Genomic DNA, 57,269 nt, shown 5'->3' with positions numbered 1-57,269 from the left:
TGTTCGCGCAGCACCGCCACCACCCGGTCCTGCTGCTCCGGCGTCATCGTGTGGAACAGCGGCAGGATCAGGGAGTCGCGGCTGATCCGCTCGGTCACCGGCAGCGGCGCCGCGCCGTGGTCCGCGTACGCGGGCTCCAGGTGCGAGGCCATGATCCCGCGCCGGGCCGAGATCCCGGCCCCGGAGAGCGCCGCGAGCAGTTCGTCCCGGCCCACGGGGAAGTCCTCGGCCGGCAGCACCCAGTACGACTGGAAGTTGCCCTGGCCGTGACCGGGGTCCTGGACCGGCCGCAGGCCCGGGATCCCGCTCAGCAGCTCCGTGTACCGGGCCGCGAGCGAGCGCCGCCGGGCCACGATCTCGTCCAGCTTGCCGAGCTGCACCAGACCGACCGCGGCCTGGATGTCGGTCATCCGGTAGTTGTAGCCGACCTCCAGGTAGCTCTCGACGACCGGCTTGCTGCTCGCGTGGCGCTGCGCGGCGGACACGTTCATGCCGTGCTCGCGCAGCCGGCGCAGCCGCTCCGCCCACTGCGCATCGTCCGTGGTCAGCATGCCGCCCTCGCCGGTGGTGATCACCTTGCGGGGGTGGAAGGACCAGGCGGCCAGCAGTGCGCCGTGGCCCACCGACTTGCCGCCCACCGTCGCGCCGATGCCGCAGGCGGCGTCCTCGACCAAGGCCACGTCCCAGTCGGCGCACACCGCGCGCAGCGCGTGCACGTCCGCGGGCACCCCGCCCTGGTGGACGGCGATCACCGCCTTGGTCCTCGGTGTGCGGACCGCGTCCACGGTGGCCGGGGTGAGGTTGCCGGTGGCCTCCTCGACGTCCGCGAACACCGGCCGGGCGCCCACGTAGCGCACCGCGTTGGCCGTGGCGATGAACGACAGAGAGGGGACGATCACCTCGTCGCCGGGACCGAGGTCCAGGGCGATCAGGGCCAGGTGCAGGGCGGTGGTGCACGAGCTCACCGCGATGCCGTGCTCGGCGCCCACCCGCTCGGCGAAGGCCCGCTCGAACTCGGCGACCCGGGGACCCTGGGCCACCCAGCCCGAGAGCACCGCGTCGGCAGCGGCCTTCGCCTCCTCCTCGCCCAGCCAGGGCACCATCACCGGGATCCGGGCGGGGGCGGCGTGCGGGGCGCTCATCGGCCCGCCTCCGTGGCCGCCGCCGCGTCGGCGGCGCGCTCGGCCCGCCACCACTGCACCAGGTCCCGCAGGCCGGTGCGCAGGTCGATCTCGGCGGTGAAGCCGAGCCGCTCCGCGGCCTGCGAGGTGTCCGCGAGCCGGCGGGTGACGCCGTTCACGGCGCGGGCCGGGCCGTGCTCGGGAACCATTCCCTCGGCGCCCATCGCCTCCAGCAGGCCGTGCGCGAGCTGGAGCAGGCTGGTCTCGGTACCGCTCGCGACGTTGAACACCTCGTCGGTCAGGTCCGATTCGGCGGCCAGCAGGTTGGCGCGCGCGATGTCCCGGACGTCGACGAAGTCCATGGTCTGCAGGCCGTCGCCGAGGATCAGCGGCGGCTCGCCCGAGGCGATGCGCTCCATCCAGCGGATCAGGACCTCGGTGTAGAGGCCGTGGATGTCCATCCGGGGCCCGTACACGTTGAAGTAGCGCAGGGCCACGTAGTCCAGCCCGTACATGGAGTGGAAGCTGCGCAGCACCCCTTCGTTGAAGGCCTTCGCCGCACCGTAGAAGGTGTCGTTGTTGTACGGGTGGTGGCGTTCGGTGGTCGGGAACTGCTCGGCCAGGCCGTAGACCGAGGCCGAGGACGAGGCGATCACCTTGCCCACCCCGGCGGCCGCGGCCGCCTCCAGCACGTTGAAGGTGCCGTCCACCATGACCTCGTTCGCCAGCCGCGGCTCCTCCGCGCACTGGGTGATGCGGATGGCGGCGAGATGGAACACCAGCTCGGCGCCCTCGGTCGCCTTCCGTACCGCGGCCACGTCGCGGATGTCGCCCTCGACGAGCTCCACCACCCCGCTCGGCAGGGCGCGGGCCAGGTTGGCGGTCCGCCCCCGCACGAAGTTGTCGAGCACGACGACCTCGCGTGCCCCGTTGTCCACCAGCAGGTCCACCAGGTGCGAGCCGATCGTGCCCGCCCCTCCGGTGACCAGAATCCTCTTGCCTCGTACGCTGCTCAACGCCCTGCCCCCCACTGAATGTTCGGTCGTGGTCTTGCGAGTGATCGGACTGCGGAGGGTCAACGCCCGGTGCGCAGTCCGACGACCGCTCCGCGGAACTCCAGGCTCCGGGAGGCGGCTTCCAGGATGTCCAGCACCTTCAGTCCCGCCCGGCCGTCCGTCAGCGGCGGCCGTCCCGTCTTGATGGACGCGGCGAACTCCTCGACCATGCTGCGCAGGGCCTCCTTCTCACCGATCGCGGGCGCCACCATGTCGCCGGTCCGGTAGGAGACGAGCATGTCCCGGCGCTCGTCCGCGCCGATCTCCTGCGGGGCGCTCAGGTCCACCCCGCGGTCGAACACCGCGACGCGCTGTGTGGGGTTGAGGTCGTCCCAGACCAGGGTGCGCTTGGAGCCGCCGACCATGGTGGTGCGCACCTTGGTCGGGGAGAGCCAGTTGACGTGCACGTGCGCGATGGCGCCGGTGCTCAGCTGGAGCGTCAGATAGGCGACGCAGGACTGGCCGGCCCCGATGGGATCGGCTCCGTGCGCGGCGACGGCCACGGGCTGTACGTGGTCCGGGAGGATGAAGTCCAGCACGGACAGGTCGTGGGGGGCGAGGTCCCACAGGACGTCGATGTCCTTCTGGACGAGCCCCAGGTTGATCCGTACCGAGTCCACGTAGTGGATCTCGCCGAGTTCGCCGGAGCGGACCATCTCGCGGATCCGGCCCACCGCGGGGGTGTAGCAGTACGTGTGGTCGCACATCAGTGTGAGACCGCGCTCCTCGGCCTCGTTCACCAGCCGCAGCCCGTCCTCGTACGTGGCGGCGAGGGGCTTCTCCACGAGGACGTGCTTGCCGGCGCGCAGCGCGGCCAGCGCGACGTCGAGATGCGTTCCCGCCGGGGTGGCCACCGCGACCGCGTGGACCTCCGGGTCGGCGAGGACCGCCTCGTAGTCGCCGGTCGCCTGGACCGTGGAGTACGCGCCGAGCACCTGCCGGGCCCGGTCCACGTTCAGGTCGCAGAGCCAGCGCAGCCGGAACTGGTCGCTGGACTGGAAGTTGCGGACGAGATTGGGGCCCCAGTAGCCCGCACCGACCACGGCGACACCTAAGGGGGCGGACCCCTTGCCGGTGGCGTCCGTGTCCTGACCCGCGCCCTGTTCCGCGTCCTTCGCGGTGTCCTTCACGGCGTTTCCCTTCCTTCCGCGCACGCCGGACGGCGTGTCGCCCACTCATGGCCGGGACGCGTGTGATGGAGGGAGATGCCGTCGACGGCAGCCCGGACGCCTGCGCGTCCGGTGCGTGACCTGCTCAACGGTGATGGCCCCCCACAACCGATGCCCTACGTGATCCGCGTGCTTCGCCCCCCGGCCCGGCCGCCTGTTCCCCACAAGCAGCCGAACCCGTACCGCCTACCGCCTTTGCCCGCTGCCGGACGCCGACGCCGCCGAAGCGTGCCGAATCCGGGCGGCGCCGCTCAATCTAGTCCACCGGGCGTACCCCCGGGCAGAGTTGACGTAATCGCCTGGAGCGGGTGTTCGACCATGCATACTGCCCGGGTGACCAGCATCGTGATACCGGCCCACAACGAAGGCCGGGTCATCGGCCGCCTCCTCGACGCGCTCCTGGCCGACACCTCGGTGTCCGGGCCCGACATCGTCGTGGTGTGCAACGGCTGTACGGACGACACCGCCCGCGTGGCGGGCGGGCGGGGCGACCGCGTACGCGTGGTGGAGATCCCGACTCCCTCCAAACACCAGGCACTTCGGGTCGGCGACGAACACGCACGGGGCTTCCCCCGGCTGTACGTGGACGCCGACGTCGTCGTCGGGGCCGCCGACGTGCGGGCCCTGGTGGGCGCCCTCGACCGGAGCCCGGAGCTGCTCGCCGCCGCCCCCGGCCGGGACATCCCGCTGGGCGGCTGCGCCTGGCCGGTGCGGGCGTACTACCGGGTGTGGCAGCGGCTGCCCGCCGTCCGCGAGGGGCTCTTCGGCCGGGGGGTCATCGCCGTGACCGAGGCGGGGCACGCGCGGATCGCCGCGCTGCCCCCGCTGATGGCCGACGACCTGGCCGCGTCCCTCGCCTTCGGGCCCGGGGAGCGGCGCGTGGTCGAGGGGGCCCGGGTGGTCGTCCGTCCGCCGCGCACCTGGTCCGATCTGATCAGGCGGCGGGTCCGCGCGGCGACCTCCTCCGCCGAGTTCGAGCGGTTCCAGGCGGCGCGGCAGGCCGAGGCGCCGGAAGGGGCACCGGAGCCGGAGCCGGCGCCGGAGCCGGTGTCGGAGCAGACCGCGCGCACCGGAACGGCCGATCTGCGCGCCCTGCTGCGGGCCCGGCCGACGCTGCTGCCGGGGGTGTTGGTGTTCGTCGTGGCGGCGCTCGCCGCCCGCCGGGGCTCCCGGAAGGCCATCCGTGACCAGGACTTCTCCACCTGGCTGCGGGACGAGAGCAGCAGGCAGGGCTGATCACCCGGCGGACCCGGGGGCGTACGGCCAAATCTGTTCGTACGCCGCACCGTTGGCCCGTACAACCATTAGGGTTCCACTCGCACGTTCGAGTGAACTCAGTCCGTCGGCATCGGGAGCACCAGAGCATGTACCTCGCGGACCGCTCCGCGCCCGCGCCCGGGGGCGCGAAGACCGCTCCTGACCGGGGACCCGTCCGGGCTCCCGCGGTCGCCTCGACCGTCCTCGCCCTGGGCACGGTCAGCATGATCACCGACATCTCCTCCGAGATGGTCACCGCCGTCCTGCCCCTGTACCTGATCGCCGGACTGGGCCTGAGCCCCCTCGGCTTCGGGGCGCTGGACGGCGTCTACAACGGGGTCAGCGCCCTCGTGCAGCTGACCGGCGGCCACCTCGCCGACCGGGTCCGCAACCACAAGCTGATCGCCGGCATCGGCTACGGCCTGTCGGCCCTGTGCAAACCGCTGCTGCTGTTCGCCCACAGCCTGGGCCCGATCAGCGTGATCCTCACGCTGGAACGCACCGGCAAGGGACTGCGCACCGCCCCGCGCGACGCGCTCATCTCCCTTTCCACACCACCCGAGTTACAAGGGCGCGCCTTCGGTGTGCACCGGGCCATGGACACCACCGGGGCACTGCTCGGCCCGCTCGCCGCCTTCCTCATCCTGAGCCTGACGGTCGACGGCTACGACGCCGTCTTCGGCGTCAGCGCCTGCGTCGCCGTACTCGGTGTCGTGGTGCTCATGCTGTTCGTCCCGTCCGGAGGCGACACCCGGCCCAGGCCGTCCGGGGGAGCCGCGGCCGCGGCCGGCGGGACCGCCGCCGGCACCACCACCGCCGGCACCGCCGCCGTTCCCGACGCGGACCGGCCCGCCCCCGTACGGCTGCGCGACGCGCTCGGCCTGCTGCGCCTGCCCCGGCTGCGCAACCTGGCCGTCTGCGCCGTCCTGCTGGGCCTGACCACCGTCAGCGACGCCTTCGTCTACCTGCTCCTGCAACGCCGCACCGGCATCGGCGACCAGTGGTTCCCGCTCATGCCGCTCGGCACCGCCGCCGTGTTCCTGCTGCTCGCCGTGCCCGCCGGAGCCCTCGCCGACCGGATCGGCCGGCGCACCGTCTTCCTCACCGGGCACGCCCTCCTGCTGGCCGGCTACGGGCTGCTGCTGTGGGCCCCCGCCTGGCCCGCCCTGCCCTACCTCGTGCTCGCCCTGCACGGCACGTTCTACGCCGCCACCGACGGCGTGCTGCCCGCCGCCGTCGCCGCCACCGTCCCCGCCGAGCTGCGCGCCACCGGCATGGCCCTGGTCGGCACCGGCCAGGCACTGGCCCGCTTCGGCTGCTCGCTGGCCTTCGGCGGGGCCTGGACGCTCTGGGGCACCGGCCCGGCACTGGCCGCCGCCGCGGCCGGCCTGCTGTGCTGCGCCGCCGTCGCCGGCTTCGTCCTGCGCCCGTCGGCACCCCAGGACACCCGGCCCGACCCGCATCGAACCGAACCGGACCCGAAGCCCGTGAGGCCCCCCAGATGACGCTGTCGAACTCACGCCGCCTGCTCGTCCTCGCCGTGGCGGTGCTGCTGCTCGGGGGCCTCGCCGCCGCGCTGGTGCTGCGCGCCGCCACCCGCGACGACAAGCCGTCGGCGGGCGGCCCGACGGTCGCGGCCGGGACCGTCACGCTCGACCGGCCCGGCTCCCTGACCTTCCTCAACGGCGGGCAGGGCCCGCACCGCGGAGCCCTCGCCTCGGTCCCGGCCGACGCACCCGGGTCCGAGCGCACCGCCTCCGAACTCAACTGCCAGCGCTTCTACGCCGCCGCGGGCACCGGCGTGTGCCTGCGCTCCACGCCCGGCGCGCTCGCCCAGGACAACAAGGCCCTGATCGTCGACTCCGAACTGCGTACCCTGCGCAGTTTCCCCCTCGCGGGCACCCCGAGCCGGGCCCGGGTCTCGCCCAGCGGCCGGTTCGCCGCCTGGACCGTCTTCGTCTCCGGCGAGTCCTACGGCGCCGCGTTCTTCTCCACCCGTACCGCGATCGTGGACACCCGCACCTGGAAGCTGGAGGCGAACCTGGAGGAGTTCGCCATCGACATGGACGGCCGGGAGCACCGCGCCCAGGACGTCAACCTCTGGGGGGTCACCTTCTCCAAGGACGACGACACCTTCTACGCCACCGTCTCCACCGGCGGCGAGACCCACCTGGTCAAGGGCTCGATCTCGGGGCGCAGCGTCAAAACCCTGGCCAAGAACGTCGAATGCCCGTCCCTGTCCCCGGACGAGACGCGCATCGCGTACAAGAAGCGGGTCCGGGCCGGCGCCTCGCTGTGGCGCGAGCACGTGATGGACCTCGGGACGCTGCGCGACCACGCGCTCGCCGAGAAGCGCAGCGTGGACGACCAGGCCGCCTGGCTCGACGACCGTACGCTCGCCTACGGCCTGCCCACCGACGGCGCCGCCGACAGCACGGACCTGTGGACCGTACCCGCCGACGGCAGCGGCGCCCCGCGGCTGCTCGCCCCCGGAGCCTCCTCCCCGGCCCGCCTCGGCTGACACCCCCGAGGGGGTGTCAGGCGCGGTCCACGAAGGCCCGTACCCGTTCGACGAGTACGGCGTTGTCGCGGATCCAGCCGTAGTGCCGGCCGCCCGGCGCGCCTTCGCCGAGTACGAGCTCCCCGTACGTCACCCGCGCGCTCGTGAGCTTGTCGCAGAGCCCCCGCACTCCGCCGGGCGGCGCCATGGGGTCGCCCTCGATGGCCACCGCCAGCACCGGCAGGTCCAACTCGGCCAGCCAGGGCTCGAAGTCCACCGGTGAGGACGGCACGTCGTAGCGGCCCGTCCGGACCTGGGCGGCCATGTCCCGCAGGACCTGTGCGGAGTCGTCCCCCAGCACCTTGAAGCGGCGGCCGGGGAAGTACCCGTACACGGAGGCGAAGGCGGCGGCGAGCTGGAACCCCACGAGCATGCCCAGGCTCCGCGGGAAGGGCCAGCCGCGCCAGTGGCAGGACGGGGCGCCGACCAGGATCGCGCCCGCGGCCATGTGCGGCTCCTGGCTGAGGTAGAGCGCGCCGAGCTGCCCGCCGAGGCTGTGCCCGAGCAGGTGGCGCGGGGCCCCGGGGAAGGCGGCCGCGACCGCCCGGAACAGCGCGGGGTAGTCGTACGCCACCATCTCGTGGTAGCCGTAGCGCACCCCGCGCCGCACCTGGACCGAGCTCGTGCCCTGCCCCCGCAGCTCCCCGAGGACCACCTGGAACCCCGCCTGTACGAGGGCCTCCGCCAGGGGCGTGTAGGACACGGCCCTGGTACCCATGGCGGGCATGCACACCAGCACCGGGGCCGACGGGTCGTCGGGCCTCCGGTGGAACCGGACGTGGACCGTGGCCCCGTCCTCGGCGCGCACCGTCTGCGTGGTCACTTCGGCGGATGGCATGACGGACCTCCCTCGCTCGTTGCCATCCTGCGCACATCGCGCACCGCGTTCAACGGTTTCCGGCCCCGGCCTGTCGGCCGCCGGACCGTGGCTTGAAATTGCAATCGAAAAAGCGATCATGTGATGATCCCTGCCGTGACGATGAACGGGGAGAGCCAAGGCGGAAACCCACCGCCCGGCCGGGTTGTTCGGCTGGCCGACCTGGTCGGCGAGGGGCCGCCACCGACCGTGACGAAAGCAAAACCGACCGTGCCGCGCGAAGACCGGGAAGTCGCGGCGCGGCGCCGGGAGTTCGCGGTGCTGCTGGGCGAGTTCCGCCGTACGGCGGTGCTGGTGCCGATCGATCCGTACGGCAGTCTGTGGACGGCCGAGCAGGGCGGGGTCCGGTGGATCTGCGCGTTCTCGGACGAGGAGGCGCTGGCGAGGTTCGCGGCCGCGCAGGGTGACGCGGGGCGGGAATGGGAGTACCACTCGGTGTACGGGGCGCGGCTGTTGGACGTGATGGTGCCGAAGCTGGGGGTGCCCGCGGGAGTGGCGCTCGACGCCGGCAGTGCTGACGGGATGCTGTTCCCGCCCGTCGCGGGCGTGGTGCCGGACTCGGCAGTGGTGGACCTCGGGGGCGAGCAGTGAGCGGTTCCGATTCGGATCTGGACGTCCCCCCGGAAGCGCTGAAGCTGATAGCGACCGGCATCGACAAGGCGCACGGCGAGCTGAAGGACCTCGGCATGATCGGCCAGGCGTCCACCGGGCGCGGTTTCTCCGATCTGTCGCTGTCCGGGATGCAGTTGGGTCACGAGAGCCTGGCCGCGGGGTTCAAGACGTTCTGCGAGCGCTGGGAGTGGGGCGTGCGCGGGCTGATGATGCGCGGGAACGGCTTCGCGAAGGCCGTCGGCCTCTCGGCGGGCGCGATCAGCGAGCAGGAGCAGTACATCAAGGACACCTTCAAGATCGCGGTGAACGGGGTGAACGGCAACCCGCACCTGTCGGAGGAAGAGGTCAAGGCCAAGGACTGGGACGAGATCCGGGACCAGCACGCGTGGGACGGGGCGGACTGGAGCGGCGAGTCGTTCTCGAAGGCCCAGGACGAGGTCGAGCAGACCTGGCGCGACACCGCCTACGACGTCGAGGACGGACTGCTCGACTCGATGCAGAACCAGGGCGTGTTCGGCGAGAAGGAGCGCGCGCTGATGGACGAGAAGCTGCGCGAGACGCTGGAGCCCACGCAGGACGCGGTGGACCGGGCGAAGCAGCCGACGTGGGGGAGCGAGTAAGTGGTGGACTTCGGGGGTTGGGTCGACAAGGGCCTCGGAAAGCTCGAGGAGGGCTGGGACGCCGGCAAGAAGCTGGTCGGTGAGGGCGTCGACAAGGCAACGGACGTCGTCGGCGGCGGTCTGGAGTACGTCGGCGCCGAGGACTGGGCGGACGCGGTCGAGGACTGGGGCGACAGTACGGCGTCCTCGCTGGGCGCCACGGTCGGCGAACAGCAGCTCGGGCAGACCGAGGAGGCCAACGAGCTGATCCACGGCAACGTCGGCGACATCAACGCGAGCGTCAAGAACCTGCGGGACTTCAAGAGCGCCTTCGACTCGGTGGGCCAGGGCATGAAGGGCCTGGACTCCAGTCACTGGAAGGGCGCGGCGGCCGACACCTTCCGGGAGAAGTTCCAGACGCTGCCCACCGACTGGCTGCACGCGGCGGACGCCTTCGAGGGCGCGGCCAAGGCCCTGGAGACGTACGCCACGACGGTGACGTGGGCACAGGGCAGGGCGAAGGAGGCCATCGACCTCTACAAGCAGGGCCAGGAGGCCAGCAAGAACGCGGCCGCCGACTACAAGAAGAAGGCGGCCGCCTACGAGGACGCGCGCACCAGCGACAATCCGCTGCCAAGGCCGGAGTGCCCGGCCGATCCGGGTGGCGCCGTCCGGGACCGGGCGCAGGAGATCCTGAACGACGCCCGCCACCAGCGCAACGAGGCGGCCGACACGGCGAACAAGGCGGTCACCGCCGCACTGGCGCACGCGCCGGCGATGCCGTCGGCCACCGACCGGGCCAAGCTCAACTTCGTCGACTGGGGCGTGGGCCAGGGCGTGGAGATGCTGCACCTGAGCGGCGGTGTCGTCAAGGGCGTCGTGGGCATCACCAACTTCGTCCGCTCGGTGGACCCGCTCGACCCGTACAACATCACCCACCCCGCCGACTACTACAAGAACATGAACATGACCCTGGCCGGGCTGGCGTCCACCGCGGCGCATCCGGACCGGGCACTGAAGAGCGCGTGGGAAGCGGCCAAGGGCGACCCGAGCGAATTCATCGGCCGGCTCATCCCCGAACTCATCGGCTCCAAGGGCGCCGGCGGCCTCAAGAACCTGGCGCGCTTCAAGCACCTGGACGACGTACCGCACGGCAAGGGACGCGACGGCCACAATGGCGACCCCGACGGCAAGGGGCGCCAGTGCAAGGAGCTCACCTGCGACGGCGACCCCGTCGACATGGCCACCGGACGGATGGTCCTGCCCCAGACGGACATCGCCCTTCCGGGCTCCCTGCCCCTGGTCTTCGGGCGTACCTTCGAGTCGGCCTATCGTGCCGGCCGCTGGTTCGGGCCCTCCTGGTCGTCGACCGCCGACCAGCGGCTGGAGATCGACTCGGAAGGGGTCGTGTTCGTCTGCGAGGACGGCGGCCTGCTCGCGTACCCGCACCCGGCGCCCGGTGTCCCCGTACTGCCCACGCACGGCCGCCCTTGGCCGCTCGACCGTGAGGGGGACACCTACACCATCACCGACCCGGACACCGGCTCCGTCCTGCACTTCACCGAACACAGCGGCGAGCTGGCGCTCCTGACGCAGACCGGCGACCGCCACGGCCGGTGGATCGCCTTCGAGTACGACGCGGACGGGGCGCCGACCGCGATCGTCCACCACGGCGGCTACCACCTGAAGCTGACGACCGCCGACGGCCGCATCACGGCCCTGCACCTCGCCGGCGCCGCCCAGGACGGCACGGACCAGGAGATCCTCCGGTACGGGTACACCGACGGGAACCTCACGCACGTCTCCAATTCCTGCGGCCGCCCGCTGCGCTTCGGCTACGACGCCGACGGTGTGATCACCTCCTGGACCGACACGAACGGCAGCCGGTTCGACTACGTCTACGACCACCTGCACCGCTGCACGTCCCAGGCGGGGACCAACGGCCACATGCAGTCCCGCTTCACGTGGGACGACACCGACCCCGACACCGGCCTGCGCGTCACGTCCATCACCGACGGACTGGGCAACACCACCCGCTACCTGGTCAACGAGCGGGTCCAGGTCGTCGGGGAGATCGACCCGACGGGGGCCCTGTCCCGCTCCACGTACGACCGTCGCCACCGGCTGCTCTCGCGCACCGACCCCCTCGGACACACCACCCGTTCCGAGTACGACGACGAGGGCCGCCTGGAGGAAGTCGTCCGCCCGGACGGCCGGCACCTGTACGCGGAGCACGACGCGCTCGGCCTGCCCGTGCGCGTCACCCACGCCGACGGCACCGTCATCCGGCAGACCTACGACGAGCGGGGCAACCGCACCTCGTACACCGACGCCACCGGGGCGACCACGCGCTTCACCCACGACGACGCGGGGCACCTCGCCTCCATGACGGACGCGCTCGGCGAGACCACACACGTACGGTGCGATGCGGCGGGCCTGCCGATGGAGATCACCGACCCGCTGAACGGCGTCACCCGCTACGAGCGTGACGCGTTCGGCCGTCCCGTGTCGATCACCGACCCGACGGGGGCGGTCACCCGCTTCGAGTGGACCGTGGAGAGCCAGGTCGCCGCGTGCACCGAACCGGACGGAGCCCGGCAGGCATGGACGTACGACGGTGAGGGCAACTGCCTGACCCACACCGACGCCCTGGGACGGACCACCCGGTACGAGTACACGGACTTCGACCTCCTCGTGGCCCGCACCGGCCCGGACGGGGTGCGGCACGAGTTCCGGCACGACGTCAATCTCAAGCTCACCCGGGTCACCAACCCGCTCGGGCTGAGCTGGGAGTACGAGTACGACGCCGCGGGCCGGCTGGTGTCCGAGGCCGACTTCGACGACCGGACCCTGCACTACCGGTACGACGCCGCCGGCCGGCTGACCGAGCGGGTGAACGGTCTCGGCCAGACCACCCGCTTCGCACGCAACGAACTGGGCCAGGTCCTCCGCAAGGACAGCGAGGGCGCCGTCACCACCTACGAGTACGACGTCTTCGACGAACTCGCCGTGGCGTCGAACGCCGACGCCACACTGGTACGACTGCGCGACCGCTGCGGGCGGCTGAGGTCGGAGACGGTGAACGGCCGTGAGCTCGCCTACGACTACGATGCGCTCGGCCGGATCACCGGGCGGACCACGCCGAGCGGCGCGGTCAGCACGCGGACGTACGACGCGGCGGGCCGGCCCGCCGAGCTCACGGCGTCCGGCCGCACGATCGCCTTCGAACGTGACGCCGCCGGCCGCGAACTCATCCGCAGGATCGGTGGGACGGTCACGCTCGCCCATCGCTTCGACGCGGGCGGACGCCTGGCAGACCAGCGGATATCCGGCCGGGGCCGCGATCTGCAGCGCCGCTCGTACACCTACCGTGCCGACGGTCACCTCGTCGGCATCGAGGACGCGCTGTCCGGAACCCGCCGCTTCGACCTCGACGCGACGGGCCGGGTCACCGCCGTGCACGCGGCCGGCTGGACGGAGACGTACGCCTACGACGCGGCCGGCAACCAGACGGCCGCGGCCTGGCCCGCGAGCCACCCCGGCCAGGTGGCCACGGGGCCGCGGACCTTCACCGGCACCCGCATCACCCGGGCGGGCGACGTCCGCTACGAGCACGACGCGCAGGGCCGTACCGTCCTGCGGCAGAAGACCCGGCTCTCCCGCAAGCCGGACACCTGGCAGTACACCTGGGACGCGGAGGACCGGCTGAGATCCACCGTCACGCCGGACGGCACGGTGTGGCGCTACCTCTACGATCCCCTCGGCCGCCGCATCGCCAAGCAGCTCCTCGCCGAGGACGGCACCACCGTGCTGGAGGAGACCACCTTCACCTGGGACGGCGCCACACTGTGCGAACAGGTAAGCCAGGGGGCGGCGCTGCCGCTGCCCATCGCGCTCACCTGGGAGCACATGGGCCTGCGCCCCGTCGCGCAGACCGAGCGCATGCTCGGCAAGGACGCGTCGCAGCAGCTCGTGGACGAACGGTTCTACGCCATCGTGACCGATCTGGTCGGCGCGCCCACCGAGCTCGTCGACGAGTCGGGGGACCTCGCCTGGCACACGCGGAGCACGCTGTGGGGTACGACGACGTGGGCGGCCACGAGCGCGGCGTACACCCCCTTGCGCTTTCCGGGCCAGTACTTCGACCCCGAGACGGGACTCCACTACAACTTCCACCGCCACTACGACCCCGAGACGGCCCGGTACCTCAGCGGCGATCCCCTCGGGCTCGACCCGGCCCCCAATCCGACGACCTACGTGGACAATCCCCACACCTGGTCCGACCCCCTCGGGCTCAAGCCCTGCAAGATCCGGGTGTCTCCGGTCGCCTCCGACTGGGCCACCAAGGGTGCGCACATCCACATCCCCCTGAAGAAGGGGAAGGAACACGAAGTCAGCATCACCGTGGACAAGGATGGCAATATCCAGGGTGCCCCCATCAGGCTTGAGGACGGCTGGGCGTCGGACAAGAGCGTCCAGGCGGCCGTGGACGCCGTGAACAACGACCCGAAGCTGCGGGCGGACCTCCTGGCCAAGGCCAAGGCGGCCCAGGAGCACATGGACACCCACAACTGGGGCAACACGAAGAACCGTTCCGGGGAAATGCAAGCCCTGATCGACAAATTGGAGAACTGGCCGTGACCGGCATCGAATTCCTCGCCTCGTTCCTCAGGACCGGCCGCCTGCACGGCATCGGCATCGGCTCCACCCTCGGCGAGGTCGACCGGGCCGTCCGCCACCGCTTCGTCGACGTGGTCGACGAGGACGGCCAGTCGCTGCGCCGCGACTACGGGTTCGTCGAGTTCTACTTCAACCCCGGCGACGAGTGGGTGATGTCCGGCGGCTCCATCGAGCTGCACCGGCTCGCGTCCGGCCCGGACATGGCGAAGGAATGGGCCCGGACCATGGGGGTCGAATTCCCCCGCTACGTCGCCTGGGAGGACGTGCGCGACGAACTCGCGCGTGTCCCCGGAGCTCCGGAACTGAAGGTCAGCGACCAGGGCGGCTTCCTTGAGTACCGGGCGGCGGCGTCCGACGTCTCGGTGATCGTCGTGGACGACGAGGAGGAGGAGCGGGGCTACCACGCGGGGCACGGGGACGTGTGGAGCGTCAGCCTGTGGGCCCCCGTCCGGGCGAGGTGAGCGCCCGGGGCCGGTAGCGGCCCCGGACGGCCCCTCCCCGATATGGGCCGGTCGGGTGCTCGACCGGCCCGGAGGGGATGGGGTACGGCCTGAGCGGGCACGTGCAGACCATGGCCCTCGAACATCCCGCGAAGAAGGGCGGCCAGGGGCGGCTCGGACGATTCGAGAAGCTGGCGGAGCTGGCCTCGAACTTCACCAGCTCGCCCGCCTTCTCCGTGTTCTGCGTCCTGCTGGTGGCCGGCTTCGTCGTGGTCCACGTGCTCCACCTGGACACGAGCTGGCAGCACCTGATGGGTGACGCGATGGCCGCGGTCGCCCTGCTGCTCCTGGCCCTGCTCAAGAACTCCGAGCGCAGGGCCGAGCACGCGATCCAGGTCAAGCTCGACGCCATCGCCGCCGTCCTCCTGGAGCAGTACGAGGGCGAGCCGGGCCGCGCACACGAGGAGCTGGCCAAGGCCATCGGGATCGAGGAGGGCAAGTAGCGCGGGCACCCCCAGGGGTGCCCTGCTCCCTTGGGCCGAGCGGACCCCGGAACGGGCGCTTTCGAGTGACCCGCCGCGCGGGCCTCGGCCATGGGCGCCCGGATCTCCCCGACCATCTCAGGCGGCCGGTCATCTTCCGGCCACGGGCCGCCGACCAGGCCGGGTACCGCGCACGCGCGGCTCCGGGCCGCCGCTGGGAGATCACTTGTACGTCCTGCTCGTGGCGAGCGCGTTCAACAGCCTCACGCAGCGAGTCCACGCCGAGCTGCGCGACCACGGCCACCACGTCGCGGTCGAACTCGCCCTGCCCGGTGCCTCCCTGGCCGACGCCGTACGCGGCCACCGCCCCGACCTCGTGCTCGCCCCGATGCTGCGCACCGCCATCCCCGAGGAGGTCTGGGCCGCCCACACCTGCCTGGTCGTCCACCCCGGGCCGGTCGGTGACCGCGGCCCCTCCTCCCTCGACCGGGCCGTCCAGGACGGCGAGCCCCGGTGGGGGGTGACGGTCCTGCAGGCCAACGCGGAGATGGACGCCGGCGACGTCTGGGCGAGCGTCGAGTGCCCCCTGCCACCGGTCGGCAAGAGCGACTTCTACCGCGGCGAGATCGCCGACGCCGCGCTGGAGGCCGTCCTGCTCGCGGTGGAACGGTTCGCCTCCGGTACGTACACCCCGCAGCCCCAGGCGGGCGGCCACGCCCGGCCGCTCCTGCGCCAGGAGGACCGCCGGATCGACTGGGAGAGCGACACCACCGAGGACGTCCTGCGCGCGCTGCGCGCCGCCGACTCGCAGCCCGGCGTACGCGACGACCTGCTCGGCGGCGAGTGGTACCTGCACGGCGGGCACCGTGAGGAGCACCTGCGCGGCCGCCCCGGCGAGCTGCTGGCCACCCGGAACGGGGCGCTCTGCCGGGCCACGGCCGACGGGGCCGTCTGGATCCCGGAACTGCGCGCCCGCCGCCTGCCGGGGGGAGGCCCGCCCGTCCCCAGGCTCCCCGCCACGCTCGTGCTCGCGGACCGGCTGCCCCCGCTTCCCGAGGTCCCCGCGCCGCCGCACAGCGGTCCCCACCGTCCCGCCTGGTCGGACATCGGCTACCACGAGGAGGGCCAGGCCGGCTTCCTGTCGTTCTCCTTCCCCGGCGGCGCGATGAGCACCGCGCACTGCCGCCGCCTGCTGGACGCCTACCGGACCGCCCGCACCCGTCCCACCGCCGTCCTGGTGCTGGGCGGCGGCCGCGACTTCTTCTCCAACGGCATCCACCTCGGCGTCATCGAGGCCGCGGCCGACCCGGCCGAGGAGTCCTGGGCCAACATCAACGCCATGAACGACCTGGTCGAGGCGGTGCTGACTACCACCGACCGGCTCGTGGTCAGCGCGCTGGGCGGCAACGCCGCCGCCGGAGGAGCCATGCTCGCCCTCGCCGCCGACGAGGTCTGGTGCCGTTCGGGCGTCGTCCTGAACCCGCACTACCGCCTGATGGGCCTGCACGGCTCCGAGTACTGGACGTACACCCTGCCCCGTCGCGTCGGCCCCGCACTCGCGCACCGCCTCACCAGCGAGGCCCTCCCGCTGAGCGCCGCCGCCGCCCACGGGCTCGGACTGGTCGACCGCACGGTCCCCTGCCCGCCCGCGGACTTCGCCCGCGAGACGCAGCGCCTCGCGGTCCGGCTCGCCGCCCTGCCCGCCACCGCCTCCCGGATCGCCGCGAAGAAGGCCGCGCGCGAGCGCGACGAGGCCGTCCGGCCGCTCGCCGCCCACCGCGAGGCCGAGCTGGCCCTGATGCGGCGGACCTTCTTCGACCCCGACGCCCCCTACCACGCCCTGCGCCGCGCCTTCGTCCGCAAGGAGCGCCCGGCCGCCACCCCGCTCCACCTGAGCGGGTCGGCCGTCAGGCCGCGCGCCGTCACTGGACTGGCCGCACCTGACGCGGCGCCCGGGCCGGACTGCTGTTAGCAAGAAAGGTGTGGGTGAGGCAGGCCGCCTCCCCCAGCCCCTTCCCGATCACCTCCCCGAGGAGCCGTCCCATGGCCACTGCGACTAAGGACACGGTCGAGGACCCGCTGATCCACATTCTCTGGATCAACGCGGGTCTGAGCTGCGACGGTGACTCCGTTTCCCTGACGGCCGCGATGCAGCCGAGCATCGAGGAGATCGTGACCGGCGTGCTGCCCGGTCTGCCGAAGATCGCCGTGCACTGGCCGCTGATCGACTTCGAGTGCGGCCCGGTCGGCGGCGCCGACACGTTCATCGAGTGGTTCTTCAAGGGCGAGCGGGGCGAGATCGATCCGTTCGTCCTGGTGGTCGAGGGCTCGATCCCGAACGAGAAGATCAAGCCCGAGGGCTACTGGTGCGGCTTCGGCGACGACCCCGAGACCGGTCAGCCCATCACCACCAGCGAGTGGATCGACCGGCTGGCCCCCAAGGCCCTCGCCGTCGTGGCCATCGGCACCTGCGCCACGTACGGCGGCATCCACGCCATGGAGGGCAACCCGACGGGCGCCATGGGCGTGCCCGACTACCTGGGCTGGGACTGGACCTCGAAGGCCGGCATCCCGATCGTGTGCGTGCCGGGCTGTCCGATCCAGCCCGACAACTTCTCGGAGACCCTGACCTACCTGCTCTACCAGGCGGCCGGCTCCGCCCCGATGATCCCCCTCGACGACAAGCTGCGCCCGACCTGGCTCTTCGGGGCCACCGTCCACGAGGGCTGCGACCGCGCCGGCTACTACGAGCAGGGCGAGTTCGCCGAGACCTACGACTCGCCGAAGTGCCTGGTCAAGCTCGGCTGCTGGGGCCCCGTCGTCAAGTGCAACGTCCCCAAGCGCGGCTGGATGAACGGCATCGGCGGCTGCCCGAACGTCGGCGGCATCTGCATCGCCTGCACGATGCCCGGCTTCCCCGACAAGTTCATGCCGTTCATGGACGAACCCCCCGGTGCCAAGGTCTCCACGAAGGCGAGCAGCGCGTACGGCGCGCTGATCCGCAGGCTCCGGTCGGTCACCGCCCACACCGTGGACGAGGAACCGAAGTGGAGGCAGACCGGCCGCAGCCTGACCACGGGCTACCGCCCGCCCTGGTGACGGCCCCGGGATCCCACGTAAGCACCCCCCAACTCCAGCTCTCCGCACCGAAGAAGGGTCACGGCAGAAACGATGACACCGAAGACGAAGGCGGCCGCAGACGGCAGCGGCCTGGTGGAGATGGCCTGGGATCCGATCACCCGGATCGTGGGCAGTCTCGGCATCCACACGAAGATCGACTTCAAGCAGAAGCGGGTCGCGGAGTGCTACAGCACCTCGTCGGTCTTCCGCGGCTACAGCGTCTTCATGCGCGGCAAGGACCCCCGCGACGCGCACTTCATCACCAGCCGCATCTGCGGCATCTGCGGTGACAACCACGCCACCTGCTCGGTGTACGCGCAGAACATGGCCTACGGGGTGAAGCCGCCCCACCTCGCCGAGTGGATCATCAACCTGGGCGAGTCCGCGGAGTACATGTTCGACCACAACATCTTCCAGGAGAACCTGGTCGGGGTCGACTACTGCGAGAAGATGGTCCGCGAGACCAACCCGGGCGTCCTGGAGCTCGCCGAGCGCACCCCCGCCCCGCACGCCGGCGAGCACGGCTACAAGACCATCGCCGACATCATGCGCTCCCTCAACCCCATCGAGGGCGAGTTCTACCGCGAGGCGCTCCAGGTCTCCCGCTACACGCGCGAGATGTTCTGCCTGATGGAGGGCCGCCACGTGCACCCCTCCACCCTCTACCCGGGCGGCGTCGGCACCATCGCCTCCGTCCAGCTCTTCACGGACTACATGAGCCGCCTCATGCGGTACTGCGAGTTCATGAAGAAGGTCGTCCCCCTCCACGACGACCTGTTCGACTTCTTCTACGAGGCTCTGCCCGGCTACGAGGAGGTCGGCCGCCGCCGCGTCCTGCTCGGCTGCTGGGGCGCCCTCAACGACCCCGAGTACTGCGACTTCACGTACGCCAACATGACCGACTGGGGACGGAAGATGTTCGTCACCCCGGGCGTGATCGTCGACGGCAAACTGGTCACCAACGACCTCACCGAGATCAACCTCGGCATCCGCATCCTGCTCGGCAGCTCGTACTACGACGACTGGCAGGGCCAGGAGCAGTTCGTCACCCACGACCCGCTCGGCAACCCGGTCGACCCGCGCCACCCGTGGAACCAGCACACCATCCCGGCCCCGCAGAAGCGGAACTTCGACGACAAGTACAGCTGGGTCATGTCGCCCCGCTGGTTCGACGGCAAGGACCACCTGGCCCTGGACACCGGCGGCGGCCCCATCGCCCGCCTGTGGTCCACCGCCCTGTCGGGCCTGGTCCACACCGACTACGTGCAGGCCACCGGTCACAGCGTCGTGATCACCCTGCCGCGCACGATGACCAAGCCCGAGACCCGCTTCGAGTGGAAGATCCCGCAGTGGAGCAACGCGCTGGAACGCAACCGCGCGCGCACCTACTTCCAGGCCTACGCGGCCGCCATCGCCCTGCACTGCGCCGAGAAGGGCCTCGCCGAGGTCCGCGCCGGGCGCACCCAGACCTGGGAGAAGTTCGAGGTCCCGGACGAGGGGCTCGGCGTCGGCTTCACCGAGGCCGTGCGCGGTGTCCTCTCGCACCACATGGTGATCCGCGACGGGAAGATCGCCAACTACCACCCGTACCCGCCGACCCCGTGGAACGCCAGCACCCGCGACACCTTCGGCACGCCCGGCCCCTACGAGGACGCCGTGCAGAACACCCCGATCTTCGAGGAGAACACCCCGGAGAACTTCAAGGGCATCGACATCATGCGGGCCGTCCGCAGCTTCGACCCCTGTCTGCCCTGCGGAGTCCACATGTACGTCGGCGGCGGCAAGACGGTCAAGACGATGCACGTGCCCACCGGTCTGAGCGGACTGGGCGGATGAGGGCCGCGATCGACGGCCCCCAGGCCGGGCGCCGGGTCGAGGAGGTGCTCGACCGGCTCGCCGCCACCGGCGACCGGGCGGCGTGCGCGGCGGCGGAGGAACTGGTGCGCGTCCTCATGGACTTCTACGGCGCCGGGCTCGCCCGGATCGTCGAGAAGGTCGGGGACGGGCCGCTGAAGGCGGTCTGCGACGACGAACTCGTGGCGAGCCTGCTCTCCCTGCACGGCCTGCACCCCGAGGACGTGCACACCCGCATCGCCCGCGCCCTGGCCGCCCACGGCGAACCGGTGGAACTGCTCGGCTTCGACGCGGACACCGGCGTCCTGCGGCTGCGCCCCGCCGCCGCATCCACCGGCTGCGGCTGCGGGTCGGGCTCCGGTGGCGGCAGCGACGCCGGGCGGACGCTGGAGGACGCCCTGGCCTGCTTCGCCCCCGAGGTGACGAGCGTGGAGCGGGAGCCCGCCGCGGCCCCCGCCCCCGCCCTGCTGCAGATCGGCACCCGGCCCCCGAGCCCGGCGCGGGTGCCGTGAGCGGGCCCGGTCTCCTCCACGACGGCCCGCGCGCCCCGCGCGGGCTGCGCCGGTTCGCGGGCCCGCGCCCGCCCCGGCCCGAGACCTGCGAACTGTGCGGGGTCGCCGTGCCCCAGGACGGCCACCGCCACCTGGTGCAGACCGAACAGCGCGCGCTGATCTGCGCCTGCACCGCCTGCGCCCTGCTGTTCGACCGGCCCGGCGCGGGCACCGGACGCCTGCGGACCGTACCGGACCGCTACCTCACCGACCCCGTCCACCGGCTCGACGACGGCGCGTGGGAACTCCTCCAGATCCCGGTCGGCGTCGCGTTCTTCTTCCGCAACGCCGCCCTCGACCGGCTGGTCGCCCTCTACCCGAGCCCGGCCGGAGCCACCGAGAGCGAGCTCGACCCCGAGACCTGGCAGACCGTACTCGGCAGCGGCCGGCTGTCCGCGCTCCTCGAACCCGACGTCGAGGCGCTGCTGCTGCGCCGCTCGGAGGGCCGCACCGACTGCTACCTGGTCCCGATCGACATCTGCTACGAGCTGGTGGGGCGGATGCGGCTGCTGTGGCAGGGATTCGACGGCGGGGCGGAGGCCCGGGCCGCGCTGAAGACCTTCTTCGAGCAGGTGGAACGGCGGGCCAGGGCCCTGCCCCGGACGGCGGACGAGGACACGGACGAGGGCGGGATCCGATGACGGAATTCGCCTTCACGTGCACCGGGGTGCGCGCCGACCCGTACGCCGCCGGCCCCACCCTCGTCTTCCGGCTGCGGATCACCGCGGCCGGCGGTGCCCGGGTGCACGCCATCGCCCTGCGCTGCCAGATCCGCATCGAACCGGCCCGGCGCGGCTACGGACCCGCCGAGGCGGACGGGCTCGCGGACCTGTTCGGCGAGCGCTCCCGCTGGGGCAACACCCTCCAGCCCGTGCAGTTCGCCCAGGTCTCCGTCATGGTCCCGAGCTTCACCGGGGAGACCGAGACCGACCTGGTCGTGCCCTGCACCTACGACATGGACATCGCCGCCACCCGGTACTTCGAAGCCCTGGCGGAGGGCGAGGTACCGCTGCTGATGCTGTTCTCCGGCACCGCCTTCACCGGTGACGCCGGCTTCCGCGTCGAGCCGGTGCCCTGGGACCGCGAAGCCGCGTACCGGATGCCCGTGGCCGTGTGGCGCGAGATGGTCGAACAGCACTTCCCCGGCTGCGGCTGGCTCCGGCTGCCCCGCGACACCATGGACGAGCTGCTCGCCTTCCGCTCCCGTCACGCCCTCGCCTCGTGGGAGTCGACCGTACGGGCCCTGCTCGACGCGGCCGCCCCGCCGCAGCCGCAGGACCCACCGGGTCCCGTCCGGCTGGGCGCGATCCTGCCGCGCCTCACCGAGAGGGCGGCTCCGTGACCACGACCACCACCCACCACGCCGACTCCCACTCCCGCTTCGCGGTCGCCCGGCAGGTGGCCGACGCGGTCCTGCTGGAGGGGTACGTGCTCTACCCCTACCGGGCCTCGGCGGCGAAGAACCGGCTGCGCTGGCAGTTCGGTGTCCTCGTGCCCCCGGCCTGGGGCCGCGCGCACGAGGAGCACGTCTTCCAGCAGACCGAGATCCTGATGGAACCGCGGGGCGCGGCGACCCTCGCCCTGGAGCTGCGCTTCCTGCACGCGCAGCGGCGTACGGTCGAACAGGCCGCGGACGACGGCGGTTTCACCGAGGTCGCCGAGCTGCACCTGGCCGACCGGGTCCTCGTCCCCTGGGACGAGGGCACCGAGGAACGGGTCGAGGTGACCGTCCCCGTCGCCGAGCTGCTGGGCGAGGACGGCGTCACCTTCCCCTTCCACCGCCCCGCCCGCGTCGACACCGAGCCCGTCCAGGACGCCGGCGGGCACGCCGTGGGCCGCCTGGTGCGCCGTACCGAGGAGATCGAGGGGGTGCTGCGGCTGCGTGCCACCGAACTCCCCGGCGCCTACCGGGTGTTCCGACTCCGGGCCGTGGTGGAGAACACCAGCCCGTGGACCCCGCCGCCCGGGGCCGGACCCGCTGACCGCGAGGCCGCACTGCCCCACTCGCTGGTCGCCGCCCACCTCCTGCTGGGCCTGGACTCCGGATCGTTCCTGTCCATGACCGACCCGCCCGAATGGGCCGGGCAGGCCGTGGCCGCCTGCGAGAACCGGCACACCTGGCCGGTGCTCGCGGGCGAACCCGGCCGCGCCGACGTGGTCCTGTCCTCCCCGATCATCCTGGAGGACCATCCCGCCATCGCCCCCGAGAGCGTCGGCGCCATGTACGACGCCACCGAGATCGACGAGATCCTCGCCCTGCGCACGGCCGCCCTGACCGAGCAGGAGAAGCGCGAGGCCCGCGGCACCGACGCCCGGGCGGCCGCCGTGATCGACCTCGCCGAATCGATGCCCCCCGAGGTGCTGGAGCGGCTGCACGGCGCCGTACGCGCCCTGCGCGAGGTCACCGGCCCCGAGCAGCCGCCGCTCATCGCGGAACTCCCCTCCGAGGACGTGGTGTTCCGGCCCGACACCCCCTGGTGGGACCCGGCCCGGGCGGACACCGCGGACCCGGCCCGCGACCGGATCGCGATCGACGGAGCCTCCGTGGGCCCCGGCAGCCGCGTTCTGCTCCGCCCCGGACTGCGGCGCACCGACGCCCAGGACCTGTTCCTCCAGGGCCGCACCGCGCTGGTCGAGGCCGTGCTGCACGACGTCGACGGGGGAGTGCACCTCGCCGTCACCGTGGAGGACGACCCCGGCGCGGACATCCGGCGGGAACAGGGCAGGTTCCTCTACTTCCAGCCCGACGAGGTCACCCCCCTGGAGGACGCGTGAACGACCGGGTCCTGATCGCGGGCATCGGCAACGTCTTCCTCGGCGACGACGGCTTCGGCGTCGAGACCGTGCGGGCGCTGGCCGAGCATCCCCTGCCCGACGGGGTCGAGGTGGTGGACTTCGGAGTGCGCGGCGTCCACCTCGCCTACCAGCTCCTCGACGGCTACGACACACTCCTGCTGGTCGACGCCACCACACGCGGCGGCGAGCCGGGCACGCTCTACCTCATCGAGGCCGACGGCGGCGCGGACCTGCAGCCGGCCGGCGACGGGGCGCCGCCGCCCGTCCTCGACGGCCACCACATGTCCCCCGACGCCGTCCTCGCACTGCTGGACACCCTGTGCGCCGGGACCGGAGCCACCCCGCCGCGGCGCACGCTGGTGCTCGGCTGCGAACCGGCCGGTGTCGAGGAGGGCATCGGACTGAGCGCACCCGTGGCAGCCGCCGTACCGGAGGCCGTACGCACGGCCCTGGACCTGATCCACGGCCGGACCCACGACGAAACCGACCGGCCCCGCCGCGAACTGAGGAGAACCCCATGAAGAAGGCCTTGATCGGCGGGGCCGCGGCCGCCGCCCTCACCGCCGTCCTGCTGCAGATGCTCCCCGACCTCCGGCGCTACCTGCGCATGCGCCGGATGTGACACCGCCGCGGGAGCGGCCACGGGCGCCCGTACGCACCCGGGCGCCCGAATGGCGTACGGGGCGCGCCGCGCACCGGCGTGCCCGACCGCACGGACCCCGTCCCGCCGGTTCAATGAGCCCCGGCAGGACGGAGTCCGATGCACGAGATGTCGATCGCCATGGCCGTCGTGGGCCAGGTGGAAGAGGCGGCCCGGGCGGGCGGCGCACAGGCCGTCACCTCCGTACGGCTGCGGGTGGGTGAGCTGGCGGGGGTGGTCCCCGACGCGCTGGCCTTCTGTTTCGAACTGGCCTGCGCCGGAACGGTCCTCGAAGGCGCCGAACTCCTCACGGAGTCCGTGACGGCCCGCGCCCGCTGCGGCTCCTGCCCCGGCACCGGCACCTGGGTGGTGGGCATGCCCCCCGAACTGTGCTGCCCCGGATGCGGCAGGGCCACCGACGTGGAACTGCTGTCGGGCCGTGAGCTGGAGATCCTCAGCGTGCGCTGGGAAGACGGCCCCGCCGGTGCCCGTACCCGCGAACCGATTCCCGAGGAGGCCTGAACCATGTGCCGAGTGGTCGATCTGCGGCAGGCGGTGCTCGCCAAGAACGACGAAGCCGCCCAGGTCCTGCGCACCGGACTCACCGCCCGCGGTACGACGGTGGTCAATCTGCTCTCCAGCCCCGGCAGCGGCAAGACGGCGCTGCTGGAGCGCGAACTGCTCCTCGCACGCGAGCGGGGCGTGGCCGTGGCCGCGCTGACGGCCGACCTGGCCACCGAGAACGACGCGGTACGGCTGGCCCGTTCGGGCGTACCGGTCAAGCAGGTCCTCACCGACGGGCTGTGCCACCTGGAAGCCGCGATGCTCGGCCGGCACCTGGACGGCTGGCTGCCCGAGGACACCCGGCTGCTGTTCGTGGAGAACGTGGGCAACCTGGTCTGCCCGGCCGGCTACGACCTCGGGGAATCGCTGCGGGTGGTGCTCGCCTCGGTGACCGAGGGCGAGGACAAGCCGCTGAAGTATCCGACCGCCTTCGGACTGGCCCAGCTGGTGGTGGTCACCAAGACCGACATCGCGCGAGCCGTCGAGTTCGACGAGGCGGCCTTCCGCGCCAACGTCGAGCAGGTCAATCCCGGTGTGGAGGTGGTGCTCACCTCGGCGCGCGCGGGTGAGGGCCTGGGCGTCCTGCTCGACCGGGCGCTGGCGGCCGGGGCCGGGACGGGCACGCACACGCCGGTGATGGCCCGCCGGCAGCGCGCGCACGGCCTCGGACATGACCGCGGTCACGACCACGACCACGACCACGAGCATGAACACGAGCATGAACACGACCACGACCACGAGCACGACCACGAGCACGAGCACGACCACGAGCACCCGCACCCGCACGTCCACACGGTCGCGCAGACCCGCTGATGGAAGCGGTGCAGCGGCGCCGGGTCACCGTCCGGGGCGTGGTCCAGGGAGTCGGCTTCCGGCCCTACGTCTACACCCGCGCGACCGGGCTGGGCCTGGCCGGGCACGTCACCAACACCTCCGAGGGCGTCGTCGCGGAGGTCGAGGGCGCCCCGGCGGCGGTGTCGCGGTTCTGCGAACGGCTCGCGGCGGACGCACCCCCGCTGGCCGTCGTCGACGCCGTCGACCACTGGGAGGTCCCCGTCGCGGGCGGCACCGGATTCACCATCATCGCCTCCCGGACCGGCGGCCCCGCCCGCACGCTGGTCTCCCCGGACGTGGCCACCTGCGCCGACTGCCTCACCGAACTGGCCGACCCGGCCGACCGGCGCCACCGGCACCCCTTCATCACCTGCACCCACTGCGGGCCGCGCTTCACCATCGTCACCGGGCTGCCCTACGACCGCGCCCACACCACCATGGCCTCCTTCCCCATGTGCCCCGGCTGCGCCCGGGAGTACGCGGATCCGGCCGACCGCCGCTTCCACGCCCAGCCGGTCGCCTGCCCGGCCTGCGGCCCCCGCCTCAGGCTGCTCACTGGGCGGCCGCCCCGCGAGAGCACCGGCCCGGACCCCGTCGCCGAGGCCCGCGGGCTCCTGGCGGCCGGCGCGATCCTCGCCGTCAAGGGCCTGGGCGGCTACCACCTGGCCTGCGACGCCGCCCACCCGGGCGCCGTCGCCGAGCTGCGCCGGCGCAAGGCCCGCGGGGACAAGCCCTTCGCCCTGATGGCCAGGGACCTCGCCGACGCCGAGCGGTACGCGCACATCGGCCCCGAGGAACGGGAGCTGCTCACGGGCGCCGTACGGCCCATCGTGCTGCTCCGCCGCCGCGCCGGTGCAGGCGGCCCGGACGGGGTCGCGCCCGGCTGTCCGGACCTCGGCGTGATGCTCCCGTACACCCCTGTCCACCACCTGCTGCTCGGCCTGCCCGGGGACCCCCCGGGGCCCCGGCTGCTCGTCATGACCAGCGGGAACCTCGCGGGGGAGCCCATCGTCACCGACGACGCCGAGGCCCTGGACCGGCTCGCCGCCCTCGCCGACGCCTGGCTCACGCACGACCGCCCCATCCACGTGCCGTGCGACGACTCCGTGGTGCGGGTGTGCGACGGCGAGACGCTGACCGTACGCCGCTCGCGCGGGTACGCCCCGCTCCCGCTGACCCTGCCGGTGCCCGTCCCCGCGAGCCTCGCCGCAGGCGGGGACCTGAAGAACACCTTCTGCCTCGGCGAAGGGCGCCAGGCCTGGCTGTCCGCCCACATCGGCGACATGGACGACCTCGCCACCCAGTACGCCCTCGAAGGCGCCGAGCGGCAGCTGGAGTCCATCACCGGCGTCACCCCCGTGCTCCTCGCCGCCGACCGGCACCCCGGCTACCGCTCCGCCCGGTGGGCGCAGCGCGCCGCGGGCGCCCGGCCGCTCGTCCGCGTCCAGCACCACCACGCGCACATCGCCTCCACCCTGGCGGAGCACGGCCGGGGCGCCGGCCGCCCGGTGATCGGGGTCGCCTTCGACGGCACCGGCTACGGCGACGACGGCGCCGTGTGGGGCGGTGAGGTCCTCCTCGCCGACTACGCCGGGTTCACCCGGTTCGCCCACCTGGCCTACGTCCCGCTGCCGGGCGGCGACGCGGCCGTGCACCGCCCGTACCGCATGGCGCTGTCCCATCTGCGGGCCGCAGGCATCGACCGGACCCCGGAGCTGCCCTGCACGGCGGCCTGTCCGCCGGGAGAACTCGCGCTGCTGGAGCGTCAGCTGGAACGGGGTCTGAACTGTGCCCCGACCTCCAGCATGGGCCGCCTCTTCGACGCCGTCTCCTCCCTGGCCGGGATCTGCCACGTCGCCGGCTACGAGGCGCAGGCCGCCATCGAACTGGAGGGCGCGGCCCTGGGCGTGAGCGAAGCCGACCCCGGACCCGGCTACACCTTCGGCCTGCACGAGGCGCCCGGCCCCGACGGCGGGCCGGTCACCGCCGATCCGGCGCCCGTACTGGCCGCCGTGGTGGCCGACGTCCGCGCCGGCACGGACCCGGCGCTGATCGCCGCCCGCTTCCACACCTCCGTCGCCGCCCTCGTCGCCACGCTCTGCGCGCTCGCGCGCGAGCGGCACGGCCTGGACACCGTCGCACTGACCGGCGGGGTCTTCGCCAACACCCTGCTCTCCTCGGCGTGCGCCCGGCGCCTGCGCGCGGCCGGATTCACCGTCCTGCGGCACGGCCGGGTCCCCCCGAACGACGGCGGACTGGCCCTCGGCCAGCTCATGGTGGCCGCCGCGCACCACACCCCCTGACACCCCCCTGACACACCCACAGCAAGGAGAAACCCATGTGCCTGGCGGTGCCCGGCAGAGTGCTCGACATCGGGGAGAAGGACGGCACCCGCATGGCCACCGTCGACTTCGGCGGTGTGCAGAAGGAGGTGTGCCTGGAGTATCTGCCGGACCTCCAGGTGGGCGAGTACGCCATCGTCCACGTGGGCTTCGCCCTGCAGCGCCTCGACGAGGAGTCGGCCAAGCAGACCCTCGAACTCTTCGCGCAACTCGGCATGCTCCAGGAGGAGTTCGGCGACCCGTGGGAACAGGCCGCCGCGGCCGGCGGTGAGCCCTGGCCCTTCACCGACGATCCCGGTCCCGAACCCGGGCCCGCGCCCGCCCTCGCCGCACCGCAGGAGGAAGTCCAGCCGTGAAGTACATCGAGGAGTTCCAGGACCCCGACCTCGCCCGCCGGCTGCTCGACGACATCCACGCCACCGTGACCCGGCCCTGGGCCCTGATGGAGGTCTGCGGCGGCCAGACTCACACCATCATCCGGCACGGGATCGATCAACTGCTGCCGGAGCAGGTGGAGTTGATCCACGGCCCGGGCTGTCCGGTGTGCGTCACCCCGCTGGAGGTCATCGACAAGGCGCTGGAGATCGCCTCCCGCCCCGATGTGATCTTCTGTTCCTTCGGGGACATGCTCCGGGTGCCCGGGACCGGCCGCGACCTGTTCCAGGTGCGCAGCGAGGGCGGCGACGTACGCGTCGTCTACTCCCCGCTCGACGCCCTGCGGATCGCCCAGGAGAACCCGAAGCGCCAGGTGGTCTTCTTCGGCATCGGCTTCGAGACCACGGCGCCGCCCAACGCCATGACGGTCCACCAGGCGAAGAAGCTGGGCATCCCCAACTTCAGCCTGCTGGTCTCCCACGTCCGGGTGCCCCCGGCGATCGAGGCGATCATGCAGTCGCCGAGCTGCCGGGTCCAGGGCTTCCTCGCCGCCGGGCACGTGTGCAGCGTCATGGGCGTGCGCGAGTACCCCGAACTGGCCGCGCGCCACCGGGTGCCGATCGTGGTGACGGGCTTCGAACCGCTGGACATCCTGGAGGGCGTACGCCGGGCCGTACGGCAGCTGGAGCGCGGCGAGCACACCGTCGACAACGCCTACGCGCGCGCCGTCCGCCCCGAAGGCAACCCCGCCGCCCTCGCCATGCTGGAGGACGTCTTTGAGGTCACCGACCGGGCCTGGCGGGGCATCGGCGTCATCCCCGGCAGCGGCTGGCGGCTGTCGGAGCGCTACCGCGACTTCGACGCCGAACACCGCTTCTCGGTCACCGGCATCAACACCCGTGAACCGGCCGAGTGCCGCAGCGGCGAGGTGCTCCAGGGGCTGCTGAAACCGCACGAGTGCGAGGCCTTCGGCACGCTGTGCACCCCGCGCAGCCCGCTCGGCGCCACCATGGTCTCCAGCGAGGGCGCCTGCGCCGCGTACTACCTCTACCGGCGGCTGGAGCTGGGGACCGTGCCCGCCGCCAAGATCGCCAAGACCGCCGCGACCGCCCCGACGGCCCCGACCGCCGCGCTGGAGGCGAGCCCCGTTGTCTGACACCGCACTCGACATCACGGGCTGGACCTGCCCGGCCCCGCTCCGCGACCGCCCCCGTGTGGTCATGGGCCACGGCGGCGGGGGCGCACTCTCCGCCGAGCTGGTCCAGCACCTCTTCGCCCCCGCCTTCGGCGGCGACGTGCTCGCCCAGCTCGGCGACTCCGCGGCCGTCTCCCTGGGCGGGGTCCGGCTGGCCTTCTCCACCGACTCCTACGTGGTGCGGCCGCTGTTCTTCCCCGGCGGCTCCATCGGCGACCTCGCGGTCAACGGCACGGTCAACGACCTGGCCATGAGCGGAGCCGAAGCGGCCTACCTCTCCTGCGGGTTCATCCTGGAGGAGGGCGTCGAGATGCCGGTGGTGGCGCGCGTGGCCGAGGCCATGGGCGCCGCCGCGCGGGCCGCAGGCGTGGAGGTCGCGACCGGCGACACCAAGGTGGTGGAAGCGGGCCACGGGGACGGCATCTACATCAACACCGCGGGCATCGGGATCATCCCCGACGGGGTGGACCTGCGCCCGCAGCGCGTCGTACCCGGTGACGTCGTCATCGTCAGCGGCGAGATCGGGCTCCACGGCGTGGCGATCATGAGTGTCCGCGAGGGGCTCGAATTCGGCGTGGACATCCAGAGCGACTGCGCGGCCCTGGGCGGCCTCGTACGGAGCATGCTCGCGGTCACCCCGGACCTCCACGTCCTGCGCGACCCCACCCGGGGCGGCCTGGCGGCCTCCCTGAACGAGATCGCGGCCGCCTCGGGCACCGGTGTCGTGATCCACGAGGGCCGCGTCCCGGTCCCCGCCGCCGTCGCGAACGCCTGCGCGATCCTCGGGCTCGACCCGCTCTACGTGGCCAACGAGGGCAAGCTGGTCGCCTTCGTGCCCCGCGAGCACGCCGACGCCGTCCTCGACGCCATGCGCGCCCACCCGCTGGGCCGCCACGCGACCGTGATCGGTGAGGCCGTCGACGCCCACCCGGGCCTGGTCGTGGCCCGCACCGCCCTCGGCGGCACCCGCGTGGTCGACCTGCCGATCGGGGAGCAGCTGCCGCGCATCTGCTGACCGGCGCGACCGGCGCCCGAGATGGGTGCCGGCCCCGATGTGCGGTGGCGGTGGGCCGGGTGATGCTGGGGGTGCCCGCAGCATCCCTTCCCGGCCACCGCCGGGAGGCGCCGCCACTGCTTCGAGAGGACGCCCCGGACGCCGGACACCCCGGGCGTCCCGACGGCGTTGACGTGGAGCGGCTCGTGCCCTCGGCAGTGCACCCGCTCTCCTTCACCCTGGCCCGGCCGACGGAAAGGAGCGGGGTCATGCCGCGATCCGAGGATGTGAGGACCACCGGCCCCGGAGCCCGGCCCGGGCCCCGGCCCGCGCACGGACCCGGGCCCCGGCCCCGTACGTACCGCCGGGCGGGCGCCTGGCTGGCCGTGGCCCTGGGGGTCTGGGCCGCGGTGGCCGGGGCCACCCTGCCCAACGGGCTCGTGCTCGCGGCCGGCCTGGTCGTGGCCGCGCTGGCGGTGAACCGCCTGGGCGCGGAGCCCCGTACGCCCCGTCGGGCGAAGCCGGTGGCACCTCCCTGACGGCTAGGCCGTCTCTTCCGGATCTTGCCGGGCCCGGCCCGCCCGGCAAGATCCGGAAGAGACGGCCTACGGCCGCCCGGCGGGATCCTGGTCGGGAGCCGGCTCCGCAGCGGCCCCGGCCTCCGGGGACCGCGCGGGGGAGGGCACGGCCGCGAGCAGCGGGGTGTGCACGGCGCGCCGCCCCCGCAACCGGGCGGCCAGCGGCTCGGTGTACCGGGCGGTGAGCGGCCCGATCACCACGAGGATCAGCACGTACGCGGTGGCCAGCGGCCCGAGGGCCGGTTCGATGCCTGCGGTGACGGCGAGACCGGCGATGACGATCGAGAACTCCCCGCGGGCGACGAGGGTACCGCCGGCCCGCCAGCGGCCCTTGACCCCGACCCCGGCGCGCTTCGCGGCCCAGTACCCGGTGGCGATCTTCGTGCCGGCGGTCACCAGGGCCAGCGCGAGCGCCGGCAGCAGCACGGGCGGGATGCTGGCCGGGTCGGTGTGCAGGCCGAAGAAGACGAAGAACACCGCGGCGAACAGGTCCCGGAGCGGGCTGAGCAGGGTGTGCGTACCCTCGGCCACCTCACCGGACAGGGCGATGCCGACCAGGAACGCGCCGACCGCGGCGGAGACCTGCAACTGCTGGGCGATGCCCGCGACCAGCAGGGTCAGGCCGAGGACGACCAGGAGCAGCTTCTCCGGGTCGTCGCTGGAGACGAACCGGGAGATGAGCCGGCCGTAGCGCACGGCCACGAACAGCACCGCGCCCGCCACGCCGAGGGCGATCGCCAGGGTCAGGCTGCCGGCCGCGAGGCCGACCCCGGCCAGCAGTGCGGTGACGATGGGCAGGTAGACGGCCATGGCCAGGTCTTCCAGGACCAGGACGCTGAGGACGACCGGGGTCTCGCGGTTGCCGAGCCGCCCGAGGTCCCCCATCACCTTGGCGATGACGCCGGAGGAGGAGATCCAGGTGACCCCCGCCAGGACCACGGCGGCCACCGGCCCCCAGCCCATCAGCAGCGCGGCGACCGCGCCGGGTACGGCGTTGAGGGTGAAGTCGACCAGCCCGGCCGGGTACTGGGTCTTGAGATGGGAGACCAGGTCGGTGGCCGTGTACTCCAGCCCCAGCATCAGCAGCAGCAGGATGACGCCGATCTCGGCGCCGATCGCCACGAACTCCTCGCTCGCGCCCATGGGCAGCAGCCCGCCCGTTCCGAAGGCGAGACCGGCCAGCAGGTACAGGGGTATCGGGGAGAAGCGGAAGCGCCCGGCGAGTCTGCCCAGCAGACCCAGGCCCAGGATGATCGCACCGAACTCGATCAGGAAGACGGCGGAGTGCACAGGCGGTCACTCCCGTCCGAGTATGGAGGCGGCCGCGTCGACGCCTTCGCGGGTGCCGATCACGATGAGCGTGTCCCCGCCGGCGAGGCGGAAGTCGGGCGCGGGGGAGGGGCGGGCCTCGGCCCGCCGCAGCACCGCCACGATCGAGACCCCGGTCTCCGTCCGCATCCGGGTCTCGCCCAGCAGCCGGCCGTTCCAGTACGAGTGCGCGGACAGCTCGATGCGCTCGGCGACCAGCCCGAGGTCGGTGGTGTGCAGGAGGCTGGGGCTGTGGTGCGCGGGCATCAGGGCGTCGATCAGCGCGTCGGTCTCCGCCCCGGAAAGGTGCAGCGACTGGGCGCACGCGTCGGGATCGTCCGCACGGTAGACGTTCACCGTACGGGAGCCGTCGCGGTGGGCGATCACCGACAGGTGGCGCCGCTCGCGGGTGGTGAGGTCGTACTGGACCCCGATGCCGGGCAGTGGCGTGGTGCTCATCCGTGGAGCAGGCACAGCTCTGTCCCCCCTTGCTTCGTGTTCGGCGGTGGTGCGGCGCGGCGTCGGCGCAGGGCAGCTTCCGGCTGCCGCGCGGGCTCATGGTGCCATCTCGCGCAGGGGGCGGGATATGGGTGTCGGCACGGATGGACAAGGCCCCCGGCACACGACAGGCTGAGGCGGGGACACCGGTCCCACCGCAGGTCACCGCAGGTGCGGGAGTGCATCGGCGGGGATAGTGGAAGCGAGCGGTCCGCCGGAGCGGCGGACCCCGGAACGAGGGGAGGGACGCCCGTGTCGCTGTACTGGCGGATCTTCCTGCTCAACGCGGCCGTCCTCGTCACCGCCGTCCTGCTGCTGCTCGGCCCGGTCACCGTCTCCACCCCGGTCCTCTTCGGCGAGGCCGTGGTGCTGCTCGCCGGGCTGGCCGCCATGCTGATCGCCAACGCCGCCCTGCTCCGGATCGGCCTGGCCCCGCTCGGCCGGCTGACCCGCGCGATGAGCGCGGTCGACCTGCTGCGCCCCGGCGGCCGGGCACGGGTGGAGGGCCCCGCCGAAGTGGCCGAGCTGACCACCTCCTTCAACGCCATGCTGGGCCGGCTGGAGGCCGAGCGGGCCGGCAGCAGCGCCCGCGCCCTCTCCGCACAGGAAGCCGAACGACGGCGCATCGCCCAGGAGCTCCACGACGAGGTCGGCCAGACCCTCACCGCGGTCCTGCTCCAGCTCAAGCACGCCGCCGACCGCGCCCCGGCCCCCTTGCGGGAGGAGCTCCGCCAGGTGCAGGAGACGACCCGCACCAGCCTGGACGAGATCCGCCGCATCGCCCGCAGGCTGCGCCCGGGGGTCCTGGAGGAGCTCGGGCTGCACAGTGCCGTGCGCGCGCTGACGGCCGAGTTCACCAGCGGATCGCTGACCGTGCGGCATGTCATCGGCCCCCAGGTGCCCCCGCTGGACGAAGCGGCCGAGCTCGTCGTCTACCGGGTCGCCCAGGAGGCCCTGACCAACGCCGCCCGCCACGCGGGCGCGAGCGAGGTCGAGGTGCACCTGTCGGGCCGGACCGGCGGGGCGGTCCGGTTGCTGGTACGGGACGACGGCCACGGCATCGGCCCCGCCGGCGAGGGCGCGGGGATCCAGGGCATGCGGGAACGGGCCCTGCTGATCGGCGCGGACCTCACCATCGGCAGCGGCCCGCAGGGCGGCACCGACGTACGGCTGGACGTGCCCGCCGTCACCACGGCCACCACCGCGACCACGGGGGGCACGAGTTGACCACATCCAGGAGGCCGCCGACCCGTGTCCTGCTCGCCGACGACCACGCCCTCGTACGGCGCGGGGTCCGGCTCATCCTCGACGCCGAGCCGGACCTGACGGTGGTCGCCGAGGCCGGGGACGGGGCGGAGGCCGTCGCACTGGCCCGTACCCGGGAGGTGGACCTCGCCGTCCTCGACGTGGCCATGCCCCGGATGACCGGACTGCAGGCCGCACGGGAACTCTCGCGGCTGCGGCCGGAGCTGCGCATCCTCATCCTGACCATGTACGACAACGAGCAGTACTTCTTCGAGGCGCTCAAGGCCGGGGCCGCCGGCTACGTCCCCAAGTCGGTCGCCGACCGCGATCTGGTCGAGGCGTGCCGGGCGGCGATCCGGGACGAGCCGTTCATCTATCCCGGGGCCGAGACCACCCTCATCCGCAACTACCTGGACCGGGCCCGCCAGGGCGATCCGCTGCCCGCCCGGGCGGTCACCGAGCGCGAGGAGGAGATCCTCAAGCTCGTCGCGGAAGGCCACTCCTCGAAGGAGATCGGCGACCTCCTCGTCATCAGCGCCAAGACCGTGGAGCGCCACCGGGCCAACCTGCTCCAGAAGCTGGGCATGCGCGACCGGCTGGAGCTGACCCGGTACGCGATCCGGGTCGGGCTCATCGAGCCGTAGGGGGCAAGGTCCTCGGCGTGAACACGACGCCAGGGGGAGTGGATCGGGTTCCTGCCCGCTCGGCGCGGCCGAGCTCGCCGCGCGGAATCGGCGGGGGTTGCGGGGCTCAGGCCGGTGCGTTGGTGTCGTAGAAGGCGCGGGCGGCGAGGCCGATCCACTCGGGGCGTTCCCAGGAAGGCCAGCGGGTACGGGCGTTCCTGTCGATGGCGGCGGCCGTGTCGTCGGCGGTGCTGCCGCACTCGCGCAGCCGTAGGGCCTCGTCGCGGACGTAGGTGAGGTAGTCGCGGACGTCGTGGATGAGCGAGGCGTCGGTGACCTCGCCGTGGCCGGGAACGACGGTCTGCGGGGCGAGTGCGGCGAGGTCGTCGAGCACGCCGATCCAGCCCTCGCCGTCCACGTCGGTGTCGTGGGGCGGGAAGTACGGCGCGATCGGGAAGATGCGGGTCTCCAGCAGATCCCCGGCGAACAGCACCCGGCCGTCCACAAGGACGATCTGGTCGGAGCCGGTGTGCGCGGGACCGACCTCGCGCAGCAGCACGGTACGGCCGCCGAGGTCGATCTCGGCCTCGCCCTCGTAGACCAGATCGGGGTCGACCAGTTCGACTCCTTCGAGTTCGGCGGCGACCGCAGGGCTCAGGCCCTTGAACATGCCGAGATAGCCGGCTCCCTTGCGCCGCAGTTCGGCGCGCTGGCCGCTGTTGTAGACGATCGTGGCGGCGCCCTTGAACGCCTGCGCGCCGAAGCCGTGCTCAGGATGGAAGTGGGTGAGGGTCAGGTACAGGCGGCGGTCGTCGGCCAGGCGCCGGGCCTGCTCCAGCACCAGCGCGCCGTTGCGAGGGCCGATGCCGGTGTCGATGACCAGCGCGGCCCTCTCCCCGAGGACGATGCCGATGTTGGGGACCAACTCGACGCGGTGGTCCGGGATGACGAAAACGCCCTCGGACACCTCGACGGGAGATCCCGTTACGACGGGCGGGGGGCTCTGCAAGACATCCGGCGCGCCGTCGGAGCCGAGAGGCGTGGGGTCGGTGGGGCACATGGCGCAACTCCCGATCATCTGAACAGTGTTGAGATTCCGGCCCGAGCGTAACATCCAATCTGAACACCGCTAAGATGGGGGCATGGCGAAGGAGCGGTATCACCACGGGGACCTGAGCGGCGCGCTGCTCGACGCGGCGGAGACCCTCGTACGAGAGCGGGGTGCCGACGGCTGGTCACTGCGTGAGGCATCGGCGCGGGTCGGTGTCAGCCCCAGCGCCGCCTACCACCACTTCGGCTCGCGTGACGCACTCGTATCCGCCCTGTCCGAGGTCGTGCTGGCCCGGCTGGGGAATCGCCTGCGCGACACCATGGACGCGGCGCCGGAGCAGGGTCCCGAACGTCTCGCCGCATGCGGGCGCGCCTATGTCACCTGGGCCGTCGAGGACCCGGCCGTCGCCCGGCTCGTCTTCCGCGGCGGCGCCACAACGGCGCAGTCCGCCATCTCACCCCACCCGCACGACGTGCTCACCACCGAACTCGACCGTCTGACCGACACGGGCCACCTGCCCGCGGGAGCCCGCCCGGGCGCTGAATTCGTGGTCTGGGCCGCCATCCACGGCCTGGCTGTCCTGCTCATCGACGGTCTCGTACACATCGACGACCGGCAAGGCGTCGAACGCCTGACCGAACGTCTGGTCTTCGCCACCTTCAACGGCCTGGCGCGGGAAACCGCCCCTGAGCCGGACCGGCCCGTGCCCACCACCACGCACACGCGGCGCCTCACCCAGAGCCCGGCCCCCGGCCCGGCACCACACGCGTCCTCACCCTGAAGGCCCACGGAAGGCCGCAGGCCGGAAGGGCCGCCCCCGGAGGCACGGGCAGTCCCGCAAGGGCGGCGCACCGCTGGACGCCACGCCGACAGCGAGCCGGGCGACCTGCGCAGACGCGTCCGGTCCCCGGCTCCCAGCCACCGCACACATCACTCGATCACCCCGAGGTCGGCACACTGCGGTCGAACGGCGACCTCCTGCTCGTGCCCGAGGACGTCACGCGGCCCATTGGCGTCCTACTCCGCTACCCCGTCGTACCTGAGGATCTGAACACGTATCCGATTTGGTCCCGATGCCGTGGGGTGAGGAGCCTGGTGTCTCAGCGGAACGCGGCGACATTGCGGGCGGCCCAGTCGGCGAAGGGGCGCGGGGCGCGGCCGAGGGCCTGCTGGACGTCCGGGCTGACACGCAGTTCGGCCGGGCTCGGGGAGCCGAGGATGTCCAGGGTGTCGTCGGCGAGTTCCGCCGGCATGCTCTGGGCCATGGCGGCCTTCGCCTCCTCACGGGTGAGCTCGTGAAATCTGATGGGCGAGCCCAGCGCGGCGGCGATGGCCTCCGCCTGCTGGCGCGGAGTGATCACTTCCGGGCCGGTCAACTCGTAGACACCGCCGGTGTGCCGGTCGTCCAGCAGGCAGGCCGCCGCCACTGCGGCGATGTCCGCCGGGTCGATGATCGGCACCCCGACGTCGCCGAAGGGCGCCGCAACCACCCGCTGCGCGCGGACGGACTCGGCCCACCACAGGGCGTTGGAGGCGAAGCCACCCGGCCGCAGGACGGTCCACTCCAGGCCGGACTCCCGCAGCGTGTTCTCCAGCGCGCGCATCGCGATCCGCGTCGGGCCGAAGGGCCTGGTCACCACGCCCAGCGTGGAGAGCAGGACGATCCGGCGGACCCCGCCGGCCGCGGCTTCGCCGATGATGTCGGCAGGGCTGGCTCCAGCGGCGTGCAGGTCGCCGGACAGCAGCAGGAACAGCGCCTTCGCCCCGGCCAGCACAGGCCTGAGGCCGGACGGCTCGGCCAGGTCGGCCACGACGTGAACGGCCCCCTCCGGCACCGCCGCCGTATGCCGTGAAACGGCCGTCACCTGCCGGCCCGCCTCGGTCAGCGCCTGCGTCAGCGGCCGCCCGATATTCCCGGTAGCCCCGGTCACCACGATCATGATCAGCTCCTTGTCGGATGTTGTCCGTGGCCTTGACGCTAGGAGTAAGGGCTAACTTTTGGTAAGGACATACCTCTGGGTAAGCTCATCACATGACCGAAAGCGCGCAGCTCACCCAGACCGGCCCGGAGAAGAGCCGTGACGTGTTTCACACCGACTGCGCCGCGCGCGATGTGGTCGACCACGTGACCAGCAGGTGGGGGGTCTGGGTGCTGATCGCCTTGCGGAGCAACAACCTCCGGTTCTACGAGCTGCGTGACAGCATCCAGGGCATCAGCGAGAAGATGCTTGCGCAGACCCTTCGCGCGCTGGTCCAGGACGGCCTGGTCTGGCGGGAGGTCGAGCCGACGACGCCGCCCCAGGTCACCTACGGGCTGACCGATTTCGGCCGGGACATCGGCGAACCGCTGACGGAACTGTTCGACCGGATCACACGTCGGCTGCCGCCGCGCAGCGAATAGCGCGGGAGTAGCCGGAGCCTCCGCGACACGATCAACGCCCAGTGGTCCACCTGCGGCAACGTCCGTCAACTCACCTCGACCTGCTGCAAGATCAACGATCAGACAGGCCTTAGCAGGCCGCCGCCCGCACCCCACCCTCGTAGCTGCGAGGTGGTGCCACCCGGGCCCCGACCCCCAGCATGGCGCGGGAGACCGCCCGTCCGGGCGCCGTCCACAGGGGCCGGGAGGGGAAAACGTGCTGCGGTATCCGAGCAGGCTGCGGGCGGTGGTGCTGATGTGCCTGGCGGGACTGGTGCTGGCGGGTACGCCCGCGCCTGCCTCCGCCTCGGCCTCCGCGCCCGGGCCCGCCTCCGCCCCGGCTGCGGCGAAGCCGCTGTTCCAGCTGCCGTTCCCGTGCGGAACCACCTGGCAGCTGAACACCTGGGGCCACGATCCGGCGCTGGACATCGTGGTGGAGGGCAACACCGGCTCCGACGGACTGCCCGTCCAGCCGTCCGCCGCCGGCACGGTGTCCGCCACGTACTGGACCAACGGCTCGGGCAACACCATCCAGATCAACCACGGCAACGGCTGGTTCACGGCGTACTACCACCTGAAGGACGACCCGGCGGCCTACGTCAGGAAGGGCGACACCGTCCAGCCGTCCACGCGGATCGGCCGGATCGGCACCTCGGGCGCCTCCGAGTGGTCCCACCTGCACTACGAGCAGCGCTACCTGGCCTCGGGCGACTTCACCGACGAGAGCCACCGCGTCCCGGTCCACTTCGACGGGGTCGAGTACTCGGGAGCCGCCAAGGAGTGGCCGAGCGTCACCAGCCGCAACTGCGCCGGCACACCGCCCCCCGCCTGGCAGGACTGCCCGCCCGGCTACGTCTGCTTCTACTCGGGGGCGGACGGCACGGGCACCGTCTGCCGCTCCGCGACCGACGAGCCCCGGAGCACGTGCGGGCTGCGCAGGTCCTTCTTCAACAACGGGACGGTGCAGCCGGGTTACGACCACGTGCAGGTGTACTTCCGGGAGGGAGGCAGCGCCTGCCTGCACCGCGGCTGGGACGAGGGGCGCGGAAACCTTCCCGCCGGGGGCCGGACGATCGAGCGCTTCCAGTGGCGAGGGGAGTGCTGAAGACAAGCCATTGTTGCGGGAACGATTGATTCCGCTGGCTAACCTTCCCCTGCACCTTCGGGGAAGGAAGCAGCGTGAACAGCATCATCGTGGTCCCGGGGCCCACCATGTCCCCGGCCGCACAGATCCGCCTGGCACCGGGGCAGACCCTCCGTTTCGGCCGTGAACCCCTTCGTCGCACCGACGCAGCCACCACCACGGGCGTCGTCCGCGGCACCGGCGGTGGCGGCAGCGGCCCGCACACCCTGCACGTCCCGCACGCCGGTGTCTCGCGCTCGGCGGGGGAGATCACCGCGACAGCCACGTACTGGTCGCTCAGCAACTTCTCCCGCTCGGCGACGTATGTGGTCGAGAACCCCGAGGGCGCCGGCGAGCACATCAAGATCGCCCCCGGCAGGCTGGACGCACCGGTCCCGTTCGAATTCGCCCGGCTCGTCCTGCCCGCCGGCTCCGAACTGCTCACCCTGGACGTCTGGGCGCCGCGCCACGACTACGCCGACCGGGACGATCCCGGCGAGCCCGCCGGGGAGCCGACCGTGCTGCCCTTCCCGCTCGACCGCTCCAGCCGGTACTTCCTGGTCCTCACCGCGCTCTGCGAGCCGAGGCTGCGCGGCGAACCGCACGCGCCCCTGCCCACCGTCGAGCAGGTGGTCGAACGGCTGAAGCCGTCCTGGCCCGCGGCCAACCGCGCCGCCGTGCAGTGGAACATCGACTACCTCGCGGTCAAACTGCGCCTCAAGCCGGGCCCCGACACGGTGGATCCGGGGCCGCGGCTGGTCGGCAAGAAAGAGACGCTGGTCTCGCTGGCCCTGCGCTTCGACCTCGTCCGCGAGACGGACCTGGCGGCCCTGCCGGCCGCCCCGACCGGTACCGCCCGCTGACCGGGCGAGCCGGGCACTCCGGCGCCCTCGCGGTCCCGGCCGGCTACCGCGTCGGCCCCTGGGTCGTGGAGCACCTGCTGGGGGCCGGCGCCTTCGGCAGCGTGTACGCGGCCCTGCGCGCCGCACCCGGGCCGGGCCTGCCCGGCCGGGCCGCGCTCAAGGTCCTGCCGACCGGTACCCACACCCCGCGCCGGCTCCGGCACCTGGTCGAGCTCGCCGAGCGCGAGACCGAGGTACTGCGCCGGGTGCGCACACCCCGGCTGATCCGGCTGTACGAGGTGCTCACGGTCGACGACCCCGGCCGGCCCGAACTCGACGGCGCCACCGTCCTCGTCCTGGAGGAGGCGCAGGGCTCCCTGGACGCCCTGCTGGCCGACGGAGTTCCACGCACCGGGCCCGCCCTGCTCGCCCAGGTCTGCGAGGGGCTCGACCAACTGCACCGGGCGGGCTGGGTGCACGGCGATCTCAAGCCGGGCAACGTCCTGCTGATGGCCGACGGCACGGCGCGGCTGGGCGACTTCAACATGGCCGCGGAGCTGGAGGGCACCCACGCCTACTCCCCGGCCTTCGCCACGCCCGACTACACCCCGCCGGACCTGCTCTGGTCGGAGGTCGGCGAACGCGGTACGAAGATCCGCCCGACGGCCGACATCTGGGCCTTCGGCGTCCTGGCCCACGTCGTGCTGACCGGCGCACTGCCGCTGCCCGGCGGCACCCCCGCCGCCCGCCGGGACGCCGCGCTGCGCTACGCCAGGGGAGAGGACGAGCTGCGGCTGTCGCCGGAACTTCCGGAGCACTGGCGGGACATCGTCCGCGACTGCCTGGCCCGAAGACACGAGGACCGGGCCGCGCACACCGCGGCGTCGCTGCTGCGCCGGGTGGAGGCGGCGGCCGCCGGCGCGTCGCCCGCCGCCCCGCCGGCAGCCCCGCCGGCCGCCCCGCGCGTTCCCGGACCACGCCGGCGGTGCCGCGCGCTGATCGCGGCCGGTGCGGCGGTGCTCGCCGCCGGCCTGGGCGCCGTATGGGGCTCGGGTCTGTTCCACCTCGGGGACTCCGCCGGGGCGCTGGGGTACGACCGGTGTTGGCGCGGGGCGGTCTGCTTCTTCTCGGAGGGGGACGGCCGGGGCGAGATGTGCTCCTGGGTGGACGGCGGCTCCGACTGGATCGACGGCCCGGCCCCCTGCCCCTGGACGGCCCGCAGCGCGCCCCGCTCGGTCTTCAACAACGGCTTCGACCTCACCCAGGGGGCGACCAAGGTCGACGTCCTCTACTACGGCCAGGCCGCCCAGCAGGAGCCGCTGGGCTGCGTGAAGGTGCGTACGAGAACCAACTTGAGCGGCGCGGTCCGGCCGCGCTCCCACGCCTGGGTACCGAACTGCTGACGGCTCCTCGGCCCGCCTCCCCGCCGACCGACCGGGCAATTCGAGCCAATCGTTCCGATCGGGGGACCCCCGGGGGCTAACACCCGTCGCCGAGAACGATCCCCGACGCGGCGGCCGAGTACACGACGTACAGCTGGATCAGCTCCATCGGAATCGCGAGGACGCTGAACCACACGGTGGTGCCGGCGAGCAGGCCCGGCCAGGTCTCCCCGAGCCGGAGGCCGTACCGGCCGCGCAGCCGCCGCGCGAGCAGCACGAACACCGCCACCGCCGCCACGCCGAGGACCGCACCGGCCCACCCGGCGGCGTACTCCGCCATCGGCAAGGGCAGGTGCCGACAGGCTTTCTCCTGCCGGTCGGCCCACTCGTCCTGGATCTCCTGCGTGTGCAGGGAGGTCGCCACACCGGCCACGATCAGGAGCGGCACCATCAGCGCCGCCGTCACGGTGCCGAACGTGACGGCACGCGGGCGCGCGGTGCCGTCGCCCGGGGCGGGGGAGGTCGAGGTGGCGGCCACAGGTACCCGTCCCTTCCTGTTCGCGATGCTTTCCCGGCTGTCGGTAGAAGATGATCTCACCCGGCCGTGCGTCCGCCCGCGGAACCTCGTTGCCGCCACGGCGCAGCAGGCACCGCAGGCACCGCGTTCACCCCAGGTCCGCCACGAGCAGGTCGAGTGTGGCTTCCTCGTGGAGGGCCAGGCCGAGCGCGGCCATGGCCGGGGCGAGGGCCTGATCCCAGTCCGCAGTGGTCGGCGGGCCGGTGAGCGGGTGCTGGGGGACGTTGCGGGCCCGGGTGCGGGCGGCGAGCGCCTCGTAGTCCTCGGCACCCATCCGCCAGGGCTCCGCGCCGTAACGGCGGATCACACGGTTGGCCAGGGCTACGCCCGGCCAGTCGAAGTCACCGTGGTAGGCGAAGCGGCAGCCGGAGGCGGCGAGGGCGTCGAGGAGGGTGAGGACGACGGTCGCTGCGCTCCCCGAGGTGCACACCAGAGGTTGTGAGCAGGCGGCATCGGCCGCGGCCTCCACCACGCGCGGGTTCTCGCAGATGCGGACGAGGGTGCCGGCCGGCAGCGAGAGCCGCAGGGCGTGCAGGTCGCGCAGGGTGAGGTGGGTCTCCACGTGATGGACCGCCCGTTCGCACAGGGAGCGTTCCCGCCAGCCTCCGCCGTCGGGGCGCAGGCCGTAGGCGAGGACCGTGCTGGAGACCTCGTCCGGTGTGACGGATGCGAGCCGCCACACGGCGCGGCGTCCGGCCGCGTCGTCGGGGAGCTCGGTGTCGTGGGCGAGGGCTATGCCCCGTTGGACGAGGCGCGCGAGCCAGGTCCCGTCGTCCAGGCCGTGGGCCGATCCGGTCGCTTCGGCGGCGAGGTCGCCCCGCCCCCACGCGCCGGCCCGCTCGGGACCGAAGAGCAAGGTGAGGACGTGGACCGCCTGCTGGAGGGTACGGACCGCCGTTGCGGGTGTCACACCGTTGGGTACGCCCGTGCGGCGCAGCCCGTCGCACCAGCGCCAGGCCCAGTCCTCGTCGGCGAGCCGGCAGCCCTCCAGGGACGAGGCGAGCGAGGACCACACCTGATCACGCCGTGCCCGGGCCTCCGTCCGGGCGGCGCGGCGGTCGGTGAGCGCCGGTCCGAGTTCCCGGAGCACGTCCCTGAGACCGAGGCCGGCGGCCGAGGACCGCAGCCGGGCGTCGAGCGAGTCGAGCTGCACCGTGGCGGTGGCCCCCGTGACCGGCTTGCCGAGCAGGAGCGACAGGTCGTTCCTCTCCTGCACTGCCAGTGCGGACAGCCGCACCGAGCCGGTGGCCCGGAGGCCGTTGCCCTCCAGACGCTTGCGCGCCGATTCCCAGAGCCGGACGAGCCCCGGACCGGCCAGCCAGTCATGGGTGGCGGCGGGGAGCCGGCTCATACGGACATCAGGCGCCGGTGCCGGCCGTTCCAGGTGTAGTGCAAGGTGGCCACCCCGCGGGCGTGCGGGTCGCGGAGGCACTCGTAGATGTGCAGGGAGGGCACCTCGGGCCAATTGCCCATGAGCCTCTCGCTGGTGAGGACGAAGTCGAGGTCGAGGTCGACGAGGATGCGGCCGAGCCGGCCGTGGGTGGGTTCGTCGACCTTGGCGAAGGCGTCGTCCAGGAGGATCAGCCGGGGAGCGTGCGGTGCGGACTCGCCGAGGGTCGTGAAGTGGGCGGCGGCCGCGGCGAAGAGCACGAGGTAGGAGAGCACGCGCTGTTCGCCCTGGCTGAGTCCGGTGCGTCCGGTGAGCCTGCGCCTGCGGCCGGGGGCGGCGTCCTCGACCACGAAGGTGTGGAAGCGGAACCAGTCGCGGTAGTCCAGCGCGGTGCGCAGGTGGGCGGCGTACCCGGCTGACGGATCGGTCCGGCGGGCCTCCTCGATCCGGCGCTGCAGTACCTCGCGCAGCTGCTCGCCCTGCTCACGGGTGCGCAGGATCGAAGGACTGCGCAGCAGTTCGACGGCCGCCCGCACGTCGGCGTCGACGTCGTCGTCCAGCTTCCACTGCAGTTCCACGCCGAGCCCGTGCGAGGTCCGCACGGTCCTGAGTGTGTCGTTCAGGGCGGAGACGAGGCCGGCAGCGGTGACGACCTGCGTGGACAAGTGGTCACCGAGTTCGCCGGCGAGGAAGCGCTGGAAGACCTCGCTCTCACGCTCGGTGAGCCGGCCGCGGGCTTCGGCGGCCCGGTCGGCGATGCGTTCTCCTACGACGGCGACGTCGTGCGGTCCGTGGTCATCGACCAGCCGGCAGATCTTGATCCCGGCCAGCTCTTCGAGTTGCGCGTCGTACCCGCCGGCCAGCTGGTCGCGCAGTGCCGTGTGCCCGTTGAGGAGTGTGCTGTCCGAGACCTCCTTCCCCGACCGGTCGAGTCCGCCCCGCACCGCGTCGGCCAGCTCGCGCAGGGACCGGATGCGGTCGCGGACGTCCGCGCCGGGGTCGTCCAGCAGCAGTGCGGGCAGGGAGGAACGGTCCAGGCCGGCGCCACGGATCACCTCCGGACGACCGACCGCACCGCGCAGGGTGCTTCCCGCGGTGATGACGGCCGCCTGCTGGTCCAGCAGCAGTTCGCGACTTCGCTTCTCGTCCTCCTCCGCGCGGATCCTCCCGTCGCGGAGGTCGTCGTGTCCCCGTCGGGCTCCCGGCAGCGCCCGGGTGGCGGCTGCGACGCGCTGCTTGGTCTCCTCCTCGCGGGCGAGGATCTCCTCCTCGGAGGAGCCGATGGCTTCTTCACGGGTGCGGAGGTCCTGCTGGGCCCTGCGCAGCTCACCGAGTCGCAGGCCGTAGCCTTCCGCCGCCTCCAGGCGGTCGCCGTGGGCCCGTGCGTACCTGGAGTGATCGGCCCGGTGCCGGTCCAGCCCGTCGGCCACGCCGCGGATGGCCCGGCACATGCGTCCGATCCCGTCGAGCAGGGTGGCGAGGGCGGTGCGTACGCGGTCCAGGGCGTCGGCGTCGGTGGGGAGGTCGTGGGCCGTCGCGGTTGCCTCCGCTGCACTGCGAGCGCCCACGGCCCGGGTACGTGCCTCCTCCGCCAGGCGTGCCGCCTTCGTCGCCCTGACCGTCACGTTCCGCAGGTCCTTCTCCCCGGAGTCCAGCTCGTGCCAGGCGCGGGTGAGGGACTGCGGCCGGGGGAAGCCGCGTTCCGCCGAGGCCAGGTCCCGGCGGACGGCGTCGAGCCCGTCGAGCTGTCCGCGGTGACCGGACAGCAGCTTCTCCGCCTCCGCCCACCGGACTTCCAGTTCGGCGATCTTCCGGCGTCGTGTCTCGGCGCGTACGGCGGCGCCCACGTACTCGGCACCGTCCTTGGAATGGCGGCCGCGCAGGGGACCGAGGCGCCAGCTGCCGTCGTAGAACACCGTGCAGGCGGCGGTGACTTCCCGGGCCGGGGCGAGGGCGACGGCGGACAGGAGGTACTGGACCCGTTCGGGCGCGATGCCGGTGTCCGGTTGCGCTGCGGGGCGCAGCGCGGCGGCCAGAGTCGGTCCGTCCGGCAGTACGGTCCCCGGCTGGAGCAGGACGTCTCGCGTCAGGGGATCGAGGAGCGTCCCGTCCCAGGTCACCCAGGCGTCCAGAACCCCGCTCGCTTCGAGCGCCGCCTCCAGGCCCGCCCGGTCGGCGGGGGACAGGTCGTCATGGAAGTCCACCAGCCGGTAGAAGGGCGCTCCGGTGCTCGGATCGCGCTCGGCGGTGCGGTGGTACGGGACGGGCGGCTCCGGATCGGTTCGCCGCTCCCACTCCTCCTTCTCCCTGCTCAGGAGGTCGCGTTCCTCGGTGAGCCGGGCGACGCGCAGCGCGAGGGTGTCGCGCCGTTCCGTCAGTTGCACACCGTACGGCTCCAGCACCGTCAGCACGGTCCGCTTCGCCTGCCCCTCGATGTCGGGTGGCAGCACCCGCTCGGCGAAGGGGGCCTGCGGCGAGGTCTCACAGGCGACCGTGGCACGGACCGGATCCAACGGAGGGCAGTCCGGGCCGGCCACGGCCCGCAAGCGCTCCAGCCAGGCCTCCACCTGACGGAGGTAGCCCGCGCTCTCCTCGGCCACCTTCTCCCGGTGGCCTTCGAGGCGGCCCGCAGCATCCTCCGCCTCCCCTTCGAGCCGTTCGTGCTCGGCATCCGCAGCAGCAGCCCGCCCGCGTGTCTCCACCACCCGGGCGACCAGGCCGGCCACCTCCTGGACCCTCCGGGTCCGGTGCTTCACCACCGTGCCGGCGTCCTCCAGCTGTCCTTGCCAGGAACGCAGGGCGGATTCCGCTGCCGTGGCGTCCACGGCGACCACCCGCTGGTGCCGCACGATGCGGACTTCTGCGTCAGGTCCCGTGAGTTCAGCCGCCGAAGCCCCGGCCACATCCGCCCGGGGCAGGCCGACCGTCTCGCCGAGATGGCCTGTGGGGAGTCCCGCCTTCTCGGCCTGCACGACGAGCTCGCGGTGATCCGTACCCAGTTCGCCCAGGCGTTCGCCCAGCTGTCCGATGCCCTCGGCCAGGCGGTCGGCCGCGCCCTCTTCCGTGTCGTGCGCTCTGGTGAGCGCGGCGAAGGACGTTCCGGCCGCCGTGTCCAGCGCGGCGACCGTGGTCCGGCGCTCGGACAGCTCCTCCAGACTGCGGTACGCACTGCTCGCGCGCAGGGCGTCGAGTTCGGTACGGGCGGCCTGCTCCTCCTCGCGCAGCGCGTGCAGACGTGCTTCGGCCTCGGCTTCCCGACCCTTCAGGGCGCCCGTCCGCTTCGCGGCGTCCCCGGCCTGCAGGCGTCGCCGCGCCAGGGCGTCCAGTTCCGCGTCCACCTTCCCCGCAGTCCTGAGCAGCACTCCGGACAGATAGCCGCGGTAGACGCCCAGGAAGGTGCGAAGGGCCCGGTCGGTACGCTCCAGGCGGCCGAGCTCCTCTCGGACGGCATCGAGGTCGTGGAGGTTGCGCGCCACCTTCTCCACCACGTTGTCGTCGAGCCCGGGCAGTGTCTCGCTCAGCAGGGAGGCGACCCCGCCGGACTCGATCCGGTCCCCGACGGTGGGGCGTCGCAGCCGGTGCAGGAGCTGTGTGAGGTTGCGGTACCGCGTTGCGTCGGTGATGCCGAACAGTTCACGGGCGACCCGCGAGCGGTGCTGGACGGAACGGTCCGTGACGTTCTCCGCGCCGACGGCCTCCTTGAGGCGATCGACCGGCAAGGGCCTGCCCGCCTCGACCAGGCGGAAGTCCTCGCCGACCCGCAGCGGGGTGACGAAGAAGACCGGCACGGCCTTCTTCGTCGACTTCGACGCCCGGATGGCCGCCCCGAGGGTGAGGTACCGGTCCCCACCGTCCTGCGTCGTCATGCGGAACTCGACCCACAGGTATCCGAGGCGGTTCGTCTGCTCGAAGCCGTCCAGCATCAGCCAGACGAGGCTCGTGCGACCCGTACCCGTGGCGTCCAGCGCGCGGGAGTCGCCGTCCAGCAGGTACGGGAGCAGCATCTCCAGGGCCTTGGACTTGCCTGCCCCGTTCTTGCCGCGCAGGAGCAGCCGTCCGTCGCCGAAGTCGAATTCCTGTTCGTCGTACTGCCAGACGTTGAGGATGCCCGCACGGTGCAGGCGGAAGCGCGGGCCGGTTGAAGTGACGGATCGCTGAAGGGGGATGGGGCCGTGCGCGCCCGGGGTCATAGCGGCAGCTCCTGCTGTATGTCGATGCCGGGTGTCGCTCCGGCGGGCCGGCGTTCGGTGACGTGGGTGGCGTAGCGCGCGGCCGCGGCGAGGAGTATCCAGCCGGTGCCGGCGGTGCCGGCGGTGCCGGCGGCGCGGGCGCCCAGCACGTCGGTCACGGAGCGGCCCTCCGGGACCGCGTCGTCGTATCCCTCGGGCAGTCCCTGGCCGGTGGAACGGAGCGGGCCGGCGGGGGCCACCAGCCGCATCCGGCTCAGCAGGTCCAGAGCCGCCCTCCGCAACGAGGCGGGATCCTCCAGGTGTTCCCGCTGCCAGTTGCCGCGCTGCCCGTACTCGGTGACGAGCTCGGCCAGCAGCTCGTCCACCAGGCCGTCCGGAACGGCGACCCCGATGACGAGCCGCCCTCCCGTCGCCGGGTGTCCCGGCTCGGCGGGCCGCAGCCGTTCCACGAGACGCTCCACGAGGAGGAGCGAAGCCTGGGCGACGGTTCCGGTACCGGGCAGGTGCAGGTCCGTCAGCTCCTCCTCAGGGTCCACCAGCGCCACGCCCTCGCCGCGGATCTCGGCCTCCAGCCCGAGGAGCTCGGAGAACGCCTGGGCCTCGCGGCGTTGCCGGGTCCGCAGCCAGTCCCTCTCGGCGTCGGTCAGCTCATCCAGGTACACGACGGGCGTTTCCACGAGCATCCGGCGCACATAGGTGCGGGGACCGCCGAACCCGGGGTCGGCAGCCCGCCTCACCAGGTCCGCCCCGTCCAGGCTCTGCGTGAGCGGGCCCGAAACGATGATCCGGGCGATCTCCCGGTCCACCGTGATCAGCGCCTCGCCGCCTTCCTCCTGCACGAGCGAGCCCACACTGCCTTCGGTCTCCGTCAGGACACCCCAGTCGATCAACTGGCGAAGGGCGGCGACCAGAGTCCGCTTCTCCACGGCCCGGCCCGTTTCCTCCAGCTTCACGCCTGCGTCGGCCGCCGCGGCCCTGATGTCGGCGACCAGCTGGGAAAGCAGCATCTGCTCCGGGGCGGTCACCAGCACGGAGAGCGCGAGCGCGAGACAGGAGTAGGTGCGCGGGGTGAAGGCGGCACCGGTGGATCGCTCCAGCCGGTGTCCTGCGCCGGCGCCCAGTCCGGCCTTGAACAGCCTGGCGTAGGAGGTGTCGACCAGGAGCCGGTAGCCGAGCACCTGCTGGAACCGCTTGCCCAGCCAGTCGGCGTGCCGTCGTATCAGGGGGAACAGGTCTGCGTAGGGACCGGCCGACGTCACCAGAGGACGGGCGAGCAGCAGCCGACCGGCGGCGCGGCGTTCGGTGGCCAGGGCCACGTCGTGGGCCGAAGGAAGCGTCACGACACACTCACCTCGGCCTCACGTCCGGCCGAGCCGGCCGCACGACCGACCTCCAGTTCCAGGCCGTCCAGCACGAGGTCGCCGTCGGCGGAGTGCAGCACGGTCTGCGCACCGGAGGAACGGCGTACGGTGAGCCGGGCGCCGAGCTCGGCATCCTCGCTCTGCGCGGACTCCAGGCCGAACTCCGGTGCCCCGTCCAGGTCTCCTCCGGCTTCCCCGGCTCCCGTGCGCCGCAGCCGGGCGTTGCCCAGTGCAGTCGCCAGCAGTTCCAGCAGCAGTCCGAGGGCCGCCGAAGTGAGGCGTACGTCTGCGAAGCGGCCCGCAGCGCTGCGCAGTTCGTCCGCGGCCGCCCTTCTGGCCTCGGCCTGTGCACGGGCGGCTTCCTGAAGGTGCCGCTTCTGCGCCGAGTGGTTCTCCATGGCCGACGCCCGGCCCCGCTGCGCGCGACTGCCCCGCTCGCGCAGCGCCACCGGCACCTCGACCACCGGGCCGTTCCACCAGCTGGTGTACGCGGGAACCGCCTCGTCGGAGGCCGGTGGGACACCCAGGTGGCGGGCGCCGTAGAGGCCGAAGGCGGCGACCGCGATGTCGTGCGCATCCTCCGGAGACGCCTCGTCGAACCACCGGGCGAGCCGGAGGAGGTCCTTGCGCCTCGACATCTCCCCCGAGGCCGAGCGCAGCATCCGCTTGGCGTTGGTCAGCAAGGACTGCAGCGCGCGCATGGTGGCGTCACGCAGCTGATCGACCTGGCTTCCCTGCCCGTCGACGTCGGTGAACCAGCCGCGCAGCCCCTCCCAGTCGGCCTTCTCCCGGCCCCGGCTGCGCTGCACCCGGCCCTCGGACCGGCCGCCGGCCCCCGGAACCCCTGACAAACCGCGGGCGTGGGCGTCGAGGCGCTCCAGGAGGCCAGGGAGGTGCGGCCACAGAAGGTCGAGGACCGACGCGATGCGAGGAGCGCGGAAGGCCACGTCCTCCCTGATCGCCTCGACGTAGTCGAGCAGCAGTTCCTTGAAGCCCTGGTACTCGGCGCTGTCCAGGTCGTAGCGCGCCAGTACCTGACCGAGGTAGGCGTAGAAGTCCCGCACGGAGTCCGCGAACTCGGTGAACTGGACGAACAGCGTGCTGACCCGTTCCAGCGCGTCCTGCGGCTCTGTCCCGCCGGGCCTTTGCACCAGCTCGTTCAGTTCGCGCAGTCCGCGCTCGACCAGTGCCAGCAGCTCGCTGCTCACCTCGCGGGCCGCATCCGCCCCGGCCAGGACCTCGTCGGCGTCCCGCTGGATCCGCTCGCCCAGCTTCGACAACTGGTAGCGGGACCGGGACCGCTGGTACTCGGTGATGCTCGACGCCTTCACCGAGTGGCTGCTCCGCAGCAAGGCACCCCAGTGCACCAGTCGTTCCAGCCGGGCGGTGAGCGTCTCCGCGTCCAGGGTGACCGCCGGCCCACCGGACTCGGCCAGTTTCGTCAGTACGTCCGGCACGGCGAGGTCGGCAAGGAGGGTGCCGCAGAAGACCCGCATGACGGCGACGTACTCCAGCCGCTCCGGCGCACTGAGGTACGCGTACGCGTTCAGCCGTTGCCACGTATCGTCGCGGTCGGTCTCCGGTAATGACTTCTGTGCAGGTGCCCCCATGGCATCGAGGTTACGCAGTGACACCGGCGGCCCGAGGGGAGTTCGGCGATCTTCTGCAGGGCGTCAGAGTTCGCGCCCTGCCCACCGCCCCGCCTCTGGCCGGAAAGGGAACCGGCCCTCCGCGTCCGGCCGAGACTGGGGGAAGACGATCACCAGGGTGAGCAGGAGGCAAGGGTCCCGATGAATCCGTACGAGTACGTGCCCGCCGACGATCCGCTCTTCGGCGCGGTCCGGATCGAACTCGACCACGAGGCCGGGACGCTGGGCGTGAGCGGGGAGGGCCTGCCGTCGGTCGAGGTCCGGCGGGCCCCGCACACCGTGCCGGAGAGCCACGTGCCGATCGGGACGCGCGACCCCGAGCACCTCACTCTGCTCGTCGACGGCGCAGCGGAGACCCTGCGGCCCTCCAAGGGATTCCTGACCCGGCGCTCGTACCGGGTCGAGGTCGTCTCCGGGGCGCGGGAGTGCCGCTATCTGCTGGTTCCGGACTCTCTCGGCTCCAGTCGGCTGCTGCGGGACGAGCGGCTGCTCGGCGTCTTCACATCGAGCGGCGACGGGCGCGTGTCGGCCGACTGGGGGGCGGCGAGCGGGTCCGAACATGCCCGGGACGCCTATGACGCGTCCGTGGGGTACGGGCTCGCCGCGGCATTCGGCACAGGTGCCGAACCGATGTGGCAGCTCACTCTGAACGCCGCGCTCGACCTGTGGCCGTGAAAGAGCCTCAGTCCTCCGTCGGGGGCAGCAGGTGCGAGCAGGTCGAGCGGGCTACGAACGCGATGCCGTCGTAGTCCTCGGCCGGGACGAGCGGCGCCGTGTTCAAGCGGTAGAAGAACCGTTGGACGTTGGCGCCGAAGCTGCGCTGCGCGTGCGGGGCGTGCAGCCAGGGCGCGGCGCCGGCGGGTGAAACCGCGGCGCGAAGGTCCGCGTAGTAGTCGCCGGGTACGGCGTCCGCGAGCCAGGCCTCCAGGGAGCGGAAGCCGGTGCCGATGCGGTGGCGCGCCGGCGGCCTCCGAAGATCATTGCCGCGGCGGGCCAGGAAGGAGCCCTTGCCGAAGAGGAGGGCCAGGGCGTAGTAGGCGTCGCCGTACCGTTCGCGGAGTCTGCTGCCGAGGGCCGGCACCCGTTCCCCGTACGTGCCCTTCGCGATGTGCCCGTTGTGTGCCCAGACCATGACGCGCGCCCCGGGGTCGTCGTCCACGAGCCGTGCGACGGCCTCGGCCATGTAGCGGTCACGCGCGGCGAGCACGCCGTCCTCGCCGGCCGAGGCTGCGAAGGGCCGGGTCACCAGGTCGGCGGCGCGGACCAGGATCCGCGCGTGTTCCAGAGCCTCGCCGGCGTCGTCGCCGGGACCCGGCCGCTCGGCGTGGTCCGCGACGAGGCGGGCGATCTCCTCGGCGCGCCGCATCAGGCCCTTGTCCGGGTCCGGAAGCGTGCCTGGGCGGGCCCGGGCCAGTACGTCCAGGGCGCTGACGCGACCGGCCTGATCGGGCGCCGTCAGGCGCAGGAAGGCGGCGACGGCCTCGACCGAGTCCGTGCAGAGCTGGGGGTCCGTTCCCACGAAGCGGACCCGGCGCTCTTCGGGCAGGTCGCGGTTGTGGGCGCGCAGCCACTCGACGAGGTCGACCATCTCGCGGGTGCGCCAGGTCCAGAAGCCCAGCCGGGCGACGAGCCGTTCGGGGGCGCCCGTGCCGTACCGGACGTATGCGTCGAGCGCGCGGGCGGCGGACTGGCTGGCCTCCATGGCGAGGGTGGTGAACCCCTCCTCACGGACCAGGAACTCCACGATGCGGTGCTTCAGCCGGAAGAACTCGCCCGTGCCGTGGGTGGATTCCCCCAGACCGACGATCCGCGTCCCCCGCAGAGCCTCGCCCAGGGGTTTCAGGTCCTCCACGGGCGCGCCGGGGGTCAGCGTGCTCAAGGGGTTGGCGTGCTCGTTCAGCCATCGGGCGATGTCGTCGGGCACCGTCTTGCTCTCCTCCCCGCGTGCGGCAGGGCGGCACGCGGGCGTGCCCCGGCCTCTCGCACCCGGTCATGGGTCAGTTCCTTGCCTCCCGGCAGGCCGCGAGGATCTCCTGGAGATCCCGTACGGCGTCCGGTCGGCCATGCTCGGAATACACTCCCGCGACGTTGACGACAACTTCGTCCACCCCCGCCCGACCGTATTCGGCCAGCTCTGCGGCGATGTTCCCGGGCGTGCCGTAGAGGCGAGCGTCGGCCGGAGCACGGATACGCGCATCACTCGGCCTTCACAGGGACCTCCTGGTCGTCGAGGGCGATCCCCTGAGCGATCTCCAGGCGCTGCGCCGCGTCCGGCTGGTGATGGCGGACGGCCGCGTGCACGCCTGACGGGCCACCGTGCCGCTGCCGGTGACCCCCGTTGGCGCGGTTGATCCTCCCCGGCCGCTCCCCGACACGGGGTCGTTCTCCTCCCCGGATTCTCCCCGGCCACGGCTGCCGGACGGCCACGAAGAGGAGCGGAAGCCGGTCAGTCAGCGAAGCCCGGGACGACCAGGCCGGACTCGTACGCGATCACGACCGCATGGGTCCGGTTCTGCGCGCCGAGCTTGGTCAGCACGTTTCCGACGTGGGTCTTGACCGTCTCCAGGCTCACCGTGAGGGATTCCGCGATCTCCGGATTGGAGAGCCCGGTGGCCATCAGGCGCAGCACCTCCTCCTCCCGGCCGGTCAGGGCGGCCTGTGGCAGGGCCTCGGCGGAGCCCAGCGGGCGGGGGGCGACCATGCGGCCCAGTGCGGCCGGGAAGAGGACCGCTTCGCCCGCTGCCACCACCCGGACCGCCTCGGCGATCCGGCGGACCGGGAGGCGCTTGAGGACGAAGCCGCTGGCGCCCGCGCTGAGGGCGGCGGTGACGTAGCCGTCGTTCTCGAAAGTGGTGATCACCACGACCTTCGGCGGATCGGCCAGTTCGGCCAGCAGCTGCCGGGTGGCCTCGATCCCGTTGCGACGCGGCATCCGGACATCCATCAGGATCACGTCCGGCCGCAGGCTCCGCGCCCGTTCGACCGCCTCGACGCCGTCGGCGGCCTCGCCGATCACCGTGATCCCCGGCTGTGCGGCGAGCAGCATGCGCAGGCCGCTGCGGGTGACCTCGTCGTCGTCCGCGATCAGGAGGGTGACGGCGGGGCCGGTGGCGGCGGGCAGCGCTGTGCCCTCGACCGCATCGGATCCACTCACGCCGACACCCGTACCGGCAGCCGGACGGCCAGCCGCCAGTGCTGTGTCCCGTCCGGGCCGGCCTGGAACTCACCGTGCAGCAGCCGGACGCGCTCGGCCAGTCCGGGCAGACCGTGGCCGGAGGTGGGGAAGGCTCCCGGGCCCCTGCCCTGCCCCGTCCGTGCCCCGGTCCGGTTGACCACCGTGAGGTCCAGCCGGTCGGGGCCGGCCGTCACCCGGACCTCGATCGGGCCGCCCGCCCCGTGGCGCAGCGCGTTCGTCAGCCCCTCCTGGAGTATCCGGTACGCCGCCCGGGAGAGGGTCCCCTGGACCTGCGCCAACGCGCCCGACAGCTCCGGTTCCACCACCGCCCCCGCGTGCCGCAGGCGGTCCAGCAGCTCGGGGAGGTCGGCCAGGGTCCGGGTCGGCGCTGTCCCCGACTGTTCCTCGCGCAGCACTCCGAGTACGTAGTCCAGGTCCTCCAGGGCGGCCCGCGTCGACTCCTCGATGCTGCGCATGGCGGCCCGCGCCGCCGCAGGGTCGGCGGAGAGCACCTCGCCCGCCACCGCCGCCTGGATGGTGGCCGCCGTCAGTGTGTGCCCGATCGAGTCGTGCAACTCGTGTGCAATCCGGTTGCGTTCGGCCAGCAGCAGTTCCCGCTCGGCAGCCAGCGCGAGCCGCTCGGCGGGCGACGGCCCCAGCAGCCGGGGCGCCGACCACCGCAGGGCCTTCGTCACCAGTACGCAGACGGCCGCCGCCAGCAGAATGCACACGGCCGCCACCACCCAGCTGCTCCACCCGCCCGACACCCGGACCGATGTGCCGAACAGACTCGCCCGCGCCTCGCCACCGAGCCAGTTCCCCGGCAGGGAAAAGCCCATGATGAAGAGCACCCCGCTCGCCAGCGCCCCCGTCCACCCGACGGCCACGTGCAACACCAGCCAGAGCGGGGTCCGCCAGCGGTCGAGGCCGGGGAACCCCGGGGTCCGGCGACCGGCCACCGGATTCGGCAGGGGCACCCGCAGCAGCCGGCGGGCGGACACGACCAGCGCCCGCCGTACGGGGCGCGCCAGTCCGACCACGCCGACCAGTACCGCCCAGACCAGCAGGGCCATGGCGATCTGCATGCTCTCGGGTGCGGATGGCCACGACAGCGCCGGCAACAGGGCGAGAGGCAGGAGCGGAAGGCTGGCCAGCGCACCGCAATAGGCGAACAGCACACCCGAATACGTGGAGCCGCGGAGCAGCGGCCGAATTCCCCTGATCATGATCGCCAGTATCGCCGGGCAGCCCACCGGGGGCCTCCCCCGATCGGGGGAGCGATTTCTCCCGCCTTCCCGTGATGCGGTCGAAGGGCCCTGGAAACCAGGATCGTCCCCAGATCCCACGATTCCCCAGGAGTTGACTCATGCGTGCTCAGACCAGGCAGGGCCTTCGTTCCTCGACCCGGCAGCAGGGCGGCAGGCGGCGACGAGCAGTGTCGGCCGCGGCCGTGATGGCCGTCGGTGTCATGACGCTGGGCGTCCTCGCCCCACCCGCATCCGCCTCCACTTCCGCCGCCTCCGCTACTGCCGCCGCCCGGCCGGACGCACTTCAGCAGGCCCTGAACGCACTGGTGCGCGACGACGGGATGCCCGCCGCGCTGGCGAGCGTCAAGGACCGTGACGGCCGCACCCGCACCTACACCGCAGGAGTCGGCGACCTGGCCACCGGCGCACCGGTACCCGTCGACGGGCAGGTGCGGATCGGCAGCAACACCAAGGCCTTCGTCGCGGTCGTCGTCCTCCAGCTCGTCGCCGAGCGGAGGATGGATCTGGACGCCACCGTCGACACCTACCTGCCCGGCCTCGTCCGCGGGGAGGGCATCGACGGAAAGCGCATCACCGTCCGCCAGCTCCTCCAGCACACCAGCGGACTCCCCGACTACAGCAACTACCTCGGGGACGACGTCCGGTACTACGCCCCCCGCGAACTGCTCGGTACAGCCCTGGAGCACCCGGCCGAGTTCGCCCCCGGGACGAGCTGGAAGTACAGCAACACCAACTACGTGCTCGCCGGCCTGATCGTCCAGAAGGTCACCGGCCGCCCCCTGGCCGAGCAGATCGACCGGCGCATCATCAAGCCCATCGGGCTGCGCCACACGTACTTCCCCGCCCCTGGTGACGCGAGCATCCGGGAGCCCCACCCCCACGGCTACTACCGGGAATCGGCGGACGCGCCGCTGCACGACATCACGGAGATCGACCCCTCCTGGGGCTGGGCGGCAGGCCAGATGGTCTCCACCGGCTCCGACCTCAACCGCTTCTTCGGCGCACTCCTGGCCGGCCGTCTCCTGCCCCCCGCCCAGCTCGCCCAGATGCGGTCCACCGTCCCCGCCGAAGCGACCTTCGGCCCCGGCTCCCGCTACGGACTCGGACTCGTCAGCAGGCCGCTGCCGTGCGGCGGCCTCTCCTGGGGCCACGGCGGCAGCTTCCCGGGGTACGAGACCCGGGGCGGCGCCACCGACGACGGCCGCGCCGCCAACCTCGCGGTCACCATGCAGCTCACCGACGAGGCGGGCCGCAGGAACCTCGAACGCGCGGTGGACACGGCCCTGTGCCGCTGAACCCCGCCGGGGGCCTCTTGCAGTCGGCAGCCGATCTCGTGAGCCACTGGAAATCCGGCCCGCATTTGATCGGTGAAGGGCGTCGGGAGACCCGCCTGGCCCAGTCGGTCATGGGCCGACAGGCAGCAGGGTCCCTCCCGTGAGGTGGAGGAGTTCATCGGCGGTGGTGGGGAAGACCGTGCGGGGAGTTCCGGCGGCGGCCCAGAGCCGGGGGTAGTCGGTCAGGGCCTCATCGACCACCGTGGGCAGCGGCTGAGGGTGGCCGACGGGAGCCACGCCTCCGATCGCCTGCCCCGTGGCCCCGCGCACCTGTTCCGGGGTGGCCCGCCGGAGCTTGCCGCGTCCCCAACGGGCGGCAAGTGCCGTGGCGTCCACCTTGTGCCGGCCGCTGGTCAGAACCAGGACGGGCTCGTCGTCGGACATGAACACGAGGCTGTTGGCGATCGCACCCACATCGCATCCCAGGGCCGCTGCGGCCTCGGCGGCCGTACGCGTCGACTCGGCGAGTTCGCGTACCTCGCCAGCGATGCCGGCCGCGGCGAGGGCACGGGCCACCTCCATGCTGCGAACGGGCAGGGACGTGCCTTCCTGGGGCGTCATGTGACTCCTTCGTGTGAAGTGGCATCAGCATGGGTTCCGTAGACGGAACGTTCTGTTTGTGGAACGATAGATCCACTCGGGGCGCTGGAGCAACCGACCCCGGTGAGGAAAAGGAACACCATGGATCTGGCCGCCCGCGTCGGCTTGCGTGTGCGGGAGTTGCGCGAAGCGCAGGGGGTGTCGCTGTCCGAACTGGCTCGCAGGTCCAGTGTCGGCAAGGCGACGCTCTCCGAATTGGAGGGCGGTCGGCGCAACCCCACTCTGGAGACGCTCTACGCCCTGACGACGGCGCTCAAGGTGCCCCTGAGTGCCGCGCTGCTCGATCTCGCGTCACCCGCCACCATCTCCGGTGACGCCGTCGACGCCGTCCTCATCGAGCGGTTCGAGGCCGACGACGCGGTCTCGGAGAGCTATCGGGTTCGCATCCGGGCCGGCGCGAGCCAGGAGTCCGCCGCTCACACCGCCGGCACGATGGAGCACCTCATCGTCCTCGCCGGCACCGCACGCGTCGGTGGGCTGTCCGCACCCGCCCTGATCGGCCCAGGCATGCACACAAGTTGGGCCGCCGACGTTCCGCA

Annotated in this window: 51 protein-coding genes (2 of these 51 only partly in view); 34 read left to right on the top strand and 17 right to left on the bottom strand. The window is 72.6% G+C overall.

Annotated features, from left to right (window positions below; genetic code table 11):
• The 3 genes in view from ACZ4YL_RS02625 to ACZ4YL_RS02615 are tightly spaced (at most 59 nt apart) and all read right to left on the bottom strand, a layout consistent with a single transcriptional unit that may run on beyond the window.
• Positions 1-1,142, bottom strand: partial view of a DegT/DnrJ/EryC1/StrS family aminotransferase gene (locus tag ACZ4YL_RS02625; protein ID WP_468113384.1) — the 5' portion only. The gene continues 13 nt to the left of window position 1, outside the view; 1,142 of the gene's 1,155 nt are visible here — the first part of the coding sequence; it begins with the start codon at positions 1,140-1,142; the stop codon falls past the left edge of the window.
• Positions 1,139-2,137: an NAD-dependent epimerase/dehydratase family protein gene (locus ACZ4YL_RS02620; protein WP_468113383.1), complete on the bottom strand. Its 999-nt coding sequence runs from the start codon at positions 2,135-2,137 to the stop codon at positions 1,139-1,141. The genes ACZ4YL_RS02625 and ACZ4YL_RS02620 overlap by 4 nt, the downstream gene beginning before the upstream one ends.
• Before the next feature lie 59 nt (positions 2,138-2,196).
• Positions 2,197-3,306: a Gfo/Idh/MocA family protein gene (locus ACZ4YL_RS02615; protein ID WP_468113382.1), complete on the bottom strand. Its 1,110-nt coding sequence runs from the start codon at positions 3,304-3,306 to the stop codon at positions 2,197-2,199.
• Positions 3,307-3,678: 372 nt separating this feature from the next.
• On the opposite strand from ACZ4YL_RS02615, the gene ACZ4YL_RS02610 reads away from it, so the two are divergent.
• The 3 genes from ACZ4YL_RS02610 to ACZ4YL_RS02600 all read left to right on the top strand — a co-directional run bounded on the left by ACZ4YL_RS02610 (position 3,679) and on the right by ACZ4YL_RS02600 (position 7,123).
• Positions 3,679-4,581, top strand: a complete 903-nt coding sequence (locus tag ACZ4YL_RS02610; protein ID WP_468113381.1) for a glycosyltransferase family 2 protein — start codon at positions 3,679-3,681, stop codon at positions 4,579-4,581.
• A gap of 128 nt (positions 4,582-4,709) precedes the next feature.
• Positions 4,710-6,107, top strand: a complete 1,398-nt coding sequence (locus tag ACZ4YL_RS02605) for an MFS transporter (RefSeq protein WP_468113380.1) — start codon at positions 4,710-4,712, stop codon at positions 6,105-6,107.
• Entirely contained in the window at positions 6,104-7,123 is a 1,020-nt protein-coding gene (locus ACZ4YL_RS02600; RefSeq protein ID WP_468113379.1) for a TolB family protein, read from the top strand. The genes ACZ4YL_RS02605 and ACZ4YL_RS02600 overlap by 4 nt, the downstream gene beginning before the upstream one ends.
• Positions 7,124-7,139: 16 nt before the next feature.
• Here the strand turns inward: ACZ4YL_RS02600 and ACZ4YL_RS02595 are convergent, their stop codons facing one another.
• Complete coding sequence (locus tag ACZ4YL_RS02595; protein WP_468113378.1) at positions 7,140-8,000, bottom strand: alpha/beta hydrolase family protein; 861 nt, start codon at positions 7,998-8,000, stop codon at positions 7,140-7,142.
• A 123-nt stretch (positions 8,001-8,123) separates the two neighbouring features.
• Between ACZ4YL_RS02595 and ACZ4YL_RS02590 the strand changes: the two genes are divergently transcribed.
• The 21 genes from ACZ4YL_RS02590 (at position 8,124) to ACZ4YL_RS02490 (ending at position 30,656) form a co-directional block, all read left to right on the top strand.
• Positions 8,124-8,630, top strand: a complete 507-nt coding sequence (locus ACZ4YL_RS02590; RefSeq protein ID WP_468113377.1) for an SseB family protein — start codon at positions 8,124-8,126, stop codon at positions 8,628-8,630.
• Positions 8,627-9,271, top strand: coding sequence for a hypothetical protein (locus ACZ4YL_RS02585; RefSeq protein ID WP_390799014.1), 645 nt, complete (start codon positions 8,627-8,629; stop codon positions 9,269-9,271). Before ACZ4YL_RS02590 ends, ACZ4YL_RS02585 begins: the two co-directional genes overlap by 4 nt.
• A complete protein-coding gene (locus ACZ4YL_RS02580) occupies positions 9,272-13,891 on the top strand; it encodes a putative T7SS-secreted protein (RefSeq protein WP_468113376.1) in 4,620 nt (1,539 codons plus the stop codon). It begins immediately after the preceding gene.
• The gene (locus tag ACZ4YL_RS02575; protein WP_468113375.1) at positions 13,888-14,391 is read left to right on the top strand and encodes a hypothetical protein; all 504 of its coding nucleotides are present in this window, start codon (positions 13,888-13,890) and stop codon (positions 14,389-14,391) included. The genes ACZ4YL_RS02580 and ACZ4YL_RS02575 overlap by 4 nt, the downstream gene beginning before the upstream one ends.
• Positions 14,392-14,468: 77 nt before the next feature.
• A complete protein-coding gene (locus ACZ4YL_RS02570; protein ID WP_468113374.1) occupies positions 14,469-14,873 on the top strand; it encodes a low affinity iron permease family protein in 405 nt (134 codons plus the stop codon).
• A 205-nt stretch (positions 14,874-15,078) separates the two neighbouring features.
• Positions 15,079-16,824 carry an enoyl-CoA hydratase-related protein gene (locus ACZ4YL_RS02565; RefSeq protein WP_468113373.1) on the top strand — a complete coding sequence of 582 codons (1,746 nt, stop codon included), beginning with the start codon at positions 15,079-15,081 and terminating at the stop codon, positions 16,822-16,824.
• Positions 16,825-16,895: 71 nt separating this feature from the next.
• Positions 16,896-17,951 (top strand): NADH-quinone oxidoreductase subunit B family protein, encoded by a 1,056-nt coding sequence (locus ACZ4YL_RS02560; RefSeq protein ID WP_468113372.1) that lies wholly within the window; start codon positions 16,896-16,898, stop codon positions 17,949-17,951.
• Positions 17,952-18,023: 72 nt separating this feature from the next.
• On the top strand, positions 18,024-19,808 hold the full coding sequence (locus tag ACZ4YL_RS02555) for a nickel-dependent hydrogenase large subunit (protein ID WP_468113371.1): 1,785 nt from the start codon (positions 18,024-18,026) through the stop codon (positions 19,806-19,808).
• Entirely contained in the window at positions 19,805-20,338 is a 534-nt protein-coding gene (locus tag ACZ4YL_RS02550) for a hypothetical protein (protein WP_468113370.1), read from the top strand. Before ACZ4YL_RS02555 ends, ACZ4YL_RS02550 begins: the two co-directional genes overlap by 4 nt.
• Entirely contained in the window at positions 20,335-21,018 is a 684-nt protein-coding gene (locus ACZ4YL_RS02545) for a DUF5947 family protein (protein ID WP_468113369.1), read from the top strand. The genes ACZ4YL_RS02550 and ACZ4YL_RS02545 overlap by 4 nt, the downstream gene beginning before the upstream one ends.
• Positions 21,015-21,719: a DUF6084 family protein gene (locus tag ACZ4YL_RS02540; RefSeq protein WP_468113368.1), complete on the top strand. Its 705-nt coding sequence runs from the start codon at positions 21,015-21,017 to the stop codon at positions 21,717-21,719. Before ACZ4YL_RS02545 ends, ACZ4YL_RS02540 begins: the two co-directional genes overlap by 4 nt.
• Positions 21,716-23,152 (top strand): hypothetical protein, encoded by a 1,437-nt coding sequence (locus ACZ4YL_RS02535; RefSeq protein WP_468113367.1) that lies wholly within the window; start codon positions 21,716-21,718, stop codon positions 23,150-23,152. Before ACZ4YL_RS02540 ends, ACZ4YL_RS02535 begins: the two co-directional genes overlap by 4 nt.
• Positions 23,149-23,694 (top strand): hydrogenase maturation protease, encoded by a 546-nt coding sequence (locus ACZ4YL_RS02530; protein WP_468113366.1) that lies wholly within the window; start codon positions 23,149-23,151, stop codon positions 23,692-23,694. The genes ACZ4YL_RS02535 and ACZ4YL_RS02530 overlap by 4 nt, the downstream gene beginning before the upstream one ends.
• On the top strand, positions 23,691-23,795 hold the full coding sequence (locus ACZ4YL_RS02525; protein ID WP_468113365.1) for a DUF6893 family small protein: 105 nt from the start codon (positions 23,691-23,693) through the stop codon (positions 23,793-23,795). Before ACZ4YL_RS02530 ends, ACZ4YL_RS02525 begins: the two co-directional genes overlap by 4 nt.
• 138 nt (positions 23,796-23,933) lie before the next feature.
• On the top strand, positions 23,934-24,335 hold the full coding sequence (locus tag ACZ4YL_RS02520; RefSeq protein WP_468113364.1) for a hydrogenase maturation nickel metallochaperone HypA/HybF: 402 nt from the start codon (positions 23,934-23,936) through the stop codon (positions 24,333-24,335).
• Between the two features lie 3 nt (positions 24,336-24,338).
• Entirely contained in the window at positions 24,339-25,190 is an 852-nt protein-coding gene (gene hypB / locus ACZ4YL_RS02515) for a hydrogenase nickel incorporation protein HypB (protein WP_468113363.1), read from the top strand.
• Positions 25,190-27,514: a carbamoyltransferase HypF gene (gene hypF / locus ACZ4YL_RS02510; protein WP_468113362.1), complete on the top strand. Its 2,325-nt coding sequence runs from the start codon at positions 25,190-25,192 to the stop codon at positions 27,512-27,514. The genes hypB and hypF overlap by 1 nt, the downstream gene beginning before the upstream one ends.
• 35 nt (positions 27,515-27,549) lie before the next feature.
• Entirely contained in the window at positions 27,550-27,909 is a 360-nt protein-coding gene (locus ACZ4YL_RS02505; RefSeq protein WP_468113361.1) for a HypC/HybG/HupF family hydrogenase formation chaperone, read from the top strand.
• Positions 27,906-29,084 carry a hydrogenase formation protein HypD gene (hypD, locus tag ACZ4YL_RS02500; protein WP_468113360.1) on the top strand — a complete coding sequence of 393 codons (1,179 nt, stop codon included), beginning with the start codon at positions 27,906-27,908 and terminating at the stop codon, positions 29,082-29,084. Before ACZ4YL_RS02505 ends, hypD begins: the two co-directional genes overlap by 4 nt.
• A complete protein-coding gene (gene hypE / locus ACZ4YL_RS02495; RefSeq protein WP_468113359.1) occupies positions 29,077-30,138 on the top strand; it encodes a hydrogenase expression/formation protein HypE in 1,062 nt (353 codons plus the stop codon). Before hypD ends, hypE begins: the two co-directional genes overlap by 8 nt.
• 248 nt (positions 30,139-30,386) lie before the next feature.
• Positions 30,387-30,656 (top strand): DUF3040 domain-containing protein, encoded by a 270-nt coding sequence (locus ACZ4YL_RS02490; protein ID WP_468113358.1) that lies wholly within the window; start codon positions 30,387-30,389, stop codon positions 30,654-30,656.
• 66 nt (positions 30,657-30,722) lie between these two features.
• On the opposite strand, the gene ACZ4YL_RS02485 is transcribed toward ACZ4YL_RS02490, so the two are convergent.
• Positions 30,723-31,985 (bottom strand): cation:proton antiporter, encoded by a 1,263-nt coding sequence (locus ACZ4YL_RS02485; protein WP_468113357.1) that lies wholly within the window; start codon positions 31,983-31,985, stop codon positions 30,723-30,725.
• Between the two features lie 6 nt (positions 31,986-31,991).
• Positions 31,992-32,462: a cation:proton antiporter regulatory subunit gene (locus tag ACZ4YL_RS02480; protein WP_468113356.1), complete on the bottom strand. Its 471-nt coding sequence runs from the start codon at positions 32,460-32,462 to the stop codon at positions 31,992-31,994.
• A gap of 291 nt (positions 32,463-32,753) precedes the next feature.
• On the opposite strand from ACZ4YL_RS02480, the gene ACZ4YL_RS02475 reads away from it, so the two are divergent.
• Positions 32,754-33,728, top strand: a complete 975-nt coding sequence (locus ACZ4YL_RS02475) for a sensor histidine kinase (RefSeq protein WP_468113355.1) — start codon at positions 32,754-32,756, stop codon at positions 33,726-33,728.
• Positions 33,725-34,390: a response regulator gene (locus ACZ4YL_RS02470; RefSeq protein WP_468113354.1), complete on the top strand. Its 666-nt coding sequence runs from the start codon at positions 33,725-33,727 to the stop codon at positions 34,388-34,390. The genes ACZ4YL_RS02475 and ACZ4YL_RS02470 overlap by 4 nt, the downstream gene beginning before the upstream one ends.
• A gap of 106 nt (positions 34,391-34,496) precedes the next feature.
• Here the strand turns inward: ACZ4YL_RS02470 and ACZ4YL_RS02465 are convergent, their stop codons facing one another.
• Positions 34,497-35,336 (bottom strand): MBL fold metallo-hydrolase, encoded by an 840-nt coding sequence (locus tag ACZ4YL_RS02465; RefSeq protein WP_468113353.1) that lies wholly within the window; start codon positions 35,334-35,336, stop codon positions 34,497-34,499.
• A gap of 175 nt (positions 35,337-35,511) precedes the next feature.
• Here ACZ4YL_RS02465 and ACZ4YL_RS02460 point away from each other — a divergent pair, with 175 nt between their 5' ends.
• On the top strand, positions 35,512-36,201 hold the full coding sequence (locus ACZ4YL_RS02460; RefSeq protein ID WP_468113352.1) for a TetR/AcrR family transcriptional regulator: 690 nt from the start codon (positions 35,512-35,514) through the stop codon (positions 36,199-36,201).
• 319 nt (positions 36,202-36,520) lie between these two features.
• Here the strand turns inward: ACZ4YL_RS02460 and ACZ4YL_RS02455 are convergent, their stop codons facing one another.
• Positions 36,521-37,360 (bottom strand): SDR family oxidoreductase, encoded by an 840-nt coding sequence (locus ACZ4YL_RS02455; protein ID WP_468113351.1) that lies wholly within the window; start codon positions 37,358-37,360, stop codon positions 36,521-36,523.
• Between the two features lie 92 nt (positions 37,361-37,452).
• Here ACZ4YL_RS02455 and ACZ4YL_RS02450 point away from each other — a divergent pair, with 92 nt between their 5' ends.
• From ACZ4YL_RS02450 to ACZ4YL_RS02435, 4 genes are all read left to right on the top strand, one after another.
• Entirely contained in the window at positions 37,453-37,821 is a 369-nt protein-coding gene (locus ACZ4YL_RS02450) for a winged helix-turn-helix transcriptional regulator (RefSeq protein WP_468113350.1), read from the top strand.
• Between the two features lie 235 nt (positions 37,822-38,056).
• Entirely contained in the window at positions 38,057-38,944 is an 888-nt protein-coding gene (locus ACZ4YL_RS02445; RefSeq protein ID WP_468113349.1) for a peptidoglycan DD-metalloendopeptidase family protein, read from the top strand.
• A gap of 74 nt (positions 38,945-39,018) precedes the next feature.
• Positions 39,019-39,825: an FHA domain-containing protein gene (locus ACZ4YL_RS02440; protein WP_468113348.1), complete on the top strand. Its 807-nt coding sequence runs from the start codon at positions 39,019-39,021 to the stop codon at positions 39,823-39,825.
• Positions 39,822-41,207 (top strand): serine/threonine-protein kinase, encoded by a 1,386-nt coding sequence (locus ACZ4YL_RS02435; RefSeq protein WP_468113478.1) that lies wholly within the window; start codon positions 39,822-39,824, stop codon positions 41,205-41,207. The genes ACZ4YL_RS02440 and ACZ4YL_RS02435 overlap by 4 nt, the downstream gene beginning before the upstream one ends.
• A 76-nt stretch (positions 41,208-41,283) precedes the next feature.
• Here ACZ4YL_RS02435 and ACZ4YL_RS02430 read toward each other — a convergent pair whose 3' ends face one another.
• The 5 genes from ACZ4YL_RS02430 to ACZ4YL_RS02410 all read right to left on the bottom strand — a co-directional run bounded on the left by ACZ4YL_RS02430 (position 41,284) and on the right by ACZ4YL_RS02410 (position 50,314).
• Entirely contained in the window at positions 41,284-41,724 is a 441-nt protein-coding gene (locus ACZ4YL_RS02430; protein ID WP_468113347.1) for a hypothetical protein, read from the bottom strand.
• Between the two features lie 127 nt (positions 41,725-41,851).
• Positions 41,852-43,114 carry a TIGR02679 family protein gene (locus ACZ4YL_RS02425; protein WP_468113346.1) on the bottom strand — a complete coding sequence of 421 codons (1,263 nt, stop codon included), beginning with the start codon at positions 43,112-43,114 and terminating at the stop codon, positions 41,852-41,854.
• Positions 43,111-47,343: a TIGR02680 family protein gene (locus ACZ4YL_RS02420; RefSeq protein ID WP_468113345.1), complete on the bottom strand. Its 4,233-nt coding sequence runs from the start codon at positions 47,341-47,343 to the stop codon at positions 43,111-43,113. The genes ACZ4YL_RS02425 and ACZ4YL_RS02420 overlap by 4 nt, the downstream gene beginning before the upstream one ends.
• Positions 47,340-48,683, bottom strand: a complete 1,344-nt coding sequence (locus tag ACZ4YL_RS02415; RefSeq protein ID WP_468113344.1) for a TIGR02678 family protein — start codon at positions 48,681-48,683, stop codon at positions 47,340-47,342. The genes ACZ4YL_RS02420 and ACZ4YL_RS02415 overlap by 4 nt, the downstream gene beginning before the upstream one ends.
• Complete coding sequence (locus tag ACZ4YL_RS02410; protein WP_468113343.1) at positions 48,680-50,314, bottom strand: TIGR02677 family protein; 1,635 nt, start codon at positions 50,312-50,314, stop codon at positions 48,680-48,682. Before ACZ4YL_RS02410 ends, ACZ4YL_RS02415 begins: the two co-directional genes overlap by 4 nt.
• A gap of 180 nt (positions 50,315-50,494) precedes the next feature.
• Here ACZ4YL_RS02410 and ACZ4YL_RS02405 point away from each other — a divergent pair, with 180 nt between their 5' ends.
• Entirely contained in the window at positions 50,495-51,028 is a 534-nt protein-coding gene (locus ACZ4YL_RS02405) for a hypothetical protein (RefSeq protein ID WP_468113342.1), read from the top strand.
• A 7-nt stretch (positions 51,029-51,035) separates the two neighbouring features.
• Here the strand turns inward: ACZ4YL_RS02405 and ACZ4YL_RS02400 are convergent, their stop codons facing one another.
• The 3 genes from ACZ4YL_RS02400 to ACZ4YL_RS02390 all read right to left on the bottom strand — a co-directional run bounded on the left by ACZ4YL_RS02400 (position 51,036) and on the right by ACZ4YL_RS02390 (position 54,754).
• On the bottom strand, positions 51,036-52,277 hold the full coding sequence (locus ACZ4YL_RS02400) for an erythromycin esterase family protein (RefSeq protein ID WP_468113341.1): 1,242 nt from the start codon (positions 52,275-52,277) through the stop codon (positions 51,036-51,038).
• Between the two features lie 522 nt (positions 52,278-52,799).
• The gene (locus ACZ4YL_RS02395) at positions 52,800-53,507 is read right to left on the bottom strand and encodes a response regulator transcription factor (protein WP_468113340.1); all 708 of its coding nucleotides are present in this window, start codon (positions 53,505-53,507) and stop codon (positions 52,800-52,802) included.
• Positions 53,504-54,754: a sensor histidine kinase gene (locus tag ACZ4YL_RS02390; RefSeq protein ID WP_468113339.1), complete on the bottom strand. Its 1,251-nt coding sequence runs from the start codon at positions 54,752-54,754 to the stop codon at positions 53,504-53,506. The genes ACZ4YL_RS02395 and ACZ4YL_RS02390 overlap by 4 nt, the downstream gene beginning before the upstream one ends.
• A 140-nt stretch (positions 54,755-54,894) precedes the next feature.
• Here ACZ4YL_RS02390 and ACZ4YL_RS02385 point away from each other — a divergent pair, with 140 nt between their 5' ends.
• Positions 54,895-56,091, top strand: a complete 1,197-nt coding sequence (locus ACZ4YL_RS02385) for a serine hydrolase domain-containing protein (protein ID WP_468113338.1) — start codon at positions 54,895-54,897, stop codon at positions 56,089-56,091.
• A gap of 108 nt (positions 56,092-56,199) precedes the next feature.
• On the opposite strand, the gene ACZ4YL_RS02380 is transcribed toward ACZ4YL_RS02385, so the two are convergent.
• Positions 56,200-56,691, bottom strand: a complete 492-nt coding sequence (locus ACZ4YL_RS02380; protein WP_468113337.1) for a YbaK/EbsC family protein — start codon at positions 56,689-56,691, stop codon at positions 56,200-56,202.
• 120 nt (positions 56,692-56,811) lie between these two features.
• Between ACZ4YL_RS02380 and ACZ4YL_RS02375 the strand changes: the two genes are divergently transcribed.
• Positions 56,812-57,269, top strand: the 5' portion of a protein-coding gene (locus ACZ4YL_RS02375; protein ID WP_468113336.1) for a helix-turn-helix domain-containing protein. The gene runs 61 nt beyond the window's last position; only the first 458 of its 519 coding nucleotides appear in the window; it begins with the start codon at positions 56,812-56,814; its stop codon lies off the right edge, out of view.

It is taken from the genome of Streptomyces sp. NPDC030021, assembly GCF_055574035.1.
Note: the sequence above shows the minus strand (reverse complement) of the source record. Positions and strands in the feature narration are given on the sequence as shown.

What these genes read in the sequence shown, in the direction of transcription:
- ACZ4YL_RS02605 (WP_468113380.1), top strand. Translation starts at nt 4,710, where the DNA reads ATGTACCTCGCGGACCGCTCCGCGCCCGCGCCCGGGGGCGCGAAGACC.
- ACZ4YL_RS02600 (WP_468113379.1), top strand. Translation starts at nt 6,104, where the DNA reads ATGACGCTGTCGAACTCACGCCGCCTGCTCGTCCTCGCCGTGGCGGTG.
- ACZ4YL_RS02595 (WP_468113378.1), bottom strand. Translation starts at nt 8,000, where the DNA reads ATGCCATCCGCCGAAGTGACCACGCAGACGGTGCGCGCCGAGGACGGG.
- ACZ4YL_RS02590 (WP_468113377.1), top strand. Translation starts at nt 8,124, where the DNA reads ATGATCCCTGCCGTGACGATGAACGGGGAGAGCCAAGGCGGAAACCCA.
- ACZ4YL_RS02570 (WP_468113374.1), top strand. Translation starts at nt 14,469, where the DNA reads ATGGGGTACGGCCTGAGCGGGCACGTGCAGACCATGGCCCTCGAACAT.
- ACZ4YL_RS02560 (WP_468113372.1), top strand. Translation starts at nt 16,896, where the DNA reads ATGGCCACTGCGACTAAGGACACGGTCGAGGACCCGCTGATCCACATT.
- ACZ4YL_RS02555 (WP_468113371.1), top strand. Translation starts at nt 18,024, where the DNA reads ATGACACCGAAGACGAAGGCGGCCGCAGACGGCAGCGGCCTGGTGGAG.
- ACZ4YL_RS02550 (WP_468113370.1), top strand. Translation starts at nt 19,805, where the DNA reads ATGAGGGCCGCGATCGACGGCCCCCAGGCCGGGCGCCGGGTCGAGGAG.
- ACZ4YL_RS02540 (WP_468113368.1), top strand. Translation starts at nt 21,015, where the DNA reads ATGACGGAATTCGCCTTCACGTGCACCGGGGTGCGCGCCGACCCGTAC.
- ACZ4YL_RS02525 (WP_468113365.1), top strand. Translation starts at nt 23,691, where the DNA reads ATGAAGAAGGCCTTGATCGGCGGGGCCGCGGCCGCCGCCCTCACCGCC.
- ACZ4YL_RS02520 (WP_468113364.1), top strand. Translation starts at nt 23,934, where the DNA reads ATGCACGAGATGTCGATCGCCATGGCCGTCGTGGGCCAGGTGGAAGAG.
- hypB (WP_468113363.1), top strand. Translation starts at nt 24,339, where the DNA reads ATGTGCCGAGTGGTCGATCTGCGGCAGGCGGTGCTCGCCAAGAACGAC.
- hypF (WP_468113362.1), top strand. Translation starts at nt 25,190, where the DNA reads ATGGAAGCGGTGCAGCGGCGCCGGGTCACCGTCCGGGGCGTGGTCCAG.
- ACZ4YL_RS02505 (WP_468113361.1), top strand. Translation starts at nt 27,550, where the DNA reads ATGTGCCTGGCGGTGCCCGGCAGAGTGCTCGACATCGGGGAGAAGGAC.
- ACZ4YL_RS02490 (WP_468113358.1), top strand. Translation starts at nt 30,387, where the DNA reads ATGCCGCGATCCGAGGATGTGAGGACCACCGGCCCCGGAGCCCGGCCC.
- ACZ4YL_RS02480 (WP_468113356.1), bottom strand. Translation starts at nt 32,462, where the DNA reads ATGAGCACCACGCCACTGCCCGGCATCGGGGTCCAGTACGACCTCACC.
- ACZ4YL_RS02460 (WP_468113352.1), top strand. Translation starts at nt 35,512, where the DNA reads ATGGCGAAGGAGCGGTATCACCACGGGGACCTGAGCGGCGCGCTGCTC.
- ACZ4YL_RS02455 (WP_468113351.1), bottom strand. Translation starts at nt 37,360, where the DNA reads ATGATCGTGGTGACCGGGGCTACCGGGAATATCGGGCGGCCGCTGACG.
- ACZ4YL_RS02450 (WP_468113350.1), top strand. Translation starts at nt 37,453, where the DNA reads ATGACCGAAAGCGCGCAGCTCACCCAGACCGGCCCGGAGAAGAGCCGT.
- ACZ4YL_RS02425 (WP_468113346.1), bottom strand. Translation starts at nt 43,114, where the DNA reads ATGAGCCGGCTCCCCGCCGCCACCCATGACTGGCTGGCCGGTCCGGGG.
- ACZ4YL_RS02420 (WP_468113345.1), bottom strand. Translation starts at nt 47,343, where the DNA reads ATGACCCCGGGCGCGCACGGCCCCATCCCCCTTCAGCGATCCGTCACT.
- ACZ4YL_RS02410 (WP_468113343.1), bottom strand. Translation starts at nt 50,314, where the DNA reads ATGGGGGCACCTGCACAGAAGTCATTACCGGAGACCGACCGCGACGAT.
- ACZ4YL_RS02405 (WP_468113342.1), top strand. Translation starts at nt 50,495, where the DNA reads ATGAATCCGTACGAGTACGTGCCCGCCGACGATCCGCTCTTCGGCGCG.
- ACZ4YL_RS02390 (WP_468113339.1), bottom strand. Translation starts at nt 54,754, where the DNA reads ATGATCAGGGGAATTCGGCCGCTGCTCCGCGGCTCCACGTATTCGGGT.
- ACZ4YL_RS02385 (WP_468113338.1), top strand. Translation starts at nt 54,895, where the DNA reads ATGCGTGCTCAGACCAGGCAGGGCCTTCGTTCCTCGACCCGGCAGCAG.
- ACZ4YL_RS02380 (WP_468113337.1), bottom strand. Translation starts at nt 56,691, where the DNA reads ATGACGCCCCAGGAAGGCACGTCCCTGCCCGTTCGCAGCATGGAGGTG.